Origin of the sequence: Spiroplasma endosymbiont of Nomada rufipes (assembly GCF_964277355.1) — a bacterium.
In the GTDB taxonomy this organism is placed as follows: domain Bacteria; phylum Bacillota_I; class Bacilli_A; order Mycoplasmatales; family VBWQ01; genus Spiroplasma_E.
Genome location: NZ_OZ195517.1, coordinates 115,343 through 173,013, shown reverse-complemented (window position 1 = coordinate 173,013; position 57,671 = coordinate 115,343). Strand labels below are relative to the sequence as shown.

At 23.8% G+C, this 57,671-nt stretch carries 61 protein-coding genes and 1 pseudogene (1 of these 62 cut by a window edge); 46 read left to right on the top strand and 16 right to left on the bottom strand.

Annotated features, from left to right (window positions below):
- From ACICQF_RS00935 to ACICQF_RS00925, 3 genes are all read left to right on the top strand, one after another.
- Positions 1 to 536, top strand: partial view of a hypothetical protein gene (locus ACICQF_RS00935; RefSeq protein WP_395473346.1) — the final stretch only. It extends 703 nt beyond the left edge of the window; the window shows 536 of its 1,239 coding nt (coding positions 704–1,239); its start codon lies off the left edge, out of view; it ends in the stop codon at positions 534 to 536.
- Positions 487 to 642: a hypothetical protein gene (locus ACICQF_RS00930; RefSeq protein ID WP_395473345.1), complete on the top strand. Its 156-nt coding sequence runs from the start codon at positions 487 to 489 to the stop codon at positions 640 to 642. Before ACICQF_RS00935 ends, ACICQF_RS00930 begins: the two co-directional genes overlap by 50 nt.
- A gap of 162 nt (positions 643 to 804) precedes the next feature.
- Positions 805 to 2,511 (top strand): hypothetical protein, encoded by a 1,707-nt coding sequence (locus ACICQF_RS00925; RefSeq protein WP_395473344.1) that lies wholly within the window; start codon positions 805 to 807, stop codon positions 2,509 to 2,511.
- On the opposite strand, the gene ACICQF_RS00920 is transcribed toward ACICQF_RS00925, so the two are convergent.
- Together ACICQF_RS00920 and ACICQF_RS00915 are read right to left on the bottom strand one after the other, a co-directional pair.
- Positions 2,508 to 2,663 (bottom strand): hypothetical protein, encoded by a 156-nt coding sequence (locus tag ACICQF_RS00920; protein ID WP_395473335.1) that lies wholly within the window; start codon positions 2,661 to 2,663, stop codon positions 2,508 to 2,510. The two genes, ACICQF_RS00925 and ACICQF_RS00920, sit on opposite strands and share 4 nt — an antisense overlap.
- Before the next feature lie 275 nt (positions 2,664 to 2,938).
- Complete coding sequence (locus tag ACICQF_RS00915; RefSeq protein ID WP_395473334.1) at positions 2,939 to 4,645, bottom strand: hypothetical protein; 1,707 nt, start codon at positions 4,643 to 4,645, stop codon at positions 2,939 to 2,941.
- Positions 4,646 to 4,718: 73 nt separating this feature from the next.
- Between ACICQF_RS00915 and ACICQF_RS00910 the strand changes: the two genes are divergently transcribed.
- From ACICQF_RS00910 to ACICQF_RS00900, 3 genes are all read left to right on the top strand, one after another.
- On the top strand, positions 4,719 to 5,030 hold the full coding sequence (locus ACICQF_RS00910; protein WP_395472757.1) for a hypothetical protein: 312 nt from the start codon (positions 4,719 to 4,721) through the stop codon (positions 5,028 to 5,030).
- Positions 5,031 to 5,106: 76 nt separating this feature from the next.
- The gene (locus tag ACICQF_RS00905; RefSeq protein WP_395473343.1) at positions 5,107 to 5,265 is read left to right on the top strand and encodes a helix-turn-helix domain-containing protein; all 159 of its coding nucleotides are present in this window, start codon (positions 5,107 to 5,109) and stop codon (positions 5,263 to 5,265) included.
- On the top strand, positions 5,266 to 5,919 hold the full coding sequence (locus tag ACICQF_RS00900) for an IS30 family transposase (protein WP_395473685.1): 654 nt from the start codon (positions 5,266 to 5,268) through the stop codon (positions 5,917 to 5,919).
- Positions 5,920 to 6,309: 390 nt separating this feature from the next.
- Here ACICQF_RS00900 and ACICQF_RS00895 read toward each other — a convergent pair whose 3' ends face one another.
- Positions 6,310 to 7,122 (bottom strand): IS30 family transposase, encoded by an 813-nt coding sequence (locus ACICQF_RS00895; protein WP_395473342.1) that lies wholly within the window; start codon positions 7,120 to 7,122, stop codon positions 6,310 to 6,312.
- Positions 7,123 to 7,162: 40 nt separating this feature from the next.
- Here ACICQF_RS00895 and ACICQF_RS00890 point away from each other — a divergent pair, with 40 nt between their 5' ends.
- The 7 genes from ACICQF_RS00890 to ACICQF_RS00860 all read left to right on the top strand — a co-directional run bounded on the left by ACICQF_RS00890 (position 7,163) and on the right by ACICQF_RS00860 (position 13,312).
- On the top strand, positions 7,163 to 8,062 hold the full coding sequence (locus tag ACICQF_RS00890) for a hypothetical protein (protein WP_395473341.1): 900 nt from the start codon (positions 7,163 to 7,165) through the stop codon (positions 8,060 to 8,062).
- Between the two features lie 3 nt (positions 8,063 to 8,065).
- Positions 8,066 to 9,958 carry a hypothetical protein gene (locus ACICQF_RS00885; RefSeq protein ID WP_395473340.1) on the top strand — a complete coding sequence of 631 codons (1,893 nt, stop codon included), beginning with the start codon at positions 8,066 to 8,068 and terminating at the stop codon, positions 9,956 to 9,958.
- A 4-nt stretch (positions 9,959 to 9,962) separates the two neighbouring features.
- Positions 9,963 to 10,085 (top strand): hypothetical protein, encoded by a 123-nt coding sequence (locus ACICQF_RS00880; RefSeq protein ID WP_395472761.1) that lies wholly within the window; start codon positions 9,963 to 9,965, stop codon positions 10,083 to 10,085.
- Between the two features lie 13 nt (positions 10,086 to 10,098).
- Positions 10,099 to 11,337: a hypothetical protein gene (locus tag ACICQF_RS00875; RefSeq protein WP_395473339.1), complete on the top strand. Its 1,239-nt coding sequence runs from the start codon at positions 10,099 to 10,101 to the stop codon at positions 11,335 to 11,337.
- A complete protein-coding gene (locus tag ACICQF_RS00870; RefSeq protein ID WP_395473338.1) occupies positions 11,288 to 11,692 on the top strand; it encodes a hypothetical protein in 405 nt (134 codons plus the stop codon). The genes ACICQF_RS00875 and ACICQF_RS00870 overlap by 50 nt, the downstream gene beginning before the upstream one ends.
- Before the next feature lie 264 nt (positions 11,693 to 11,956).
- Positions 11,957 to 12,298, top strand: coding sequence for a hypothetical protein (locus ACICQF_RS00865; RefSeq protein ID WP_395473337.1), 342 nt, complete (start codon positions 11,957 to 11,959; stop codon positions 12,296 to 12,298).
- 141 nt (positions 12,299 to 12,439) lie between these two features.
- The gene (locus ACICQF_RS00860; protein ID WP_395473336.1) at positions 12,440 to 13,312 is read left to right on the top strand and encodes a hypothetical protein; all 873 of its coding nucleotides are present in this window, start codon (positions 12,440 to 12,442) and stop codon (positions 13,310 to 13,312) included.
- Here the strand turns inward: ACICQF_RS00860 and ACICQF_RS00855 are convergent.
- Together ACICQF_RS00855 and ACICQF_RS00850 are read right to left on the bottom strand one after the other, a co-directional pair.
- Positions 13,309 to 13,464, bottom strand: coding sequence for a hypothetical protein (locus ACICQF_RS00855; RefSeq protein WP_395473335.1), 156 nt, complete (start codon positions 13,462 to 13,464; stop codon positions 13,309 to 13,311). The two genes, ACICQF_RS00860 and ACICQF_RS00855, sit on opposite strands and share 4 nt — an antisense overlap.
- A gap of 275 nt (positions 13,465 to 13,739) precedes the next feature.
- Positions 13,740 to 15,446: a hypothetical protein gene (locus tag ACICQF_RS00850; RefSeq protein WP_395473334.1), complete on the bottom strand. Its 1,707-nt coding sequence runs from the start codon at positions 15,444 to 15,446 to the stop codon at positions 13,740 to 13,742.
- Between the two features lie 73 nt (positions 15,447 to 15,519).
- Between ACICQF_RS00850 and ACICQF_RS00845 the strand changes: the two genes are divergently transcribed.
- Both ACICQF_RS00845 and ACICQF_RS00840 read left to right on the top strand, forming a co-directional pair.
- Positions 15,520 to 15,831, top strand: coding sequence for a hypothetical protein (locus ACICQF_RS00845; protein WP_395472757.1), 312 nt, complete (start codon positions 15,520 to 15,522; stop codon positions 15,829 to 15,831).
- 76 nt (positions 15,832 to 15,907) lie between these two features.
- Positions 15,908 to 16,720, top strand: a complete 813-nt coding sequence (locus ACICQF_RS00840; protein ID WP_395473333.1) for an IS30 family transposase — start codon at positions 15,908 to 15,910, stop codon at positions 16,718 to 16,720.
- Positions 16,721 to 17,059: 339 nt separating this feature from the next.
- On the opposite strand, the gene ACICQF_RS00835 is transcribed toward ACICQF_RS00840, so the two are convergent.
- On the bottom strand, positions 17,060 to 17,335 hold the full coding sequence (locus ACICQF_RS00835; RefSeq protein WP_395473332.1) for a hypothetical protein: 276 nt from the start codon (positions 17,333 to 17,335) through the stop codon (positions 17,060 to 17,062).
- Between the two features lie 356 nt (positions 17,336 to 17,691).
- Between ACICQF_RS00835 and rsmG the strand changes: the two genes are divergently transcribed.
- The 15 genes from rsmG to fba all read left to right on the top strand — a co-directional run bounded on the left by rsmG (position 17,692) and on the right by fba (position 33,275).
- A complete protein-coding gene (gene rsmG / locus ACICQF_RS00830; protein ID WP_395473331.1) occupies positions 17,692 to 18,387 on the top strand; it encodes a 16S rRNA (guanine(527)-N(7))-methyltransferase RsmG in 696 nt (231 codons plus the stop codon).
- Between the two features lie 78 nt (positions 18,388 to 18,465).
- Positions 18,466 to 19,230 carry a ParA family protein gene (locus ACICQF_RS00825; RefSeq protein ID WP_395473330.1) on the top strand — a complete coding sequence of 255 codons (765 nt, stop codon included), beginning with the start codon at positions 18,466 to 18,468 and terminating at the stop codon, positions 19,228 to 19,230.
- The gene (locus ACICQF_RS00820) at positions 19,223 to 20,110 is read left to right on the top strand and encodes a ParB/RepB/Spo0J family partition protein (protein WP_395473329.1); all 888 of its coding nucleotides are present in this window, start codon (positions 19,223 to 19,225) and stop codon (positions 20,108 to 20,110) included. The genes ACICQF_RS00825 and ACICQF_RS00820 overlap by 8 nt, the downstream gene beginning before the upstream one ends.
- A 370-nt stretch (positions 20,111 to 20,480) precedes the next feature.
- Complete coding sequence (locus ACICQF_RS00815) at positions 20,481 to 21,113, top strand: hypothetical protein (protein ID WP_338958838.1); 633 nt, start codon at positions 20,481 to 20,483, stop codon at positions 21,111 to 21,113.
- Positions 21,114 to 21,292: 179 nt separating this feature from the next.
- Positions 21,293 to 22,390, top strand: coding sequence for a redox-regulated ATPase YchF (ychF, locus tag ACICQF_RS00810; protein ID WP_395473328.1), 1,098 nt, complete (start codon positions 21,293 to 21,295; stop codon positions 22,388 to 22,390).
- 85 nt (positions 22,391 to 22,475) lie between these two features.
- Entirely contained in the window at positions 22,476 to 22,979 is a 504-nt protein-coding gene (locus tag ACICQF_RS00805; RefSeq protein WP_395473327.1) for a hypothetical protein, read from the top strand.
- 14 nt (positions 22,980 to 22,993) lie between these two features.
- Positions 22,994 to 23,653 (top strand): hypothetical protein, encoded by a 660-nt coding sequence (locus tag ACICQF_RS00800; RefSeq protein ID WP_395473326.1) that lies wholly within the window; start codon positions 22,994 to 22,996, stop codon positions 23,651 to 23,653.
- A gap of 13 nt (positions 23,654 to 23,666) precedes the next feature.
- Positions 23,667 to 24,437 (top strand): hypothetical protein, encoded by a 771-nt coding sequence (locus ACICQF_RS00795; protein ID WP_395473325.1) that lies wholly within the window; start codon positions 23,667 to 23,669, stop codon positions 24,435 to 24,437.
- Positions 24,438 to 24,491: 54 nt separating this feature from the next.
- Positions 24,492 to 25,937, top strand: coding sequence for a glutamate--tRNA ligase (gene gltX / locus ACICQF_RS00790; protein ID WP_395473324.1), 1,446 nt, complete (start codon positions 24,492 to 24,494; stop codon positions 25,935 to 25,937).
- A 190-nt stretch (positions 25,938 to 26,127) separates the two neighbouring features.
- The gene (locus ACICQF_RS00785) at positions 26,128 to 27,321 is read left to right on the top strand and encodes an HD domain-containing protein (RefSeq protein ID WP_395473323.1); all 1,194 of its coding nucleotides are present in this window, start codon (positions 26,128 to 26,130) and stop codon (positions 27,319 to 27,321) included.
- A gap of 31 nt (positions 27,322 to 27,352) precedes the next feature.
- Entirely contained in the window at positions 27,353 to 28,444 is a 1,092-nt protein-coding gene (locus tag ACICQF_RS00780) for a hypothetical protein (protein WP_338958794.1), read from the top strand.
- Positions 28,445 to 28,527: 83 nt separating this feature from the next.
- The gene (argS, locus tag ACICQF_RS00775; protein ID WP_395473322.1) at positions 28,528 to 30,168 is read left to right on the top strand and encodes an arginine--tRNA ligase; all 1,641 of its coding nucleotides are present in this window, start codon (positions 28,528 to 28,530) and stop codon (positions 30,166 to 30,168) included.
- A gap of 51 nt (positions 30,169 to 30,219) precedes the next feature.
- On the top strand, positions 30,220 to 30,627 hold the full coding sequence (gene rpoE, locus ACICQF_RS00770) for a DNA-directed RNA polymerase subunit delta (protein WP_395473321.1): 408 nt from the start codon (positions 30,220 to 30,222) through the stop codon (positions 30,625 to 30,627).
- A 36-nt stretch (positions 30,628 to 30,663) separates the two neighbouring features.
- On the top strand, positions 30,664 to 32,268 hold the full coding sequence (locus ACICQF_RS00765; protein ID WP_395473320.1) for a CTP synthase: 1,605 nt from the start codon (positions 30,664 to 30,666) through the stop codon (positions 32,266 to 32,268).
- Positions 32,269 to 32,405: 137 nt separating this feature from the next.
- Positions 32,406 to 33,275, top strand: a complete 870-nt coding sequence (gene fba / locus ACICQF_RS00760) for a class II fructose-1,6-bisphosphate aldolase (protein ID WP_395473319.1) — start codon at positions 32,406 to 32,408, stop codon at positions 33,273 to 33,275.
- 53 nt (positions 33,276 to 33,328) lie between these two features.
- Here the strand turns inward: fba and ACICQF_RS00755 are convergent, their stop codons facing one another.
- Positions 33,329 to 33,586 (bottom strand): PCC domain-containing protein, encoded by a 258-nt coding sequence (locus ACICQF_RS00755; protein ID WP_395473684.1) that lies wholly within the window; start codon positions 33,584 to 33,586, stop codon positions 33,329 to 33,331.
- A gap of 380 nt (positions 33,587 to 33,966) precedes the next feature.
- On the opposite strand from ACICQF_RS00755, the gene rpiB reads away from it, so the two are divergent.
- Together rpiB and glyA are read left to right on the top strand one after the other, a co-directional pair.
- On the top strand, positions 33,967 to 34,395 hold the full coding sequence (rpiB, locus tag ACICQF_RS00750; RefSeq protein ID WP_174480264.1) for a ribose 5-phosphate isomerase B: 429 nt from the start codon (positions 33,967 to 33,969) through the stop codon (positions 34,393 to 34,395).
- 37 nt (positions 34,396 to 34,432) lie between these two features.
- A complete protein-coding gene (gene glyA / locus ACICQF_RS00745) occupies positions 34,433 to 35,734 on the top strand; it encodes a serine hydroxymethyltransferase (protein ID WP_395473318.1) in 1,302 nt (433 codons plus the stop codon).
- A 65-nt stretch (positions 35,735 to 35,799) separates the two neighbouring features.
- Here glyA and ACICQF_RS00740 read toward each other — a convergent pair whose 3' ends face one another.
- The 4 genes from ACICQF_RS00740 to ACICQF_RS00725 form a co-directional block, all read right to left on the bottom strand.
- The gene (locus ACICQF_RS00740; RefSeq protein ID WP_395473683.1) at positions 35,800 to 36,240 is read right to left on the bottom strand and encodes an FtsK/SpoIIIE domain-containing protein; all 441 of its coding nucleotides are present in this window, start codon (positions 36,238 to 36,240) and stop codon (positions 35,800 to 35,802) included.
- 17 nt (positions 36,241 to 36,257) lie between these two features.
- Complete coding sequence (locus ACICQF_RS00735) at positions 36,258 to 37,514, bottom strand: DNA translocase FtsK (protein ID WP_395473317.1); 1,257 nt, start codon at positions 37,512 to 37,514, stop codon at positions 36,258 to 36,260.
- A gap of 513 nt (positions 37,515 to 38,027) precedes the next feature.
- The gene (locus ACICQF_RS00730; protein WP_395473316.1) at positions 38,028 to 38,225 is read right to left on the bottom strand and encodes a hypothetical protein; all 198 of its coding nucleotides are present in this window, start codon (positions 38,223 to 38,225) and stop codon (positions 38,028 to 38,030) included.
- Positions 38,212 to 38,643 carry a hypothetical protein gene (locus ACICQF_RS00725; RefSeq protein WP_395473315.1) on the bottom strand — a complete coding sequence of 144 codons (432 nt, stop codon included), beginning with the start codon at positions 38,641 to 38,643 and terminating at the stop codon, positions 38,212 to 38,214. The genes ACICQF_RS00730 and ACICQF_RS00725 overlap by 14 nt, the downstream gene beginning before the upstream one ends.
- Positions 38,644 to 39,296: 653 nt before the next feature.
- Here ACICQF_RS00725 and uvrB point away from each other — a divergent pair.
- The 3 genes and pseudogenes from uvrB (at position 39,297) to ACICQF_RS00710 (ending at position 42,480) form a co-directional block, all read left to right on the top strand.
- Positions 39,297 to 41,289, top strand: a pseudogene (uvrB, locus tag ACICQF_RS00720) (excinuclease ABC subunit UvrB).
- 214 nt (positions 41,290 to 41,503) lie between these two features.
- The gene (locus ACICQF_RS00715; RefSeq protein WP_395473314.1) at positions 41,504 to 42,016 is read left to right on the top strand and encodes a CatB-related O-acetyltransferase; all 513 of its coding nucleotides are present in this window, start codon (positions 41,504 to 41,506) and stop codon (positions 42,014 to 42,016) included.
- Positions 42,017 to 42,024: 8 nt separating this feature from the next.
- On the top strand, positions 42,025 to 42,480 hold the full coding sequence (locus ACICQF_RS00710) for a methylated-DNA--[protein]-cysteine S-methyltransferase (protein ID WP_395473313.1): 456 nt from the start codon (positions 42,025 to 42,027) through the stop codon (positions 42,478 to 42,480).
- Between the two features lie 308 nt (positions 42,481 to 42,788).
- Here ACICQF_RS00710 and ACICQF_RS00705 read toward each other — a convergent pair whose 3' ends face one another.
- From ACICQF_RS00705 to ACICQF_RS00695, 3 genes are all read right to left on the bottom strand, one after another.
- Positions 42,789 to 42,968 carry a hypothetical protein gene (locus tag ACICQF_RS00705; protein WP_395473312.1) on the bottom strand — a complete coding sequence of 60 codons (180 nt, stop codon included), beginning with the start codon at positions 42,966 to 42,968 and terminating at the stop codon, positions 42,789 to 42,791.
- 241 nt (positions 42,969 to 43,209) lie between these two features.
- Positions 43,210 to 43,908 carry an amino acid permease gene (locus ACICQF_RS00700; RefSeq protein ID WP_395473311.1) on the bottom strand — a complete coding sequence of 233 codons (699 nt, stop codon included), beginning with the start codon at positions 43,906 to 43,908 and terminating at the stop codon, positions 43,210 to 43,212.
- A 15-nt stretch (positions 43,909 to 43,923) separates the two neighbouring features.
- Positions 43,924 to 44,985 carry an alpha/beta hydrolase gene (locus ACICQF_RS00695; protein ID WP_395473310.1) on the bottom strand — a complete coding sequence of 354 codons (1,062 nt, stop codon included), beginning with the start codon at positions 44,983 to 44,985 and terminating at the stop codon, positions 43,924 to 43,926.
- A gap of 329 nt (positions 44,986 to 45,314) precedes the next feature.
- Here ACICQF_RS00695 and ACICQF_RS00690 point away from each other — a divergent pair, with 329 nt between their 5' ends.
- Positions 45,315 to 46,145: a hypothetical protein gene (locus ACICQF_RS00690; RefSeq protein ID WP_395473309.1), complete on the top strand. Its 831-nt coding sequence runs from the start codon at positions 45,315 to 45,317 to the stop codon at positions 46,143 to 46,145.
- Between the two features lie 183 nt (positions 46,146 to 46,328).
- Here ACICQF_RS00690 and ACICQF_RS00685 read toward each other — a convergent pair whose 3' ends face one another.
- Positions 46,329 to 47,279, bottom strand: a complete 951-nt coding sequence (locus ACICQF_RS00685; protein WP_395473164.1) for an IS30 family transposase — start codon at positions 47,277 to 47,279, stop codon at positions 46,329 to 46,331.
- Positions 47,280 to 47,459: 180 nt separating this feature from the next.
- Between ACICQF_RS00685 and uvrA the strand changes: the two genes are divergently transcribed.
- The 5 genes from uvrA (at position 47,460) to ACICQF_RS00660 (ending at position 51,850) form a co-directional block, all read left to right on the top strand.
- Positions 47,460 to 49,436 (top strand): excinuclease ABC subunit UvrA, encoded by a 1,977-nt coding sequence (uvrA, locus tag ACICQF_RS00680; protein WP_395473308.1) that lies wholly within the window; start codon positions 47,460 to 47,462, stop codon positions 49,434 to 49,436.
- Between the two features lie 230 nt (positions 49,437 to 49,666).
- Complete coding sequence (locus ACICQF_RS00675; RefSeq protein ID WP_395473307.1) at positions 49,667 to 50,290, top strand: hypothetical protein; 624 nt, start codon at positions 49,667 to 49,669, stop codon at positions 50,288 to 50,290.
- 139 nt (positions 50,291 to 50,429) lie between these two features.
- Positions 50,430 to 50,972, top strand: coding sequence for a hypothetical protein (locus ACICQF_RS00670; protein WP_395473306.1), 543 nt, complete (start codon positions 50,430 to 50,432; stop codon positions 50,970 to 50,972).
- A 106-nt stretch (positions 50,973 to 51,078) separates the two neighbouring features.
- Positions 51,079 to 51,411 (top strand): hypothetical protein, encoded by a 333-nt coding sequence (locus ACICQF_RS00665; RefSeq protein WP_395473305.1) that lies wholly within the window; start codon positions 51,079 to 51,081, stop codon positions 51,409 to 51,411.
- Positions 51,412 to 51,595: 184 nt separating this feature from the next.
- Positions 51,596 to 51,850 (top strand): hypothetical protein, encoded by a 255-nt coding sequence (locus ACICQF_RS00660; protein WP_395473304.1) that lies wholly within the window; start codon positions 51,596 to 51,598, stop codon positions 51,848 to 51,850.
- 25 nt (positions 51,851 to 51,875) lie between these two features.
- On the opposite strand, the gene ACICQF_RS00655 is transcribed toward ACICQF_RS00660, so the two are convergent.
- Positions 51,876 to 52,814, bottom strand: a complete 939-nt coding sequence (locus ACICQF_RS00655; RefSeq protein ID WP_395473303.1) for an IS30 family transposase — start codon at positions 52,812 to 52,814, stop codon at positions 51,876 to 51,878.
- 205 nt (positions 52,815 to 53,019) lie between these two features.
- Between ACICQF_RS00655 and hprK the strand changes: the two genes are divergently transcribed.
- The 5 genes from hprK to ACICQF_RS00630 are packed head-to-tail and all read left to right on the top strand — an operon-like array spanning position 53,020 to position 57,456.
- Positions 53,020 to 53,967, top strand: a complete 948-nt coding sequence (gene hprK / locus ACICQF_RS00650) for an HPr(Ser) kinase/phosphatase (RefSeq protein ID WP_395473302.1) — start codon at positions 53,020 to 53,022, stop codon at positions 53,965 to 53,967.
- Positions 53,968 to 53,999: 32 nt separating this feature from the next.
- Positions 54,000 to 55,202, top strand: a complete 1,203-nt coding sequence (locus tag ACICQF_RS00645; protein WP_395473301.1) for a prolipoprotein diacylglyceryl transferase — start codon at positions 54,000 to 54,002, stop codon at positions 55,200 to 55,202.
- Positions 55,186 to 56,151, top strand: a complete 966-nt coding sequence (trxB, locus tag ACICQF_RS00640) for a thioredoxin-disulfide reductase (protein WP_395473300.1) — start codon at positions 55,186 to 55,188, stop codon at positions 56,149 to 56,151. The genes ACICQF_RS00645 and trxB overlap by 17 nt, the downstream gene beginning before the upstream one ends.
- Before the next feature lie 23 nt (positions 56,152 to 56,174).
- Positions 56,175 to 57,125, top strand: a complete 951-nt coding sequence (gene whiA / locus ACICQF_RS00635; protein ID WP_395473299.1) for a DNA-binding protein WhiA — start codon at positions 56,175 to 56,177, stop codon at positions 57,123 to 57,125.
- A gap of 34 nt (positions 57,126 to 57,159) precedes the next feature.
- Positions 57,160 to 57,456, top strand: a complete 297-nt coding sequence (locus ACICQF_RS00630; protein WP_252319896.1) for a helix-turn-helix domain-containing protein — start codon at positions 57,160 to 57,162, stop codon at positions 57,454 to 57,456.
- Positions 57,457 to 57,671 lie beyond the last annotated feature (215 nt).

Below are 57,671 nucleotides of genomic sequence, written 5' to 3'. Positions count from 1 at the left end.
TAAATTCACCAAAGTTTATTTTTGACCAAACTTATGGTAATGCTAAATCTACAATGGATGAAGCCGTAAGAACATTAGTTACTAACAACTATATTTGAAAAAATACTGGTGATAATAATGAAAAAAGTGAAAATATTAATATGACAAGTAGTAATTTTAAAGGTAAAAATTTAACTGATATATATGATTGAAATATTAATGAAATATTTAAACGTTGTGGTATTCATATACCAAGTCAAAAGAAATCAGCACAACAATCGGTTCCCGAAAGTACAGCGGTAAATATTTCAACTATTAATTATATTGAACAAAAATTATGACAATTTAATATTGATATTCTTAAATTTATTCAAATATTAGTACGTTTAGATAAAGATTTATTAAATAGTAAAACATTTAATATTAATGATGAACAAGAAATTAATAACTTAACAGTTAAATTAAAATTATTTAATCCAGAAAATAACCAATTAATAGGAGAAAACAATGGAAAAAAACAACAAACCACAAACGAAGTTTCCACAGAAACAAACTAAACTTAATCAAGCAGAAATAGAAAATGATTATTTAATTGATAATATTCCTTATGATTTTACTAATATGATGAGTGCTACTAATGACCCTGATATTAATAGAGCATAAGATGAATTTAAAAAAAGAAAAATTTCTATTTATGAAATTGAACGTTTATTTAAAAATAATGAAAATAATAGTTTAAGATTTTCAGCAAATACTATTAAAATAGGTTTTATTGATATTGATAAAGTATTAAAAACTACTGCTGTTGAAACATCTGATTTTACTATGCAATTAAATCAAAGAGCAAGTACTAATATTAATGACAATACAATTGAATATAGTATGACTGATATTAAAAATTTAATATTTCAAGAAATAAATTTATTAAATCAATTTAAGTTATATGCAGTTAGTATAAATGAACCATTAACTGAAAATAATATTGATAATTTATATATTATTAATAATTATTCAGAACCTTATCAAAATCCAAAAACTAGAAGTACTAAAAGTATTACTATTATTAAAATTAAAGACTTTAAAACAAGAGATGGTTATCCAATTATTATTAAATTACAAAAACCACTAGATAAAGACACCAAAGTTATTGGTTTAAAAATTAAAGCACCTAGAAGCATGATTTTTGGCAATATAAACGTACTTGGTGAAGTCGACAATATGGAGGTATACCCAAAGTTATTTGTCAAAGATAAGATAGCATTTCCGCTATTATCAATGCCTATTGAAACTCAACCAAAAGTTAGAATATTACAACAATGATTTAGTGAACAAATATTACCTTGAAATTTAGCAAAACAATTTATAGGACAAGAAAAATCAGTTTTAGATTTAATTGCTATTGGTGGTGGTAGAGAAACAAGAAAAGAAATTATTAATAATGCAAGAGTAATTAATGCTAAAATTGGTTATGATGTTTCTAAAAATTCAAAAGTATGACCATTATCTGATGAACTAGAATTAAAAGATAAAAAATTAGAGTCATGATTTTTAGTAAGTGACTATAATTTATTTATTTCTACAACAAATAAATTTCATGATGTTGAACTAGAAATAAAAGATAGACCACCAATTGATAGTTTACAAAAAGTATTATTAGATATGTTAACTTATACATATACTTATAATAGAAACTTTGATGGTGCATCATTAAGTAATGTTGTAAAAGAAATGAATGATTTAGATAAAATTCGTGCTAAGTTTGAAGGACAAAAACCAAATGAAGTTATTACTAATTTATTTAAACAATGAGAATTAGATTATCCTAACTATACAAATTTACCACAAGTTAAAATATTAAAACAAATAGTTATAATGCTATCAAAAAATATTTATTCAACCATGTCTATTAATAACGGTTTAAATGATGACTATAAATTATTATTACCTTATTATTTTGAATTAAAATCAAATCCTATACATTCTACACCTGATAAGATTTGAGAATTTAAAGATATAAAAGTAGTATTAAAATCTGCATATTTTGATTTTACAGATATCAATAACATTAAACTAAAAAACAATGACATTAGTCAAAATGAATTATTGAAATTAGATGATAATCAATTTAACTGACTATCCATAACTAATGAATTAGAAAGCAATAATATACCATCATTAATTCCGGCAGATTGAACATTAGGTAATGGTGAATATGGAAAATATTTTACAAGATTAATTATTAATAAAAATAAAACCGAAAATGCTTTAAATTTATATGGTTCAAATAAATCACAATTATTTTCTAAATTAGAATTTTATAAAGAAGTTTTACAAATTGACAATAATAGTGAATTTGAATTACAAATTGAAAATCCAATTAATAACTTAAATCGAATTGAAGTTAGCGGACTATTTGGTGCTGGTAATTATGATTTAATTTTAGTAACAAATAAACAAGAAATAAATTTAAATAATATTAATTTATTTGATAAATATAATGAAAATATTTCTTATATAAATTTAGAAATTTAATTATCAAAATATCCATCTGGATAAATACCATCTCATTTTACTGCATCATCAGTTAATTTATTTGATGCTCAGTAAATAGTAATTTTATGTTTATTACTTACTGGTCTTGCTCAAATAGTTGCCCCCCCAGTGTGCTTCATGGTCGTAATCATAAAAATATGTTAATTGATTATTTTTATTATATGAAACTATTCCTAAGATTAAACCGGTAACACCAGTTATTACAGCAAATGATAATGATATTTTTTGAAAATTTGTTTTTATTCATGTTTTCATAATAAATATCTCCTTTTTTCCTTGATTTTACTTTTAAATTGTACTATTTTTGATTATTTTTACAAGTATGCTTTTAAAAGCAAAATAACGCCTAAATTAAAGGTGTTTATTTTTTTGATACCTATACTATTAATTGTATTGCGCTTATTTATTATATTGCAAATGTGAAGATACTTTTTTTTACAGTAGCATTATTTTTACCCCTAATTACATTTTTATATGGATATAATGCATAAAATAATGCATCATAAGGGTCTTGATACATATTTTTGTCAGGAATGTTAGTTTTGGTTTGGTCATAACGTAATTCTTCTAAACATTGAGTTGTTTTTGGTAAATCATCTTTATTTGCATAAAAGTTTCCATAACTCATAATATTTCTCATTCAAACTACTCTATTAGTTAATCCGGCTTCTTGATTTAAATTTGAAGCATGTTTAATAGCGGTTTGTGTTATTAAAATAGTATTGTGTTCATCAATTAATTTTTGATTTAATCAATCCATTGCTGTTCTTGCTTTATCATCATAAAAATAAATTGCTTGTTCAAAATTTTCAAAATTATCAATTAATCCTAAAATTTCATTAACATAAGCATTAATTTTTTCATTTTCATTTATAAAATCATTTGGAGTAACTACTAATTCACAAATAATATAAGCATCATAATAACCAGTATTATTATATTCTTTAAAACCAACTACCATAAATACAGTATGGTCTTTTGGTCCCGTAGCTCAATCAATACCAACACTATAAAAATCAAATTTATACATTTCTTTTTCTTGATTATAAAATTGTTTTAAATCATATGATTGTCAATATTTTACTGTTTTTTGAAATGGGAAAATTGTTGCATCGCTATCTAAAAATTCAAAACCATAATAAACAGTATTATATTCATCTGGATTACTTTTTTCCATTTCTAATAATGTTCTTTGTTGAATGTCAGGTAATTTATTTCAAAATGGTTGAATAGTAAATCTTAAAACAAATAAACCTAAACCACTAAACATATCTTTATTTTCATAATAAACTTTACCAACTTTTTTAAGATTTTTCATGACTTCATCATTTAATGGTAAAAATGGTGTACAGTATTTTAAATAAAATGGATGATATTTATCATAAGGATTACATGTAAAAGTAATGAAAAAACTTTTATAAAAATAACGAGTAATCTTTTGTCCAAAGGTAGAACTATATATATTTTTATCAATAAATGTTCAACTTCACTCTTTAATAGGTTTATTTGATACTTTAATACGATTACTTCTAAACATAGAGTTTTGTAAACGTTCATATCGATATGTTAATTGTTTTTCAGTTAATGTTTCTTTTTCTTCTGCCATAATAATTTCATCTGTTCTTGAACCTAAAAAACTTGACCCACCTGCTTCTTTTCCAAAAATCTTATTACCATTAGCATAACCAATAAAGTCAATTTGTTGATTACTTGGAAAGATAATACATCCCCCATCCTTAGTAATTTTTCATTTAATGCCATGTGGATTATTAGGTAATAAATTAATATTATATGTATCTAATAAAACTTGACAAACATTCATTAAAGCACCAATTGTAGTTTCACTATGAGTATTTTCATATCTTCTTACTTCTTGAACACTACTATCTCTAAAATTACAACATATAAATAAATCAAATGCTAAACAGTTTCAAGTTTTTCTTGTTCCACGTGCTGTTGGAACAAAACGATAAAAACAATTAGTAGTAAAATATTCTGCTCATTCATCACCAACAAATTCTTTAAAAATATCTCAACTAAAACCATAATTATTATCACTAAAATTAAGATTATATTTTTTATTTAATTGTCCATAACTACTAATAAAAGCCATATTTACTCCTTATTTTTTAAAAAAAATTAAACTTAAATTATTAACAAACAAAAATTAGAAAGGAGCATTAAAAATGTTTATATTACCATTCGCAAATCATTTTGATTGAGACAAACATGATTTTAATCAAGATGAATTAAGTTTAAAACAAACAGAAGAATTATTTGCAAAAATAGATGATTATTTATGAAGTATATGTGATAAATCTGAATATAAATCATATAGATTTAGACAACGAAAATTAAAAGCAAAAAAAGGTTTATTAACTTATAAACGACGTATTTGTACACATTATAACACAAAAACACAAAAAATGGAGTACGTATCATTATTAGATAATTATCTTGGTGTTAAAAAGCTGAATTATACTTGTAAGTGCAAGTAAATAAAATTGCAAAAAATTCTCATATAAAAATTTCATAATGCTAAATTTAGTTTAGAAAAAAGTAAGGAGTTTTTATATGAGTTATAAACATCTTGGCATAGATGAAAGGATTTATATTGAGAATCAATTGAAATTTAAATTTAAAATTAGTGAAATAGCTAAAAATCTTAATCGAAGTATTAGTACTATTATTCGAGAAATTAATAGAAATAAAGATAATAATCATTATTTTTAATTAATTGCACAAAATAAAGCTGAAAATCGAAAACAATCACATATTAGTTTTCATAAGTTTAAAAATAAGAATTTAGTAAAATATGTACAACAAAAATTACTATTAGGTTGATCACCTGAACAAATTTATGGCAGAATTAAAAATTTTCATAAAGAGTGAGTTATTAGTTTTAAAACAATTTATACTTGAATTTATTTTGGAATGCTTGATAAAGTTACTAGTAAAAATTTAAGAAGAAAAGGTAAAAAACGAAAATCTAAAGAAAATCGTGGCAAGTTTAATGGTAAATCAATTAAAGAACGAGATATAAATGTTAATGATCGTATAACACTTGGTCATTGAGAAGGAGATACTATAGTATCATCACGAGGTAAAAGCAAATCATGTTTAATAGCTTTAGTTGAAAGAGTATCACGATTTACTTTAGCAATATTAGTTAAAAACAGAACTACTAAAGTTATTAATAAAAATGTCATTTATTATTTATCAATTCTTCCTAAAAACATTGTTAAAACTATTACTTTTGATCGTGGCAAAGAATTTTCAAATTGACAACAACTTGAAAAAAATTTAGATGTAAAAATTTATTTTGCCAATCCATATTCACTTTGACAAAGAGGTACTAATGAAAATACTAATGGTTTAATTAGATAAAAATTTCCTAAAAAATTTATTTTTTCAAAAACTAATAAAAATGAAGTTCATAAATTTATATTGTCTTTAAACCAAAGACCAAGAAAAATACTAAATTATCTTTCACCAATCGAATATTTGGATAGAAAAATAATTTAGTTGCACTTACCTTTACAATTTAGCAAATAAATAAAAATAAAATAAAACTTATTAAAGAAAACTTTAATAAGAATTTTTGAGTTATAAAAGTAAGTATTATTGTTGACTAATATTTTTGAAGTGTTAAGATTAACTTACAATTGCATATTGAAGTCTAAATTATTCTCGTCTAAACTTATAATTTAAAGACAATATAAATTTATGAACTTCATTTTTATTAGTTTTTGAAAAAATAAATTTTTTAGGAAATTTTTATCTAATTAAACCATTAGTATTTTCATTAGTACCTCTTTGTCAAAGTGAATATGGATTGGCAAAATAAATTTTTACATCTAAATTTTTTTCAAGTTGTTGTCAATTTGAAAATTCTTTGCCACGATCAAAAGTAATAGTTTTAACAATGTTTTTAGGAAGAATTGATAAATAATAACTGACATTTTTATTAATAACTTTAGTAGTTCTGTTTTTAACTAATATTGCTAAAGTAAATCGTGATACTCTTTCAACTAAAGTTATTAAACATGATTTGCTTTTACCTCGTGATGATACTATAGTATCTCCTTCTCAATGACCAAGTGTTATACGATCATTAACATTTATATCTCGTTCTTTAATTGATTTACCATTAAACTTGCCACGATTTTCTTTAGATTTTCGTTTTTTACCTTTTCTTCTTAAATTTTTACTAGTAACTTTATCAAGCATTCCAAAATAAATTCAAGTATAAATTGTTTTAAAACTAATAACTCACTCTTTATGAAAATTTTTAATTCTGCCATAAATTTGTTCAGGTGATCAACCTAATAGTAATTTTTGTTGTACATATTTTACTAAATTCTTATTTTTAAATTTATGAAAACTAATATGTGATTGTTTTCGATTTTCAGCTTTATTTTGTGCAATTAATGAAAAATAATGATTATTATCTTTATTTCTATTAATTTCTCGAATAATAGTACTAATACTTCGATTAAGATTTTTAGCTATTTCACTAATTTTAAATTTAAATTTCAATTGATTCTCAATATAAATCCTTTCATCTATGCCAAGATGTTTATAACTCATATAAAAACTCCTTACTTTTTTCTAAACTAAATTTAGCATTATGAAATTTTTATATGAGAATTTTTTGCAATTTTATTTACTTGCACTTACAAGTATAATTCAGCATTTTAAAAATAGTTCAATTCATAAATTAGTATTAAAAGCAAATCAAACTTTTAAATATTTTGATATTAAATTTTATTTTAAAAAAGGTTTAAATAAATTTTGAAAAGATACTTCATATTTTGAAAAAATAAGAATAAATATTTATAAATTACAAGAGAAATTCGAAAAATTAGAAAAACAAGCATTTGAAAAAATTAATAAATTAAAAGAAAAAACAATTGATGTATTTACAAGTGCTGAAAAGAAAGCAATTAAACATGCACAATTAATTCCATTAAATTCACCAGTATTTATGGCTTGTAAAATTCAACCTTTATCATTAGATAAATGTGGAATTACTATTTATCATCGTAATCCTAAATATAAACCAATTGTAGTTATTGATAGTATTATCAAAGCAGAAACTTTTGTTATTCAAATACATCCATTTCATTGATATAGATGATATAGCGGTTGATATATTGGATATGGAGTTATTCAAAATAAATGATTAAAAAGTATTGCTTTTTCTCCACCAGTTGTACAACAAATGATTAAAGATAGTTTTAAAATTTATAGGCAAATATTAAGGACAATTAGAACTTATCATAAAGTAGTTAATGTTATTAATAATCCTATTGATAATGTCAATAAATCATTTAAAAGGGTGGGTTTAAAATTCTCAGTTAATACTGTATTTGGTACTTGATTGTTAAGACATTTAGAAAAATTTGCATATAATCAAGTTGTAAAAAAAGGAAAGAAAAAATTACAAAAAGAAATTATACATATATCACATAGAAAAACTAAATCAAAAACCAAACGTTATAAAAAAGCATTTTTTAAGGAATGATAAAATATGATTAACAAACTTTGAACTGGTGTCAGTTTAGAAAATTATAATAACTGATATCCATTAACTGGAACAATTACAGAAACACCACGACAATATATAAATACATGACCAAATGTTGATGATTGATTTAAAACATTTGCTATTCGTGCTCAAAATGATATTAATGCTTATCTTGATTTTATTTTATCTAAATTTCCTTTTGATAGTTTTAAAGATGAATTAATTAAAGAAACTTTAAGAGATATGGTTTATGTTATGGTTGAACATTGAGTATTTAATCGTACACCAATTGAATTTAATGTTGATGCTACTATTCAATTTAATAATGGTAATCAATTTAGTGCAAGTAGTACTCCTACGATTAATATTTGAGATTTAACACCTAGTAGAATGAAAATATGAGCAAGATTAACAGAATTAAAACAAATATTTTCAAATTATAATAATGATGAAATAGATGTTGAAAAAATTGACTTAAAAGCATTTTATACTAGAAACAAAGTTAATGAATTAATTCAAGAACAAAAAGAATTTACATTATCAAAGCAAATAAAATTATATGATGATACCATTAATGGTAATAAAAATGAAACATATAGGGGACCAGTTAAAAATTTAATAAATAAAGGTTATGTTGCAACAGAATATGACTCAAAAACTGAAACTATGATTTTAGATTGACCTAATGAAATCGGAACATTACCACCTGATGTTTTACAAAACAATCCACAAATTGGTGATTATACACATGCACCAACTTGTGATTTTTCTGCTAAACAACAAAAACGAATTACTACAAATGAAAATGAAATTACCAAATTAAATAGTGAATTAATTAAAACAAACGAAAATATTAATGATGTTAAAAATAATTGATTTAATATTGAAACTAGTTCCTTATGAAAAAAAGTTGAAAATAATAATATAGAAATATTTAAATGATATTTTATTAAAATCAGTTATCAATATTCAACAGAAAATAACTTTATGAAATTTTATAAAGTAATTAAAATTTATTTAAATAATGTTTTTAACGAATTTGCATTGTTAAATGTTGATTCCATGACTTATGGAGAACAAATACAAAATAAAAATATTTTAAATATTGGAACTATTTACTATAACAATAAAAAGAAACAATTTAGTGGTGGTGGTAATTCTTATCCTGAACTTGGAAAAATTAATTTAATTGGTGATATAGAAGAAATATATCAATATCAAGGAATAGATACACCAACTGAATTTATAGCAGAAGAAAATACTGAACATGATTATTATACAAAACTAGAAACAAATCAATTATTAGATAAAAAACAAGATAAGTTAATTGCTGGTGAAAATATTAAAATTGATGAAAATAATAAAATTAGTGCTACTTGCGGGAAAACTGATTTAACTGATTATTATAAAAAAGAAGAAGTAGATAAAAAATTAGACAATAAAATGGATAAAGACCAATTCAAATATGCTTTTTCTATAAATACTATTGGTACTGAAATTCCTAATTTAGAAACTACTGATAAAACTGTTGCTGGTGCTATTAATGAAATTATCAAAAAACAACCACAACCAATTCCAATTCCTCCAAGTAGTTCAATTTGAAAAGAAGTAGGAATAAGAGAAAAAAATAAATGAGATAATTGACAAATTACTTATGATTTTATAGTTAATAAAAGATATAAAGTTTATTATTCTTGAAATATATATAATAATGTTTTTGCAATTAAAGAATTTATTATAACTAATACAAAAATAGCAGGTGTAACAATAGAAGTTTTTAACAATAATACTAATGTCTTAGTTTTATCAGTACAACACTCAAAATTTATTACTATTTATTCTTTAAAAGGTAGCGATAAAGGTAATACATGAAAATTAGAAGAATTACAGGAATAAAATTATGATTTGAAAAATTATAAAAATTATTTTAAGTTTAATTGGAGTTTTATTATCTTCTGCTGTTGTTGGTTTAATTATATTTATTATAGTAAAAATTGTCTTAAAAATTAATCAAATATTTTAGAAAGGAGAAAAAAATGAAACCTTTTTGACCAAGAAAAGATAAAACAAATATTAATAATAATGAAGAAAAATCTAAATTAATTTTTTTAGAAAATAAAAGTACACACACTTCTATTTTAAGTTATTTTGGTTTTAATGATTTTAATCATGAGACTTATTTTACTGATTTTGTTGCTGAAAATAATGCTAATTTATATAATGCTCCATTGGATATTAATAATGAAACTATTAAACAATATTTAATTAAACAAGAATTTTATAGAAAGAATTGAAATTCTATTTTTAAATTAAGCAAATTAGGAATTAGTGGTTATTTAATTTATATTGCTAATGATGATTTATATTTTCAAGTAGTAGATATACAGCAAAGAATTTATGATATTACTGGTAAATTAATTCAATGTACTATTTTTTATGATAGTTATCAACAAAATGCACAAACAGTAAGATTATTTGAAGTTTATAAATTAAATAATGAACAAGTAACTATTAATCGTGCAATTTATAGTATTAGTGATAATAAAAAACAATTTCCTTTACCTTTTAAAGAATATAGTAATAATCCTAATTTAGAACAAGAACAAACATTAAATATTAATTATATTCCAATAGCAATTATGAGAAATAAAGCAAATGAGTTAGCAGATTGTAATAAAGTAATGGATAAAATTAAAGCATTAGATGTTATTTATGAACAAATTGTTTTAGATACTATTTTAAATTCACCAAAGTTTATTTTTGACCAAACTTATGGTAATGCTAAATCTACAATGGATGAAGCCGTAAGAACATTAGTTACTAACAACTATATTTGAAAAACTACTGGTGATAATAATGAAAAAAGTGAAAATATTAATATGACAAGTAGTAATTTTAAAGGTAAAAATTTAACTGATATATATGATTGAAATATTAATGAAATATTTAAACGTTGTGGTATTCATATACCAAGTCAAAAGAAATCAGCACAACAATCGGTTCCCGAAAGTACAGCGGTAAATATTTCAACTATTAATTATATTGAACAAAAATTATGACAATTTAATATTGATATTCTTAAATTTATTCAAATATTAGTACGTTTAGATAAAGATTTATTAAATAGTAAAACATTTAATATTAATGATGAACAAGAAATTAATAACTTAACAGTTAAATTAAAATTATTTAATCCAGAAAATAACCAATTAATAGGAGAAAACAATGGAAAAAAACAACAAACCACAAACGAAGTTTCCACAGAAACAAACTAAACTTAATCAAGCAGAAATAGAAAATGATTATTTAATTGATAATATTCCTTATGATTTTACTAATATGATGAGTGCTACTAATGACCCTGATATTAATAGAGCATACGATGAATTTAAAAAAAGAAAAATTTCTATTTATGAAATTGAACGTTTATTTAAAAATAATGAAAATAATAGTTTAAGATTTTCAGCAAATACTATTAAAATAGGTTTTATTGATATTGATAAAGTATTAAAAACTACTGCTGTTGAAACATCTGATTTTACTATGCAATTAAATCAAAGAGCAAGTACTAATATTAATGACAATACAATTGAATATAGTATGACTGATATTAAAAATTTAATATTTTAAGAAATAAATTTATTAAATCAATTTAAGTTATATGCAGTTAGTATAAATGAACCATTAACTGAAAATAATATTGATAATTTATATATTATTAATAATTATTCAGAACCTTATCAAAATCCAAAAACTAGAAGTACTAAAAGTATTACTATTATTAAAATTAAAGACTTTAAAACAAGAGATGGTTATCCAATTATTATTAAATTACAAAAACCACTAGATAAAGACACCAAAGTTATTGGTTTAAAAATTAAAGCACCTAGAAGCATGATTTTTGGCAATATAAACGTACTTGGTGAAGTCGACAATATGGAGGTATACCCAAAGTTATTTGTCAAAGATAAGATAGCATTTCCGCTATTATCAATGCCTATTGAAACTCAACCAAAAGTTAGAATATTACAACAATGATTTAGTGAACAAATATTACCTTGAAATTTAGCAAAACAATTTATAGGACAAGAAAAATCAGTTTTAGATTTAATTGCTATTGGTGGTGGTAGAGAAACAAGAAAAGAAATTATTAATAATGCAAGAGTAATTAATGCTAAAATTGGTTATGATGTTTCTAAAAATTCAAAAGTATGACCATTATCTGATGAACTATAATTAAAAGATAAAAAATTAGAGTCATGATTTTTAGTAAGTGACTATAATTTATTTATTTCTACAACAAATAAATTTCATGATGTTGAACTAGAAATAAAAGATAGACCACCAATTGATAGTTTACAAAAAGTATTATTAGATATGTTAACTTATACATATACTTATAATAGAAACTTTGATGGTGCATCATTAAGTAATGTTGTAAAAGAAATGAATGATTTAGATAAAATTCGTGCTAAGTTTGAAGGACAAAAACCAAATGAAGTTATTACTAATTTATTTAAACAATGAGAATTAGATTATCCTAACTATACAAATTTACCACAAGTTAAAATATTAAAACAAATAGTTATAATGCTATCAAAAAATATTTATTCAACCATGTCTATTAATAACGGTTTAAATGATGACTATAAATTATTATTACCTTATTATTTTGAATTAAAATCAAATCCTATACATTCTACACCTGATAAGATTTGAGAATTTAAAGATATAAAAGTAGTATTAAAATCTGCATATTTTGATTTTACAGATATCAATAACATTAAACTAAAAAACAATGACATTAGTCAAAATGAATTATTGAAATTAGATGATAATCAATTTAACTGACTATCCATAACTAATGAATTAGAAAGCAATAATATACCATCATTAATTCCGGCAGATTGAAAATTAGGTAATGGTGAATATGGAAAATATTTTACAAGATTAATTATTAATAAAAATAAAACCGAAAATGCTTTAAATTTATATGGTTCAAATAAATCACAATTATTTTCTAAATTAGAATTTTATAAAGAAGTTTTACAAATTGACAATAATAGTGAATTTGAATTACAAATTGAAAATCCAATTAATAACTTAAATCGAATTGAAGTTAGCGGACTATTTGGTGCTGGTAATTATGATTTAATTTTAGTAACAAATAAACAAGAAATAAATTTAAATAATATTAATTTATTTGATAAATATAATGAAAATATTTCTTATATAAATTTAGAAATTTAATTATCAAAATATCCATCTGGATAAATACCATCTCATTTTACTGCATCATCAGTTAATTTATTTGATGCTCAGTAAATAGTAATTTTATGTTTATTACTTACTGGTCTTGCTCAAATAGTTGCCCCCCCAGTGTGCTTCATGGTCGTAATCATAAAAATATGTTAATTGATTATTTTTATTATATGAAACTATTCCTAAGATTAAACCGGTAACACCAGTTATTACAGCAAATGATAATGATATTTTTTGAAAATTTGTTTTTATTCATGTTTTCATAATAAATATCTCCTTTTTTCCTTGATTTTACTTTTAAATTGTACTATTTTTGATTATTTTTACAAGTATGCTTTTAAAAGCAAAATAACGCCTAAATTAAAGGTGTTTATTTTTTTGATACCTATACTATTAATTGTATTGCGCTTATTTATTATATTGCAAATGTGAAGATACTTTTTTTTACAGTAGCATTATTTTTACCCCTAATTACATTTTTATATGGATATAATGCATAAAATAATGCATCATAAGGGTCTTGATACATATTTTTGTCAGGAATGTTAGTTTTGGTTTGGTCATAACGTAATTCTTCTAAACATTGAGTTGTTTTTGGTAAATCATCTTTATTTGCATAAAAGTTTCCATAACTCATAATATTTCTCATTCAAACTACTCTATTAGTTAATCCGGCTTCTTGATTTAAATTTGAAGCATGTTTAATAGCGGTTTGTGTTATTAAAATAGTATTGTGTTCATCAATTAATTTTTGATTTAATCAATCCATTGCTGTTCTTGCTTTATCATCATAAAAATAAATTGCTTGTTCAAAATTTTCAAAATTATCAATTAATCCTAAAATTTCATTAACATAAGCATTAATTTTTTCATTTTCATTTATAAAATCATTTGGAGTAACTACTAATTCACAAATAATATAAGCATCATAATAACCAGTATTATTATATTCTTTAAAACCAACTACCATAAATACAGTATGGTCTTTTGGTCCCGTAGCTCAATCAATACCAACACTATAAAAATCAAATTTATACATTTCTTTTTCTTGATTATAAAATTGTTTTAAATCATATGATTGTCAATATTTTACTGTTTTTTGAAATGGGAAAATTGTTGCATCGCTATCTAAAAATTCAAAACCATAATAAACAGTATTATATTCATCTGGATTACTTTTTTCCATTTCTAATAATGTTCTTTGTTGAATGTCAGGTAATTTATTTCAAAATGGTTGAATAGTAAATCTTAAAACAAATAAACCTAAACCACTAAACATATCTTTATTTTCATAATAAACTTTACCAACTTTTTTAAGATTTTTCATGACTTCATCATTTAATGGTAAAAATGGTGTACAGTATTTTAAATAAAATGGATGATATTTATCATAAGGATTACATGTAAAAGTAATGAAAAAACTTTTATAAAAATAACGAGTAATCTTTTGTCCAAAGGTAGAACTATATATATTTTTATCAATAAATGTTCAACTTCACTCTTTAATAGGTTTATTTGATACTTTAATACGATTACTTCTAAACATAGAGTTTTGTAAACGTTCATATCGATATGTTAATTGTTTTTCAGTTAATGTTTCTTTTTCTTCTGCCATAATAATTTCATCTGTTCTTGAACCTAAAAAACTTGACCCACCTGCTTCTTTTCCAAAAATCTTATTACCATTAGCATAACCAATAAAGTCAATTTGTTGATTACTTGGAAAGATAATACATCCCCCATCCTTAGTAATTTTTCATTTAATGCCATGTGGATTATTAGGTAATAAATTAATATTATATGTATCTAATAAAACTTGACAAACATTCATTAAAGCACCAATTGTAGTTTCACTATGAGTATTTTCATATCTTCTTACTTCTTGAACACTACTATCTCTAAAATTACAACATATAAATAAATCAAATGCTAAACAGTTTCAAGTTTTTCTTGTTCCACGTGCTGTTGGAACAAAACGATAAAAACAATTAGTAGTAAAATATTCTGCTCATTCATCACCAACAAATTCTTTAAAAATATCTCAACTAAAACCATAATTATTATCACTAAAATTAAGATTATATTTTTTATTTAATTGTCCATAACTACTAATAAAAGCCATATTTACTCCTTATTTTTTAAAAAAAATTAAACTTAAATTATTAACAAACAAAAATTAGAAAGGAGCATTAAAAATGTTTATATTACCATTCGCAAATCATTTTGATTGAGACAAACATGATTTTAATCAAGATGAATTAAGTTTAAAACAAACAGAAGAATTATTTGCAAAAATAGATGATTATTTATGAAGTATATGTGATAAATCTGAATATAAATCATATAGATTTAGACAACGAAAATTAAAAGCAAAAAAAGGTTTATTAACTTATAAACGACGTATTTGTACACATTATAACACAAAAACACAAAAAATGGAGTACGTATCATTATTAGATAATTATCTTGGTGTTAAAAAGCTGAATTATACTTGTAAGTGCAAGTAAATAAAATTGCAAAAAATTCTCATATAAAAATTTCATAATGCTAAATTTAGTTTAGAAAAAAGTAAGGAGTTTTTATATGAGTTATAAACATCTCGGAATAGATGAAAGGATTTATATTGAGAATCAATTGAAATTTAAATTTAAAATTAGTGAAATAGCTAAAAATCTTAATCGAAGTATTAGTACTATTATTCGAGAAATTAATAGAAATAAAGATAATAATCATTATTTTTCATTAATTGCACAAAATAAAGCTGAAAATCGAAAACAATCACATATTAGTTTTCATAAGTTTAAAAATAAGAATTTAGTAAAATATGTACAACAAAAATTACTATTAGGTTGATCACCTGAACAAATTTATGGCAGAATTAAAAATTTTCATAAAGAGTGAGTTATTAGTTTTAAAACAATTTATACTTGAATTTATTTTGGAATGCTTGATAAAGTTACTAGTAAAAATTTAAGAAGAAAAGGTAAAAAACGAAAATCTAAAGAAAATCGTGGCAAGTTTAATGGTAAATCAATTAAAGAACGAGATATAAATGTTAATGATCGTATAACACTTGGTCATTGAGAAGGAGATACTATAGTATCATCACGAGGTAAAAGCAAATCATGTTTAATAGCTTTAGTTGAAAGAGTATCACGATTTACTTTAGCAATATTAGTTAAAAACAGAACTACTAAAGTTATTAATAAAAATGTCATTTATTATTTATCAATTCTTCCTAAAAACATTGTTAAAACTATTACTTTTGATCGTGGCAAAGAATTTTCAAATTGACAACAACTTGAAAAAAATTTAGATGTAAAAATTTATTTTGCCAATCCATATTCACCTTGACAAAGAGGTACTAATGAAAATACTAATGGTTTAATTAGATAAAAATTTCCTAAAAAATTTATTTTTTCAAAAACTAATAAAAATGAAGTTCATAAATTTATATTGTCTTTAAACCAAAGACCAAGAAAAATACTAAATTATCTTTCACCAATCGAATATTTGGATAGAAAAATAATTTAGTTGCACTTACCTTTACAATTTAGCAAATAAATAAAAATAAAATAAAACTTATTAAAGAAAACTTTAATAAGAATTTTTGAGTTATAAAAGTAAGTATTATTGTTGACTAATATTTTTGAAGTGTTAAGATTAACTTACAATTGCATATTGAAGTCTAAATTATTCTCGTCTAAACTTATAATTTAAAGACAAATTTGAATATTATTGACAACATCGGTATGCTCCCTTTATTTTAATAAATAGTACTTCTCTTTTCATTTTATTTATGAAATGTGGTTTATATGTATTTATTGATTTATTAAATAAAACCTTTGATAATTCTTGTGATTTTAGAAAATTTTGATATATTTCTTCAAGTTTGTTTTTATGTTCTTGGATAGGATTTGTTCAATTATTAATTTGTATACTGATTAGGTTTAATGAATTATTATTAATAGATTTTGTTAGTTCGTTTGAAAAATTAAGTAAAATTTTCATTTTTTTATTTTTCCTTTCAATGATATAAATTAAAACATAAAAACTCATTTACTTTAAATTAAGCAATGATTTAAAAAACTTTTATAATTTTTTAATAATTATTATTATATGTGTTAATTATATTTGAGTTTAAAGAAAATACAACGAAAATGATATTTTAAAGGTTTTAAATTATTTTTAGTAATATTTAATTTTGAAGGATAGTAGTTATGTGATAAAATTTCAAACATATACTAAAAAAACATTATAATTAAATATAAAAATATAATTAAATATAATTTAATTATTTAAAGCATTATATTTATAGTCTACTTTAAATAAAGTATTTTATTAAATTATTGATTTAGGAGTAAGCAATGAATAAAAATTGAGCTATAGGTTTAACTAATTTAACTTTAACCCCAATAATGGAACAAAAATTAAGTCAGTATTATAAAATTTTAATTGCTGAAAATAAAAAATATAACTTAACAACGATCATTGAAGAAATGGAAGTTTATTATAAACATTTCTATGATTCTCTTTTAATTAGTAATAATATCATTTTGGAGGATCAAAATATTTGTGATGTTGGTAGTGGTGCTGGTATACCAGGAATAATTTTAAAAATTTGTTTTCCCAAATTACAATTAACTATTATTGAATCAAATACAAAGAAATGTCAATTTCTAAAAACAGTAATTACTGAACTAAACTTAGAAAACGTTTATATAATTAATCAAAGAGCAGAAACATTTGCTCATCAATATCGTGAAACATTTGATATTGTAACAGCAAGAGCATTAGCACCGCTAAATATTTTAAGTGAATTATGTTTAGGATTAGTTAAAGTTGAAGGATTATTTATTGCTTATAAGGGTCTTAAAGTTGAAGAAGAACTTGCGTTGGCACAAAATAGTATTAACACAATGGGTGCAAAGTTAATTAATCAATTTACTGTTCAATTACCAAACAACTATGGTCAAAGAACAATCCTTCATTTTCAAAAATATAAATTATGTGCTTTAAAATATCCAAGACCTTATCAACAAATTAAAAGTAAACCTTTGTAAATAATATTAATTAAAATTAGTGTTAAACTTAATTAGTAGGATAAAATATTAGTCTATTAATTTAGAAAGGTAATTATTATGGGCAAAATTATTGCAATTGCTAATCAAAAAGGTGGAGTTGGAAAAACAACTACTGCTACTAATCTTGCTGCAGGTTTAGGTATAAAAAATAAAAAAGTGTTACTTATTGATTTGGATCCACAAGGTAGTGCTACTATTTCAATGGGTTTTGCTGCTGATAAAGTTGAACAAGATATATATGATGTTTTAGTACATGATGTTCCATTGGAAAAAGTAATTAAAACTGAAGTTTGTCAAGGAGTAGATTTATTACCATCAACCATTTCTTTGGCGGGAGCCGAAATATTTTTATTAGAGCAATCTCGTAATAAAAGAAATATTTTATTAGAAAAATTAGAACCCGTAAAGGAAGTATATGATTTTATTATTATTGACTGTCCACCTAGTTTAGGATTAGTTAATCGTAATGCTTTAGCTTCAGCTAATTCAGTTATTATTCCATTGCAAGCTGAGTTTTATGCATTAGGTGGTTTGGTACAATTATTATCTACTATTCGTTTAGTACAACAATTATTTAATCCCAATTTAGAAATTGAAGGGATTTTATTAACTATGGTTAATATTAGAACAACTTCTTCTGTTGAAGTTATCAAAGAAATTCAAAAAAATTTTAGAGAAAAAGTTTATAAAAATTATATTCCGAGAAATGTAACTATAAGTGAAGCACCAAGTCATGGTAAAAATATTTTTAGTTATCGGCCACGTTGCAGTGGTGCTATTGCTTATCAAAGTTTAGTGAATGAGGTGTTAAATAATGTCTAATGATAAAAAAAATCGTATTTCTGCTAAAGGCTTAGCATCAATTTTTGGTGAAGGTTTAAATGATTTGATAACTAACATTGAAAGTTCACCAGAAATTGCTAAAACTTTTTCACAAACTATTTCTCTTGCAAAAATTATTCCTAATCCATATCAACAGCGTGTAGTATTTAATGAACAAGAAATTAAAGAACTAAGTGATTCAATTAAAATTCACGGTTTAATTCAACCAATTATTGTTAAAAAAACGATAACAGATGGTGTTTTTCAATTAGTTGCTGGTGAGCGTAGAACTAAAGCTGCAAAATTAGCAGGTCTAACAGAGATCTCTGCAGTAACTATTGAAGTAACAGATCAACAATTAATGGAATTTGCTTTGATTGAAAATATTCAACGTGTTGATTTGAATCCTTTTGAAGAAGCACAGGCATATCAAACTTTAATTAGTAAAATGAAATGAACTCAAGAACAACTCTCACAAAAAGTTAATAAATCACGTAGTCACATTGCTAATACTTTACGAATTTTGCAATTGCCAGTAGAGATTTTACAAATGCTTGAACGCAATGAATTAACAATGGGTCATGTTAAACCGTTATTAAGTTTAGGCACTAATCTTAATTTAATGGTAACTATTGCTAAAAGGGCATATAGTGAACAATGGAGTGTTCGTAAGGTTGAAGATGTTATTAAGATGCAACAATTAAGTTTAAATCAAAAACAAAATGTTAATAAAAAGTCAGATCTTCATTTAGTAGCATTAGAAAATACTTTATCAAGAACTTTAGATACTAAAGTAAAAATCAATAAAAAACAACTAATCATCAATTATAGTAATCATAAAGAATTAAATCGAATTTTAGAATTTTTAAAATTAATATAAATTTAAAATGAGTATAAATGTTTTAAAACATTTATACTCATTTTTTATCTTGTAAATTTATTTTATGATATTTCTCTAAAAGGAAATATTAATCCTGAATTAGTATAGATAATTAAGTTTGTAATAAAAACAAATAAGATAGACAAACCAATTGCAATTTTACTTATACCTAGTATGATTAATAACTTTTTTGATATATCATGAGTATAAGTTAAAAGTTTCTTTTCTATATTTTCCTCCTAAAAGTTATATTTATTTTTAAGCCTTACTTATTTATAATTATATACTATTGTAAAAGTTTTTATCATTATATTTGATGTTATAATGTTATTTAAAATAATTTATTTTAACATTGAAAGGAAAATTAAATATGCCAGAAAAAGATAAGAATACGTTATTTAAACGTATTATTTTTAGAAAATATAAAGATGAAATTGATTGAGTAAAAATGATTAATTGTTTGTTTAAAAAAAGAAAAATTTTTGAAGAAGATGTAGCAATTTTAACCGAGTTATTTAATGAAAAAAATAATGATTGATTAAAAAAGTTTAATATTTCTGAGGAAGATGCAGTAATTTTAACTAAATTATTTAATCAAAAAATTAATAATTGATTAGAAAAAGAACAAATTTCTGAAGACAATGTATTGGATTTAACTGATTTGTTTAATGAAAAAATGAATATAAATGATGAAACTACTAAAGTTATTGAAATTGCTAAGTTACTTAAAAAGGCAGAAGATTTAAATAGTATACATGAAATATTAGATGAACTTCCTCCACGTTATTTTCTTGTTGATAACTGAGAAGATACTGATGAAGAAGATATTGAAAATGAAAGTAAAATAATGACTTCAGAAAATAGCTGTTTAAATAAAGAAGAAACTGTATCTATTTCCAATAGTCAAAAAGCATTTTCTAAACAAGATATTATCGATAGTGGTATATGCTTAGATACTAGTTTATCTACTTCTGAATTATTGAGATCATTTACTGCTATTTAATTGTAATAGCATTAATATAAATAAATTAAAAAAATTAATTATACTAAAATTAGTAATTAAATTAAATATTAAAGATATTGAAATAGTTTTTAATTGTATTTTTTTTAAAAATATGTATAATTAAGCAATTTATATGATACGATGTAATCATATAAGTAAAAGAAACAGGTGTATATTATATGTTAACTGCTGGTATCGTTGGTTTACCTAATGTAGGTAAATCAACATTATTTAAAGCCATTAACAATTCACAAGTATTAATTGAAAATTATCCTTTCGCTACTATAAAACCAAATATTGGTAGCATTCCAGTCAATGATTCAAGAATTTTAAATTTAATAAAAATCTTTAATCCACAAAAAGTTGTACCAACAATTTTAGAATTACATGATATTGCCGGACTTGTCAAAGGTGCTAGTAAAGGTGAAGGATTAGGTAATCAATTTCTTGCTAATATTAGAACAGTTGATGCAATATGCGAAGTTATTCGTTGTTTTGATGATATTAATGTTAGTCATGTTGAAAATAAAATTGATCCAATTAATGATTTTGAAATTATTGAATTGGAATTAATGTTAGCTGATCAAGAAGTAATAAGTAAACGAAAAGAAAAAGTTCGTAAAAAATCGCAAATAACTAGAGATAAACAAGGTATTGCTGAGGTAGCTTTATTAGAAAAAATTAATAATGAATTAAACAATGGTGTTGCTATTCGTAATCAAAAGTTAAGTTCAGAAGAATTACTAATGATTAAACCTTATAATTTTTTAACTGCTAAACCAATAATTGTTATTGCTAATATTAATGAAAAAGATTTAATAACTAAAACCAATAAATATGTTGAACAATTACAACAATATATGAGCAAAAAAAATATTACTGTAATTGTTGTTTGTGCTAAGACAGAATGTGAACTTTCTGAATTAGAAGCAGAAGAAAAAAAAGAAATGTTTAAAGAGTTAAATATTTTTGAATCAGGAATTGATCAAATTGTATTAGCAACTTATAAACTATTAAATTTAGGTACTTATTTTACTGTTGGACCCAAAGAAGTTCATGCATGAACTTTTATTAAAGGAATGAAAGCACCAGAGTGTGCTGGTATCATTCATACAGATTTCATGAAAGGTTTTATTAGACTTAAAGTTTATAATTATCAAGATATAGAATTATTGGGTAGTGAAAAAAATGTTCAGGAAAAGGGAAAAATGAGAGTTGAAGGTAAAAATTATATAGTTGAAGATGGTGATATTTGTCATTTCCTTTTTAATGTTTAGTTTTAAGATAATATTAATTATAAAAAGGTTATAGTTTTGTTATAATTAATTTGAAAATATACTAGCAAGAAAGGAAAAAATTATTATGTTAAAAAGTAATTTACAAAATCCTGATTCTGAAATTCAAGAAAACAATTATGTTCCAAATAAAAAAACTAAAAAGTTTGATGTTCTTAATAAAATAAAAGTTTCAAGGGCTTTACTTTTTTGATCACCAATTGTGCAAATTATTGGTAGTATTGCTTTTTTAATACTATTAATAGTTAATGCATTTGTTGGGCAAAAAATGGGGTTTGAATTTAGTAAACTGCAATTAGCTTTATCATTATCATATGTTGGAATTGCAATTTTAGTTAGTATTATTTGTTTTATGATACCAGCAAAGAAACTTAAAAAGAAATCTTCATTTAGAATTACTGCTATTTCAACATTAATATTATCAACATTAATGTTAAGCGGTAGTCTAGTTTTTTGATCAATACCAGTATTACTATTTTTTTCATTAATATCATTAATTGTATGAATATGTGAAGTAATAGCAGCGATTATTTTAATTTTAGTAGTTGAAGAATTGCCTAATGAAAAATAAAGTAGGTGAAAATAATGAAAATTAAAGATTTAGATAATATTAAAAACAAAGAAACATATTTTATTCCACATGAACAAAAGACTAAAAATTCATATTTTGTTTATTTGGCAATATCAATAGTTCTTTTTTTATCAGTTTTTATTTTTTCTTTATTTGCTGCTATTAATGTATCAAAATATAAATTATATAATGTAAAACTTACTGATTTTAATTATCCTATTTTGAATTTATTTTATGCTCCAATTGTTTGTTTAATTGCAATTACTGTAAGTATGATTTTATTAATATTTGCTCCTAGAGTAAGTATTGTCTCTTCAAAGTATAGCAGTAGAATGTTTTATACTGCTTTTTGATTATTAATTCTTAGTGTAATGTTAAGTTCAGAAGTACAATTAACTTATATTTCACAATCTGGAATATTATATAATGAAAATTATCATTGAATTAATCCAATTATTGCAAGAATATTTATTATTTTTAGTCTTTTTTTAATTTTGATTACACAACTATTTTTTTGAATTATGCGTAGAAAGTTTACATTTATGAACTCAGATTATGAAATTTATACTACTAGAAGTATGGAAAAAAAACAAAGACGAATTAGAAAACAAGAATTAAAAAAAATTAAAAAACAAGAAAAGGAATTTAGTAAAAAAACTTTGAATATTAAATAAGGGGGGCAGATTTATGAGAATTCGTAATTGGTGGTTTATTAGTTTTTATTTATTATTAAGCACATTTATTATTTATGAATTATTTTTTTTAATTGCTTTGTCAAAAAACACAGCTTTAAAAGATTTATATTATTATGGTTTTGAAATTGCAGAACCTTCACCAAGTTTTAATCCTTCAAGTTATACTTCAATTTATTATTTACCAGTAATAGGTTTAGTTGTAAGCAGTTTCGGTTTGATTAGTTGTATTTTTACGGCAAGAGTTTTTCTTGAAAAATCTCCTCGTTTTAAATTTGTATTTTTAGTTGTAAACTTTATAATTTTTGTTGTTGGATTTTTGATAAGTTTTTCTGGTCAATTGCTTTATTGTGAATGAAGTAATGATAGTGCACAAATAATACCTAATAGAGGAGGAACGATTGAAGTACCAAGCTTTTATTATAGAAATTGAGTTTCTTCAACTATTGTTTGATCAATTTTTGGTTTTTATTTTGCATTACTTGTTGCAGCAGTTATTTTATTACTTAAATTAAATTTAATTAATGTTCAAACATATCACTTTTATCGTCAACGTATTGAAGCAGCAATTGATTTTGAACCAGAATTAAAACAACCATTACCAAGTTCTAATGAATTTGATCCAAATGATACACAGACTATTACAATTTTTCTTGATGAAGAAGTAAATGAAAAATTACAATCTAAAACTAATCGTAAAAAAATAATGAAATCCTCTAAAAATAATAATAAAAAATTAAATTCTAAAAAAAGACTAATAAAGTAGAAAAAAAAGTTAATCAGATTAAAAAATCTTAAATTAAATAAAGATGGTGAAAATATGAAAATTCGTGTACGATATGCACCTAGTCCTACTGGGTATTTACATATTGGTGGTGCTAGAACAGCATTATTTAATTATTTATTTGCAAAAAATAACAAAGGAGATTTTATAGTTAGAATTGAAGATACTGATTTAGAACGTAATATTGAAGATGGAATTAGTTCACAATTAGATAATTTACGTTGAATGGGAATAATTCCTGATGAAACTATTGATTTATCAGGTAAATATGGTCCTTATAAACAAACTGAACGTTTAAATATATATATTCAACATGCATTAATACTAATAAAAGAAAAAAAAGCATATTATTGTTTTTGTACACCTCAATATCTAGAAGAAATGCGTAAGAAACAAGCAGATAAAAATATTTTAGCTTTCCAGTATGATGGAACATGTTCAAAATTAGAGCAGTCTGTAATTGAAGAAAATTTACAAAATAAAATTTCATATGCTATTAGAGTTAAAATTCCCACTAATAAAAGTTATAAAATTAAAGATTTAGTTCGTGGTAATGTTGAATTTAATTCAGTAGACTTAGGAGATTATATTATTATTAAATCAAATGGAGTGGCTACTTATAATTTTGCTGTTGTTATTGATGATCATTTAATGGAAATAAGTCATGTTTTTCGTGGTGAAGAACATTTGTCAAATACACCAAAACAATTAGTTATTTATGAATATTTTAATTGGAAAATGCCAATTTTTGCCCACTTAACATTAATTGTTAATAATAAACGTAAAAAATTATCAAAACGTGATGGTAGCATTATCCAATTTATTCATCAATATCGTAAAGAAGGATATTTGCCAGAAGCAATTTTTAATTTTATTGCTTTATTAGGATGAAGTTCGCATGAAGAAAAAGAAATTTATACTAAAGAACAATTAATTAAATTATTTACCCCAAAATATTTAAGTAAAGCACCAAGTATGTTTGATCCAGAAAAATTAGTGTGAATGAATAATTATTATATTAAAAGATTAAATGTTGAACAATACTTAGCTTTAGTTACACCTTTTATTAAAGAAAAATATAATTGAAATAGCAAAACTATTGAATGATGAAAAGAAGTATTATTAATTTATCAATCACAGTTAGAATATGGTAGTCAAATTAATGAATTGGTAAGTTTATTTTTTAAAAATAATTTTAAGGTAGATATAGAAGCAAAGACTTTTTTGAATGATAATGAATGTAACCTAGTTTGTACAGCATTTATTAAAAAGATTATTGATTGTAAAAATTGAACTAGTGATAATATTAAAAACATTATTAATGAAGTTAAAAAAGAAACTAATGTTAACGGTAAATTATTATTTATGCCAATTAGAATTATTACAACAGGACAAATGCATGGACCTGATTTAGTTAGCACCATTAAACTATTAGGTTATGATACCATTATTAATAATGTTAAATTAAATTTTAAATATTAAAGAAAAATAAATATTATTACTTATATAGAAAATATAATATTTGCTTTTGTTATAAATAAAAATTATAAAATTGTTCTTTTTACTCAAAATAATTACTAAAATAGAAGAAAAATTTTATATTATGTTACTATTAAAATAAAAAATTAATAATACCTAAAATTTATAAGATATTAATGAGAGGTTAAAATTTATGTCAAGCAATAATTATAAAGTAACTTTTATTCGTGACGCTATACACAAAAATATTAATATCAGCGAACCCGTTATTCAGGCGTTAATATCTTGTAAAGAATTTCAAAGATTAAGATGAATTAATCAACTTGGTGGTGTGCAAATTGCTTTTCCTAATGCAACTCATACTAGATATGTTCATAGTATCGGTGTTTACCATATATTAAATCGTGTTCTTAGTGAAGTTGAAGGTTCTTCTTTATTAACTAAAGAGGAAAAAACAAACATTAAAATTGCTGGTTTATTACATGATTTAGGACACGGTCCTTTTTCACACACTTTTGAAAAAATCATAAACCTTAATGTTAATAAAAAAGAAAATTTTACTCATGAAGATTATACTTGTGCTATTATTAATGATAATAGTACTGAAATTAACATGATTTTAAAACAATTTAATATTAATATTAATGCTATTATTGGTATCCTTAAGAAGGATTATAAAAATTATCCTAAATATCAAATTCAATTGGTATCATCGCAATTAGATTGTGATCGTATTGATTATTTAATGCGTGATGGATATTTTACAGGAGTTGGTTATGGAAGTATTGATATTGATTGAATTATTACGAATATGATAATTGATATTAAAGAGGGTTTAGTTTTTTCATACAAGGCAATTTCTGATATTGAAAATTATTTAATCACAAGGTTCCATATGTATTCTCAAGTTTATTATCATAAAAGCGGAATTCTTTTTGATCTTAATTTACAAAAATTATTTTCAAGAATAACTGAATTATATTTTGATAAAACTTATTCATTTAAAGTCAATATTCATGATTTTATTGCTATTTTTGAGGGAAAAAGTGTTGAAATACAAACATATTTAAATTGAACAGATGCTACTTTAATTAAGTTAATGCAAGATATTATTAATTTTGAAAAAGATAATGAGTTAGTAAAAATATCAAAAGTAATTTTATTTTGTTTTAACTGAGAAAATGAATTGTTGTTATTAACAAGTCAAAATAACACTAATGTTATTGGAGTTAAACAAGATTTAAAAAATGTACTTTATTATTTTAAAAAAGATCCAATTATTATTAAAACAAAAAACGAAGAATATATTACTTTAGAAAAAATCTCACAAATTTTGCAAGATCCAATTAAAGCACCAAATACAATTTATTTTTTAAAAAAGAAATAGAAATTTAAAAGTATTATAAAATGAGGTAATTATGAAAATTTTAAAATCAATTAATAAAATTTTTGAGTATCCAAATATTTTAGATTTAACGCCAGGAGATTTTTACTTAAATTCACATGAGTATCATTTAGCAACGCAAGAAGTAATAGTGATATTGGGTGTATTAATTAATAAAGAAAAAATTGAAAATGCTATTAAAACTTTAAATTTTACTTGAATAAATTTTAAAGAAAAAGTAATTGTTTATTTTTCTATTTTTGCCTACCTTATAATAGGTAATGAATATAATGATTTAAAATCAGTTAAAATAAATCAAATTAAATTTAAAGATAATACGTTAAAAATTAAATTTAAAGAAACATTACTTACAATGATTAATAAGTTTCCAAGAACTTTGCATTTAACTAATGTTTTGGGTAATGATAATGATCGCGCTAATATGTATGCAGTTAACGCTATTTTAAATATTAAAAAAGGGATTGGATATGATAATTTTCATATTACTCTTTTTTCAGTATATCAATCTTTAGAATTAAAATTAAAGCATTGTTTAAGAAAATATATTCAAGTTGAACCTTCAGCTAGTAAGAAAAAATTTAATTTTCATAATTTAATACGATTGATTAAATTAATTAGTACTACAAGAGTTGAAAGTGAGGAAATGAGTAAAATATTATTAAACTTAAGAGAACGTTTGCGTTATTTTGAACAAATTAATCCTGGCGGTCAAGCAGCAAGATATGAAGCTGAGATAAATCATAATTATTTTCATAATTTAAATTCGTATATAATTAATGAACAAGAATTACTAAGTAATTTTGTCAAGGCTTTAAGTTTATTACAAGAATTATATTTAAAATTAATAGAATTATATAAAGATGATAATACTAAAGTTAAAATGCAAAAAAAAATTGATTTAGAATTAGTTAAAGTTTCAGGAATTAAAATCGAAGATGATCCAAAAAAAATTAATGATAAATTAAGAAATGTGCTTGATAATCAAATTTTTGGTAACTATCAAGAATTAATTGATTTAAATTACAATGATGTTGCTATTTTGGAATTTTTAATCAGAATTGGATTTATACAGTATGTTAATGATACAATTGAACAACTTTTATAAAAAAGTATTTATTTTTACTTTTTTATATGATATAAATTAAATTTATGAGTATAATATTTTAGATATTGAAAGGGGTCTGAATTGTGGACAGTTATGTTATTAATGAACTCACTACTATTATTCTTGATGCAGTAGCATTTGCAAATTATGAAATAGAATTGAATCAGGTTGTTATTGAAATTAATAAAAATAATGACTTAGGTGATTATTCTACATCAATAGCAATGATATTAGCAAAAAAATATAAACAAAAACCATTAGACATTGCTGAAATTATAGTTAAAAATATTCATCAGAAACACCCATTAATTAAAAAAATTGATTATATTACTCCTGGTTTTATTAATATTAATATTAATGTTGAAGTATTTAGTTTGTTATTAATGAAAATTATTAATGAGAAATCATTATATGGTCAATCTAATAAAAAAAATATTACTTATAATATTGAATTTATTAGTGCTAATCCAACCGGACTTTTACATTTAGGACATGCAAGAAATGCGGCTATTGGTGATAGTTTAGCTAATATATTAGAACATAGAGGATATAATATAGTTAGAGAATACTATATTAATGATGCTGGTAATCAAATTAATGTTTTGGCCAATTCAATTTTCATAAATTATCAAAATCTTTGTGGCAATGCTGTTGAATTACCAAAAGAAAGTTATCGTGGTTCTGAAATTTTAGCTGCTGCACAATCATTTTTGAAATTAAATGGTAATAAATTTGCAAATAAACCTTTTGATGAAACTTCTTCTTTAATTTTTAAAGAATTTGGTATTAATTATATGCTTTCAGAAATTAAAAAAGATTTAAAAAAATTTAAAGTTAAAATTAATATTTGATTTTCTGAATCATTTTTATATAAAGAAAATATTATTTCTAATTTAATCAAACAATTTGAAATGCAAGGCAATACTTATCAACTTGATGGTGCTATTTTTTTAAAAACTACTTTATTTGAAGATGATAAAGATCGTGTAATTGTTAAGAAAGACAAAACTTATACATATATGCTTCCTGACTTAGCTTATCATCATATTAAATTTCAACGTAGTGATATGTTAATTAATATTTGAGGAGCAGATCATTATGGCTATATTCCACGAATTAAAGCGGGATTATATATGCTTAATAATGATGCCACTAAACTTGATATTTTATGTATGCAAATGGTAAAGGTTATTGATAATGGTAAAGAACAAAAAATGTCAAAAAGAGCAGGAACATCAATAACTTTAAGACATATGATAGATTTAATTGAAAAGGATGCTTTACGTTATTTTTTAGTATCAAGATCAGTTGAATCACATCTTGATATTGATTTAGCACTTGCTAAACAACAATCTAACGAAAATCCTGTTTATTATGCTCAATATGTTCATGCGCGTATAAATCAAATTATAGAGAATTATCCAAAATTTGAAATTGCAAATAGTATTAATTTATTAACAGAACAAAAGGAAAAAGAATTATTGATTACATTAGATGAATATATAATTATTTTGCAAAAAATTGAAAAACAGCATCAACCACATTTGCTTACAAATTATATTCAAAAATTAGCTAAGTTATTTCATTCTTATTATAATAAACATAAAGTTATTAGTGAAGATCAACAATTAACAATTCAACGATTAACATTAGTTTTAGCAATAAAACAAATAATGGCAAATGCTTTAAATTTAATTGGTGTGGATGCGCCTAAAAAGATGTAAAAAATATATTTTTTATTATTTATAATATACAATTTAGAAGGTGATTAAGAAATGCAAAACAAACAAACATTAGTAGAAGTAGCATATAGTTTTTTATGCAAAAAGAAAAAAAGCAGTTTTAATGAAATTTGAACACATGTTAAAAAAAAATGTAATATTTCTAAAGAAGATGAAGAAAAAATTGCTGGTGAAATTTATACTGGAATTATTTTAAATACCAATTTTTTCTTAAAAAATGATAAACTTTGATATCCACGTAATGAAGTCTCATTAGAGGAAATTAAAGAACATATGACAAGAGTAGAAATTCCAAGTAATACAAAAGAAGAAATTGATAGTACTGAAACAGTTACAGATAATGATGAAACTATAGATTTAAGTGAAGACGTAGAAGATGAAGATGATGATTTAAATACCATTAGTATTCAACCATTAGAAGATAGTTATGATGATGAATAATAATGATATTATTAATTAATATTTAGGAGAAAACTAATGAATTCAAAGTATATATTTATTACTGGTGGTGTTGTATCATCTTTAGGTAAAGGAATTACAGCAGCATCGCTTGGGCGTATATTAAAGCAAAAAAATATTAAGATTTTTATGCAAAAATTTGACCCTTATATTAATGTTGACCCAGGTACTATGAGTCCTTATCAACATGGTGAAGTATATGTAACTAGTGATGGTGCTGAAACTGATTTAGATTTAGGTCATTATGAACGTTTTATTGATGAAAATCTGACTAGAGACTCCAATATTACTGCCGGAAAAGTATACCAAACTGTTTTAAAAAAGGAACGCGATGGTTTTTATGAAGGGAAAACTGTACAAGTTGTACCACATGTTACTGATGAAATTAAAAAACATATTTTTAATTCCGCAATTAATAGTAAGGCTGATGTTATTATTACCGAAATTGGTGGAACAGTTGGTGATATTGAATCATTAGCTTTTATTGAAGCCATTAGACAAGTTAAAAACGAAAAAGGTCATGAAAATGTTATTGTTATTCATACTACATTAATTCCTTATTTACATTCGGTTGGTGAATTTAAAACGAAACCCAGTCAACATTCAGTAAAAGAAATATTATCATTAGGTATTCAACCTGATATTTTGGTTTGTCGTAGTGAAACTATGCCACCCGATCATATTTTTGATAAATTATCTTTATTTTGTAATATTAAACGCAGGCATGTTTTAGCAATTCCTGATTGTGATAATATTTATAAAGTGCCATTATCTTTAGAACAACAAAAAATTGATGAAGTAGTTTCAGAATTATTAAAATTAAATAAAACTAAACCAGATATGTCAGAATGACATACAATTGTTAAAAAGTTAGATAATATTAATCAAGAAGTTACTGTTGGTATTGTGGCAAAATATTCGAATTTAAGTGATGCTTACTTATCAGTAATTGAATCATTGAAAATTGCAGGTTATAGTCTTAATACTAAAGTTAATTATAAAATTATTAACGCTGAAAGTTTAGATAGTAAAAACATTAATTCTATGCTTTCTCCTTTCCAAGCAATAATTGTTCCTGGTGGCTTTGGTAATCGTGGTGTTGAAGGCAAAATCAATGCAATTAATTATACTCGAGTTAATAAAGTTCCTTTCTTGGGATTATGTTTAGGTATGCAGTTAGCTTGTATTGAATATGCTCGTAATGTATGTAATTTACAAGATGCTAATTCTACTGAATTTAATGAAAAAACTAAAAATCCTATTTTTGATTTATTACGTGGCAAAAATAAAAATGATCAAATCGGGGGAACTTTAAGATTGGGTAATTATCCAACCACTTTAATTAATGATTCATTAGCAAAATCTCTTTATAAACAAACTATTATTATTGAACGTCATCGTCATCGTTATGAATTTAATAATAGTTATAAAACATTACTTGCAAAAAATGGATTAATTTTTAGTGGTATATATAATAAAGAAGATTTGGTAGAAGTGATTGAGTTGCCAAAAGAAGTACATCCATTCTTTATTGCAAGTCAGTTTCATCCTGAGTTCACATCAATAATTAATAAACCAAATCCTTTATTTTTAGGATTAATTAAAAGTATTATTAAAAAATAATGATAAAGTAAGAAAATTTAATTTTAAAATTGTTATAATTTTTATGAATTGTATATTCTCAAAATATATATGCAACTAGATTTTTTATGAAAATATATAATATAAGGTTATAATATTTTAAGAAAGAAGGAAAAGAAATGAATAAATTTGTTAGTGCAAAAAATATGATTGATAAAGCAAAAGCAGGTAAATATGCCGTTGCTCACTTTAATATTAATAATTTAGAATGAACAAGATCTATTCTTGAAGTTGCACAAGAAACTAAATCATCTGTTATTTTAGGTGTTTCAGAAGGTGCTATTAAATACATGGGTGGATTTAACACAGTTGCTAGTATGACTTTAGCGCTATTGAATGATTTAAATATTACTATTCCAGTGGCATTACATTTAGATCATGGTCAATCAGTAGATTCTTGTAAGAAAGCATTAGATGCTGGTTTTAGTTCTGTTATGTTTGATGGTTCTCATTTAGATTTTAATGAAAATATAAAAGATACCAAAGAAGTAGTTGCTTATGCTAAGAAAAAAAATGCATCTGTTGAAGCAGAAGCAGGTACTATTGGTGGTGAAGAAGATGGAGTTATTGGTAGTGGTGAGATTGCTAGTGAGGAAGATTGTAAATCATTAGCAGCTTTAGGAATTGACTTTTTAGCAGCCGGAATAAATAATATTCACGGAAAGTATCCTAAAAATTGAGATGGTTTAAATTTTGATGTGTTAAAAAATTTATCAGTAGCTTCAAATAAGCCAATGGTATTACATGGTGGTTCTGGAATTCCAAAAGATCAGGTTAAAAAAGCTATTAATTTAGGAATTAGTAAAATTAATGTTAATACTGAATTACAAGAAGTGTTCGCCGCAGTTATTGAAAAATATGTTACGGAAGGAAAACTTAATGAATATAAAGGGTTTGATCCTAGAAAAATTTTTAAGCCAGGAATGGAAGCAATTAAACTTAAAGCTAAAGAATTATTAACAGAATTTCGTTCATTAGGAAAATCTTAAAAAAATGGTCATATTAATAATAATATGACCATTTTTTTAAGATTTTCCTTAAATTAAGATAAATTTCAAATATGAAAATTACTTTTATTATCAATAACTTGTGATATTTTTTCATTACTTAAAATATCAATTATTACTTCAGCCTTAATAGCAACTTTCGCGTCTAACAGACCACCAATTACGTTAAAATTATCATCACCAAAAGTAGTATGGCAATGAATAATTGGTTTATTTCTATCTTTTTCATCTCAAATGATTGTTCCAATTGTTGATAACAATTCATATTGTTCAAGAAAAGTTTTTTTACATAATCAGTACTTTTTTTAGGAATATAGCCTAAAGTGACATTAGTAATAGCACCAATCATTTGAAATTGTGCCATTCCTATATTTTCTTTAATAGCAAATTGCTATAAAGTTTTAATAATCATTTCATCTTTTTCAATAATTAATGCATACTTATTTCCGATCATTTTTTTAATTTTCATAATAAGAATCTCACCTTTCTTTTAGCAGTATTTTAACATATTTATTAATAGCAATAATGATTAAATTTGATTATTATAGGAAAAAATATTTTTCTTTTTGTAATAAAAATTATTTTAAAAAGAAAATATATTAATTTTAAAATTAATAGGTATAATAAAACTAATATTTAAACTAAGGAAGTGATAAAGTTGAAAACTAATGGTTTAGTAATTGCTATTGGTAATGATCATACCGCTTATGAATTTAAACAACCAATTATTAAATTTTTACATACAGAAGGCTATCAAATTTTAGATTTAGGAACAAATAGCAGTGAGCCTGTTGATTATCCTAATTTTGGTTTTAATGTTGCTAATGCTATTGTTAGTAAAAAAGCAGATTTTGGTATTGTAATTTGTGGTACTGGTATTGGTATTAGCATTGCTACCAATCGTATTAATGGTGTTCGTTGTGCCCTTTGCTATGAAGAAGAAACAGTAAGATTGGCAAGGCTTCATAATGACGCTAATGTTTTAGCACTAGGTGCTAGAATTATTTCTGATTATAAAGCAGTAGAACTTGTGAAATTATTTTTAAATACTAAAACAAGTGATGAAAAAAGACATCAATTAAGAGTTGCAAAACTAAAATAATTTTACTATTAAATTATTAAAGAGAGGATGTTTAAAAATGGATAAATCTTTTAATAAGGGTCTTGACCCAGAATTAAAAAAAATTGTGAAAGATGAATGACAACGTCAACAAAATCATATTGAATTAATAGCTTCAGAAAACTATGTATCACCAGCTGTACTTACACTTGCTGGAACAATATTAACTAATAAGTATGCAGAAGGTTATCCGGGCAGAAGATATTATAATGGTTGCGAAAATGTTGATAAAATTGAAAATTTGGCAATAGAGAGTTTTAAACAATTATTTAATTGTAATCATAAACCAGGTCAATGTAAAAAAGGTAATTTTCATGCTAATGTACAACCTCATTCTGGTAGTCAAGCTAATGCTGAAGCATATGCTGCTATATTACGTCCAGGTGATACTATTCTTGGTATGGAACTTGATGCCGGTGGTCATTTAACTCATGGTTATAAAATTAATTTTTCTGGTAAAATTTATCACGGTGTTAATTATGGTGTAAGTAAAAAGGATGAATATTTAGATTATGATGAAATTTTAAAAATTGCTAAAGAATGTAAACCAAAAATTATTGTAGCAGGAGCTAGTGCTTATTCAAGACTTATTGATTGATCAAAGTTTCGTAAAATTGCCGATACTGTTGGAGCATATTTAATGGTTGATATGGCGCATATTGCTGGATTAATTGCTGCTGGATTACATCAAAATCCTATTTGTTATGCTGATATTACAACAACAACAACTCATAAAACATTAAGAGGACCACGTGGTGGTGCTATTCTTTGCACCGAAGAATTAAAAAAGAAAATTGATAGTGCGGTATTTCCCGGTAATCAAGGTGGGCCATTGGAACATATTATTGCAGCAAAAGCACAAGCTTTTTATGAAGCATTAACGCCAGAATTTAAAACTTATCAAATGCAAGTAATTAAAAATGCTCAAGCATTAGCGAAAACTTTTCTTGATGCAAAATTTCATGTAGTGGCGGGTGGAACTGATAATCATTTATTAACTGTTAATGTTACTAATATTAACGGTTTAAATGGTAAAGAAGCTGTTGATATTTTAGAAAAGATTAATATTGTTGCTAATAAGAATTGTGTTCCCTTTGATCCTTTACCAGCTGTTATTACTAGTGGTGTTCGTTTTGGTAGTCCAGCAATGACAACGAGAGGTTTTAAAGAAGAACAGTTTATTGAATTAGGAAAGATTATTATTAGTGCTTGAAAATTACCTAAGGGTATTAATGATGATGGTTTAAATGAATTAAGAAAAAAAGTTGATATGCTTTTAAATAAATTTCCCATTTATGAAAATATAAAATTACCTCAATAATAAAATAATTATTTTATGTTTGGAATATTAAAATAAGTTTTCTGTTAATTAACAGAAAACTTATTTTATTTTTTTGAATCTTTAATTTCTTTCATTTTTTCAATAAAATTATTATCATATTTAACCGAAGATTGTTCTTTAATAAACTTTATTAATTTTGAAACATCTTCATCACTAATTCATGGTGCTTGTAAACGATTGATATTATTTTGTCCTGGAGCTAAAAATAACATATCGCCTTTACCTAATAATTTTTCTGCTCCAGCAGTATCAAGGATTGTTTTTGAATCAATTCAAGATGCAACTTTAAAAGCAATTCTTGATGGAATATTATTTTTAATTACGCCAGTAATTACATCTACTGATGGTCTTTGTGTTGCTATTACTAAATGAATTCCTGCTGTTCGACCCATTTGTGTAATTCGCATGATCCCTTCTTCAATTTGTTTGCTTGCTTGTACCATTAAATCTGCTAATTCATCAATAACAATAATATAATAAGGTAATTTATCAATTTCTTGACTTATTTTTTATTATAACTTTCAATATCACGATTTCCATTTTTTGCAAATAGTTGGTATCGACGCATCATTTCTAAAATTACTACTTGTAATGCTGCTGGTGTTTTGTTTGCTTCATTAATTACTGGAATAATTAAATGTGGGATATCATTATAAATTGCTAATTCTACTCATTTAGGATCGATTAATATTAGTTTTATTTCATGAGGTTTGTATTGTAAGAGCAAAGAAATTAGTAAATCATTAATAAAAACTGATTTTCCTGAACCAGTACTACCAGCAATTAATAAGTGGGGTATTTCTTTTAATGAATGAAAGATGTAATCACCAGTAGTATTTCTACCAATACTAATTAATAATTTTTTATTTTTATATTTTTCGCTTATATTTTCAAATTGTTCTTGCATATTAGTTGGAACAATATTTTTATTACTAACTTCAATTCCAATCATTGATTTACCAGCTATTGGTGCTTCGATTCTAATATTATTATTTGCTAAAACTAGTTTTAGTTCTTCTTCTAAGTTAGTAATTTTGTTAATTTTCATTCCTGAAGTGATTGAAAACTCGTATTTTGTTACTGTTGTACCAATAGTAAAATCATTTACTTTTCCTTGAACAGAAAATTCTTTAAATAACTGATTAATTTTTTCTTTATTTTCTAAAGCATATTTTTCATTTTCTTCTTGCTTTTTTATTAGATTATCTGATTTTTTAGTTAATTTTAATGTTGGTAAAATATATTTTTGATTAATTATAGTTTGTTCAGGAAGAAAAGCTTTTGTTTTTTCTTGATTGTTATTTTGTTTTTCAATTTGATTAATAATTTTGTTTTGTTCTTTAAATTTTGTTTCATTATTTTCTAATTTTTGATTATTAATTTTGTTAATATTGTTATTTTCTTGTAATAATTCTTTATTGGTTTCTATATCAAAGTTTATTTTTTCGTTTTTTACTTTATTGTTTGATAAATTTTCTTTTGTAAATTGTTTAGTTTCTAATTTAGATTGCTTATTATTGTTTTTTGCTTGTTGTTTGTTTATTTTTAGTTCTTTTTTTAGATTATTGATTTTGATAGTATTATTTTGTGCCAAAGTAAGTTTTTTTTGTTTTTCTTTTGCTTTTTCTAATTTATTAATTTTTTGATCTTTTCGCTTAACTTTAAAATCTAAAATTGTTTCTTTGATATGATTTGAAATAGTGATAAATAAAATTAAGGAATGGTTAAAAAATAATCAACTAAAACAAATAATAATCATTAATATATTTAATATAAAATTAACAAAAAAAGTTGTGTAACCTAAAAATTCTAATATAGTATTACCAATTAATCCGCCAACAAGATAAGAGGGAAAGAAACTATCAATAGTTCAATTATTAAAGGAAATAGGTGATTTGAAAAATCCATGATAATTATTAAAAATAGTTGAATTTCATCAAGATTGATAATAATCATTAATTAAATTAATATGAAATTTATTATTAAATCAAATATTATCATAATGACTAATAATAGTAATAGTTTCAATTGTTCAAGCGCAGCATATAATAGTAGTAATTATTGCTCAAACAAAGGAAGCTTTAAATTTAAAATAATAATTAAAACAAAGTGGAATTAAAGGTATATATAATAATATATAAATTAAATATTTGCTTCATCCAAATAAAAAAGAAAATATAAAGTCGTCTAAAAATTTACCAATTGGTAGTAGTCTTAATAAACCAAAAGATTAATGCTGAATTATACTTGCACTTACAAGTATAATTCAGCATTAATCTTTTGGTTTTTTTTCAAAATCTTCTCCATCTTTTTCTAATCCTTTGATTGGACAAAGTAGAGGATAATTTTCTTTACAATAATCACAATGTCATTTTTTCTTTTTGAAAATTTCTTTAAATTTTTTAAACATTATATTTTTTCTCTCTTTCTTTTCATTATTTTTTTGTAAGTATATTTTATTCTTGTTCAAGTTCTGTTCATGAGCCAGTAGTGTTAGTTACTACTTTTCATCATGTATTACTATTTTCGAATTTAGTTTTTAATTGATTAAAATTCTCAATAATTTTTTCAGATAAAGTATATAAATCTTTGTTTGAGATATAACCTTTTCAACCACTTGCATCTCATTCGGGAAATCTAGAAATAATATTAAAAATTTCAGTTTTATTTTTATTAGTATTTAAAATTTTTTGTCATTCATATCGACTTAATGCAATTTTTAAAGTATCATGTCATAAAAATTTATAATATTTTTCTATTATATTTTTATCGTGAGTATTTGGTGAAAATTGTGGCTTTTTACTAAACAAAGTTCCAAAATAGTAACATAGTTCAACTCCGTATGTATTGTATCCACGTATACTAGTTAAAGATTTAAGAATATTCATTAATACCTCTGATAATTTATATATGTTAGGTTTTGCTCAATTATTTCCTTGATAAGGAAATTTTATGGTATCGTAGTATATTTTTTCTCTTAATTTTTCAAGGTCATTTAAAGAAAAAAGTTTAAATCAACTATCTAAAGTACTACTTTTTATATAAAATAATGTTGCAGGACTTTTTGAATTTTCTTTTCAGACAGTACAAATTTCATCTTTTCCATCATATTTTATTGGTTCATTTTTTAAAATATTTGTAGTTTTAATTTCGGTGTTTAAAATAGAATTTAAGTTTCCAATTGATGATGAAACCGTTAAAAACTTACTGCTGTTAATAGTGTTTTCATAATCATTCCCCCTTTTTAGTTTTTTTACTTTATATAAAAATTATTTTAATTATCTGTTTAAAATTTTACTATATTCTAAGTAAAATAAAATATAAACGATAATAAGTCAATTTTAAACATTGGATTTATTTGATAACTAAACTTTAAATTTTTTAAGAAATTTATTATAATTTTTTATACTTATAAAAATCAAAAAATAAGTATAGTATTTATATTGTTTTATAATAATTTTAATTATATAAAAGTTTTATTATTATTTTATTTAAAATAATATGTTATTGTATATAGAATGTTTTAAATGAATATAAAGTTATGTTTAAATTAAAAGCGCCTTATAAACCAACAGGTGATCAACCTGAAGCAATTAGAAAATTAGTAGTAGCTATTAAAAATAATATTAAATACCAAGTATTATTAGGAGCCACTGGTACGGGTAAAACTTTTACAATGGCCAATGTTATTGTGCAAGTGCAAAAACCAACTTTAATTTTAGTACATAATAAAACATTAGCTATGCAATTAGATGGAGAATTGAAAACTTTTTTTCCTGAAAATCGCGTTGAATATTTTGTTTCATATTTTGATTTTTATCAACCCGAGGCATATTTACCAAAAACCGATACTTATATTGATAAAAATTCTAAACAAAATCAAGAAATTGAAATGTTAAGATTAAGTGCTTTAAATGGTTTATCTATTAGTAAAGATGTTATTGTTGTAGCATCAGTAGCAGCAATTTATGGTGAACAAGAACCAACAGCATATAAAGATAACTTTTTTGAATTGAGAAAAGGACAAAAAATTAATAGAAAAGATTTATTATTAAGACTAATTAAAAATGGATATGTACGTAATGATATTACATTAGAACCGGGTAGTTTTAGTGCAAAAGGTGATTTAATAAAGTTAGCTCCATCTTGAAATGATCAATTTTATTTAAGAATTAGTTTATTTGGTGATGAAATTGAAGAAATAGCACGTATTGATACATTAGGCGCTAATGTTTTAGAACGTTTTCCCTTTATTACAATTTTTCCTGCGCAAAATTATATTACTAGTAAAAGTCGTGTTGATCAGGCAGTTATTAAAATTACTGAAGAGTTAAAAATAACATTAGCACAACTAAGAAAAAATAATATGTTAGTAGAAGCGCAAAAATTAGAACAAAGAACAGAACACGATCTAGAATCCTTAAAAGAATTTGGTATTTGTAGTGGTATTGAAAACTATTCTCGTCATTTAGAAAATAGAGAAGTGGGTTCATCACCATATACTTTAATTGATTTTTTTCCAGATGATTTTTTAACAATTATTGATGAATCTCATATGACATTACCGCAAATTAGAGGAATGTATAATACTGATCGTAGCAGAAAAGAAACATTAGTAAAATATGGCTTTCGTTTACCTAGTGCTTTGGATAATCGTCCTTTAAATTTTAATGAATTTTCTAATAAGTTAAAGCAAGTTATTTATACTTCAGCAACTCCTGCTGATTATGAATTATCTTTAATTAAAAATGAAGTTGAACCCTTTAATGTACCAGTTCAACAAATTATTCGTCCCACGGGTTTATTAGATCCAACAATTGAAATTAAACCAACTAAAAATCAAATGGAAGATATTATTAATCAAATAAAATTACGAACAAAAAATAATGAAAGATTATTTATTACTACTTTAACAATTAGAATGGCAGAAGAATTATCAAATTTTTACAAGAACAAAAAATTAAAGTTGCTTATATTCATAATGAATTAAAAACATTAGAACGTACTAAAGTTTTGTTAGTTTGTTAGATTTAAGAAAAGGTGTTTTTGATGTTATTGTTGGTATTAATTTATTACGTGAAGGATTAGACGTACCAGAAGTGTCATTAATCTGTATTTTGGATGCTGATAAATCTGGTTTTTTACGTAATACTAAATCATTAATCCAAACTATTGGTCGCGCAGCACGAAATGTTAATGGTCATGTTATACTATATGGAGATATTAAGACAGAGGCAATGACACAAGCAATTGAAGAAACGCAAAGAAGAAGAGAAATTCAACTTGCTTATAATAAAAAACATAATATAGTACCAGTTACTGTTAAAAAACCATTGAGTGAAATCGTGAGTACTAGAGAATTAGATGTTGATTTAAAAATTTTAAATTCAAGTAAAGGTAAAACAAAAATAGCTGCTAAAACAAAGATAATTGCTGATTTAAGAGTTGAAATGTTACAAGCAGCTAAAGATTTAAATTTTGAAAAGGCAGCTTCACTTCGTGATTTAATTTTGAGTATTGAAAGTGAAAAATAAAGGAGTAAAATAAGTTGATCGATAAAGCACAAAAAGGTATTTTGATAAGTCCAAATACTAAAATTAATCCTCATATACCAACAATATTTTTAATAAAAATTATATTACTAAACCTAAAATTTTTATTGGTGATTATACTTATTATCATGATTTTAATGGCGAACAAGCAGCTATTGATTTTGAAAATAAAAATATAATTTATCATTTTCTAAATATGATAGATGATGAATTAATTATTGGTAAATTTTGTTCAATTGCACAAGGTGTTTTATTTATAATGAATGGTGGCAATCATAATTATTCTGCAGTTTCAACATTTCCTTTACCATTATTTTATAAATCATTAAATTTATCAGAAGTTACAGAAAAAGATAAATTAGATAAATTTCCGATTAAATCACCAACAGTGATAGAAAATGATGTTTGAATTGGTCATGATGTGACAATCTTAAGAGGGGTAACTATTGGTAATGGGGCAGTAATTGCAGCTAAAAGTGTAGTTACAAAAAATGTACATCCTTATGCTATTGTTGGTGGTAATCCTGCTAAAATTATAAAATATCGTTTTTCTAAAAAAATAGTTCAAAAATTACAAAATATAAAATGATGAGATTGATCTATTGAAAAGATTGTTGAAAATTCGGATTTGTTAAAACAAAATTTTTATAATAAAATATTACAAGAACTTGTAAAAGAAAGTAATAGTTTAAATAAAATAAAGGGGTAATAAAAAATATGAAAAAATATGGTTATTTAACTACTAAAATAGGTTTAATTGAAATCATAGTAGTTGCAGAACAAGTAGTAAAAGTTAGCTTCGTTAATACTCGTCAAGTTGCTAAGGATAGTAGTAATATAGTGGTAGTTAATTGCTTAAAACAACTAGCAATGTATTTTGATAAAAAATTAAGTGATTTTAACTTACCAATAGCTTTAAAAGGAACTCCTTTTAAAAAATTAGTATGGAGTAAAACTTGTACTATTCAATTTGGGACAACTTTAACTTATCAAGAATTAGCGCAAAAGATAGGTTATCCAAAAGCAAGTAGGGCAGTGGGTTCAGCTTTAAGTAAAAATCCATTAGCAATTATTGTTCCTTGTCATCGTGTTGTTAATAAAAATAAGAATATTGTTAATTATCTTTATGGTGCTCATATTAAAAATTTTTTATTAGCACAAGAAAGTAAATAAGGTATAAGATTATTTTTTTATGATTGATTATCTTTTTTTGATTTTTAAAATTGTTAACAATTTTAACTACATAATTTTTAATATAGTAAACAGGATATCCTGCTAACATAACAGCAATTAAAATTAGTGAATTTCATAATGCTCACATATTATTATTTTGTGTACCATAATAATACATTGCCAAAAATGATCCAACAATAGCAATTATTGCTCCTAAATAACCAATAATAATGAAAAAGTAAAATCAAAAATTATTAAAAATCTTTTGGTAGTCTGGATGTTTGCGCCTTAAAAAGATAATGACTGAATTAACAATTAATTTTAAAAAAACTAATAGCAATAATAAAGTAATTAGTTACTTCATACAATTGATTTCATAAAATATAAATTAAAGCAGCAAATATTAATAGTAACATAGCAGCTCATGGCATATTAGTTCTTTTAGTTGTTTTTTGAAAAAATTTAAACAAATCTTTTTCTTCACTCATTTTAAAAATTAAACGTGATTGATAAATTAGAAATGCATTTAGTGAACCAACAAATAATAAAATTGCTAGTCCTGAAAAAATATAAGCTAAAACATGAGGAATATTAGGATTATTGATAATAGCATAATATCAAACGTTACTAAATCCATCATTTTATCTAATCATGAAAGTGGTTCATTAATAGTTAACAAAGCAATTAATAGTATTAAATATAAAAAGATAATTAGTCCTGTTGCAACAATTAAAGTTCAAAGTACTTTTTTCTTGGATTTTCTACTTCTTCAGTAACATAAGTTATTGCTTCAATTCCTGAATAGGCAAATAGTGTCATTGTTGTTGCTGGTAATAAAACATAAGTTGCAAGAAAAATTTTTGATAAATCTTTTTGAACTATTTCACTATTAAAGCTATCTGTATTGCCATAAATCATAGCAATAAATAAAACAAAAGTAATTGGTAATCCTTTTAAAATTGTAAAAATAATTTGTGTTTTTCCAGAACTATTTTTAATAAATATTTGGACTATAGCTAATGCAAATAAAATTAAAATTCCAAATAATTTTATCAACCATTGGTTAGTAATATGAGCTAAAGTACCAATAATATTACCTAATGCTAAAGTAGCAGAAGCAACGGCAGTAGCACTAACCATTAAAACTAAAATCCATCCCAATCAAAACGAACAAGCCATTCAATTTGCTTTTTTTAATCAATAATAAGCACTTCCATTTCCTGGAAAAGAAATAGCAGTTTCTGCTAGTAATAACATTTCTGGCAAAATTAAAATACCGCCTAAAATTCAGGCACATATCATTAAAATCGGATTAAATCCACTTTGAAACGCTACTTGTCCAAATGAAATTAGTACTGATGATCCAACTGTGGCAGAAATTGCCATCATTAATATTACTCAAAACGAATACTTCTTTTTTAATTTCATGTCTTTTTCCTATCTCTATTTTTTTATTTCGTATGTATTGATAAAACTTTTTATTTTATTAATGTAAGTTTGATAAGCATTTGGTAAGGTTTCAATATGATCAATATTTTCCAAAAATAAATAATCATAATTTTTATAATGGAGTTTAACTTGATAATTATGAATGACATTAGCCATGAAAAATGGGACAAAATTATCTTTTTTACCGTGAATTAATAAAGTAGGAACTTGAAAACCTGTTTTGCTTTTTTTTAATAAATCATATTCTAAAATATTTGTATTTGTAAATTTTTGATATCTTTTGGCTAAACCATTACTAATTAATCATCAAGGTTTTTTATAACGATATTGCATGACGTAACGAAATTGAACAAGTAGATTAGAGAATCCACAATCAGTAATTGCCCAGTTAATTAAATTGGTTACTTTATAATTAAATAAATAATAATTAATTGTTGATGCACCCATACTATTACCAATTAAACCAATACTGCTAACTTGATAATTATCTTTTATTCAATTAATTAAACAATTAATATTTTCAGCACAAGTAAGACCAATGTCACTATATTGGCCATAAGTTTTACCGTGAGCAACACTATCAAAAGTTAAAATATTGTATCCTTCTTCATAAAATCATGACACTAATCTTAATGCTAAATATTTATTTTCTGTTCAACCATGAAAGCCAATAACTCATTTATCACTTTTCTTTTTTTGAATGACAGTTAGACAACTAATGTTTTGATTATTATCATTTTTAATGGTAAATTCTTGATAATTTTCTTTTTTTCAATCAATTGGATAGCCATATTTATTAAGATCTTTAATTTGACAATCATATTGATGATAATTAAAACTATTAATATCAACTGTTTGTTCGTTATTTATTTTAAATTTACCTTCTTTTTGATAAGAAAAGCAAAATTCTAAAAATTGTTTTTGATATTTTTTTGAATAAAAATAAACAAAAGGAAATAATAGAATAACTAATAAAATTTTGCTAAAATAATAACAAAATTTTTTATAACCAGTTAATAAAATTTTTTGATTCACAGACGTGTTGATTACTGTCATTTTTTAAGCCTTTTCTAAACTACTAAACTACTAAACTACTAATTATTTTACACTATCTTATCAAATGTTTAAAATATTAATGTATGTTAATTTAATTATTTTAAAATAATTAAATTAATAATTTTTAATATTTAATTTTATTAATAATTGCTTTCTAGGAAAGTTTATTGTATAGTAATGTTTTCAGTTGTAAACTTTAAGTGAGATTTATTTAAAATTATCTTTAAATAAATCTTATTTAAAATTGAAACAAAATAATATTTTCAATAATTTTCATTATTAATAAAAATAGTATACGATAATTTTAATAAAAAGGAGGATACTTAAAAATGATAAATGAAAAAAATAAAACAGTAGAAGAAGATAGTTGAGAAAGTGTTACTACTGTTAATGTTGATGATAGCGACTGTCAAGCAAAAATGGAAAAATTAAATAAAAAATTGCAAGAAACAGCTAATGAATTAGAAGAAATAAGTAGTCTTTATGCAAAATCAGTAAAAGAATCATTAGATAAATCCAAAAAAAATAAAGAACTAGAAGATAAAATTGATGAATCGGAAGAACAATTAAAAGCATGTAGAGAAAAAAATAAAAAATTAGAAGGTCTTGAAGATAAAGTTAAAAAATTAGAAGAAGATTTAAAAGAGTGTAGAGCAAAAAGAGAAGACTTGGAAAATCAATTAAAAGAATGTAAAGCAAAAAGAGAAGAACTAGAAGCACAGTTAAAAGATTGCCAAGAAAAAAATAAAAAATCAGATGAAAGTAAAAGACAATGAATTCCTGGTGAATATAAATGAATGCCTGTTGGATCAAAAATGCCAGAAGGTTGAGTAAAAGTAGATCTTGCTAAAGGTTTAACAATAGTTCAGAGTGATAAAGAAGGAAAAACATTAGGAAGTGTTGGAAAACATAATCATACATTTTTAAATAATGCTCAGGTATGAACCACTCCTGCTTCAGCAAGAATAGCTTTTATTAATGAAAGAACTTCAGGATCATTAGGTTCTAAATATGTACCATTCTTAGGTAGTTATACTCATCTTTGAGGAAGTAAAACAACTGCTGATACTGGAAAAGGTATCTCTAATACCGAGAATAATTTAGCTGCTGGAATATTTGCTGAACTTTGACAATATCAAGGAGAAAATAGTAGTAGTTAAAGTTAATAAAAAAGAAAGAAAAAAATAAGATAAATAAAGTTAATGGATAAATTTATATAATTTAAGTAAATAAAATTATTCCAATTATTTTTTATTAGAAAAAAATATTGGAATATAACATTTTTTAGTAATAATTAATTCTATTTTTTAAATTTTATTGCTAAATTGTAAAGGTAAGTGCAACTAAATTATTTTTCTATCCAAATATTCGATTGGTGAAAGATAATTTAATATTTTTCTCGGTCTTTGATTTAAAGACAATATAAATTTATGAACTTCATTTTTATTAGTTTTTGAAAAAATAAATTTTTTAGGAAATTTTTCTCTAATTAAACCATTAGTATTTTCATTAGTACCTCTTTGTCAAGGTGAATATGGATTGGCAAAATAAATTTTTACATCTAAATTTTTTTCAAGTTGTTGTCAATTTGAAAATTCTTTGCCACGATCAAAAGTAATAGTTTTAACAATGTTTTTAGGAAGAATTGATAAATAATAACTGACATTTTTATTAATAACTTTAGTAGTTCTGTTTTTAACTAATATTGCTAAAGTAAATCGTGATACTCTTTCAACTAAAGTTATTAAACATGATTTGCTTTTACCTCGTGATGATACTATAGTATCTCCTTCTCAATGACCAAGTGTTATACGATCATTAACATTTATATCTCGTTCTTTAATTGATTTACCATTAAACTTGCCACGATTCTCTTGAGATTTTCGTTTTTTACATTTTCTTCTTAAATTTTTACTAGTAACTTTATCAAGCATTCCAAAATAAATTCAAGTATAAATTGTTTTAAAACTAATAACTCACTCTTTATGAAAATTTTTAATTCTGCCATAAATTTGTTCAGGTGATCAACCTAATAGTAATTTTTGTTGTACATATTTTACTAAATTCTTATTTTTAAACTTATGAAAACTAATATGTGATTGTTTTCGATTTTCAGCTTTATTTTGTGCAATTAATGAAAAATAATGATTATTATCTTTATTTCTATTAATTTCTCGAATAATAGTACTAATACTTCGATTAAGATTTTTAGCTATTTCACTAATTTTAAATTTAAATTTCAATTGATTCTCAATATAAATCCTTTCATCTATGCCAAGATGTTTATAACTCATATAAAAACTCCTTACTTTTTTCTAAACTAAATTTAGCATTATGAAATTTTTATATGAGAATTTTTTGCAATTTTATTTACTTGCACTTACAAGTATAATTCAGCTTTTAATGCACCAAGTGGAGCGTGTTTTGATTGTAAAGGCTTGGGAGTAAAATTAGAAGTTGACTAATAATTATTAATGCCAGATTTAAAATTATCAATTAATGATGGTGGCATTGAGTATTATAAAAACTTAGTTGGTACTAGTAATTTAGAATGACAAAAATTAAAAGTTCTTTGTTATCATTATTTAATTGATTTGAATCAACCATTAAAAAATTTAACAAAAACACAACTTAATTATATTATGCGTGGTAGTGATGAAGCCATTACTTTTAGTATTACTTCGGCAAATGGTCGTAAATATCCTAATCATGATTATATTGAAGGCATTGCCACTTTAATTGAAAGACGTTTTTTAGAAACAACTAGTGATTTTGCCCGTGATTATTATCGTAAATTTATGAGTGAACGTACTTGTTTAACTTGTCAAGGAACAAGATTAAATGAATTTGCACTAGCAGTTAAAATTAAAGATGAAAATAATAAAGAAATGAATATTAGTCAATATACTGATTTAGACATCGAAGAAAGTTTAACATTTATGTTAAATATTAAATTATTACCTTATCAACAAGAAATTGCTAAATTAATATTAGTAGAAATCATTAATCGTTTAAGTTTTTTAACTAATGTTGGTTTAGGTTATTTAAACTTATCACGAATGGCACAAACTTTATCTGGTGGTGAATCACAACGAATTCGATTAGCAACTCAAATTGGTTCACAATTAACGGGAATATTGTATGTTCTTGATGAACCTTCAATTGGTTTACATCAACGTGATAATGTTAAGTTAATTGAAACTTTAAAACAAATGCGAGATCTTGATAATACATTATTAGTAGTAGAACACGATGAAGATACAATGTGAGCAGCAGATTGATTAATTGATATTGGTCCAAAAGCCGGAATTTATGGTGGTGAAGTAATTGCTGAAGGTACACCACAGCAAGTTGCTAATAATCCTAATTCAATTACTAGACAATATTTAAATGGTGAAAAATTTATTGCATTACCTAAATCAAGAAGAAGTGGTAATGGCAAAGTTATTGAAATTCAAGAAGCACAAGCTAATAATTTACGTAAAATAAATGTTAAATTACCTTTAGGTAAATTTATTTGTGTTACTGGTGTTTCAGGAAGTGGTAAATCAACGCTTGTTAATGATATTTTATATACTAGTATTCAAAAGTATTTAGGTTTAAAGGGACAACGACCAGGAAAACATAAAGCAATAAAAGGGACTGAATTTATTGATAAAATTGTTGCTATTTCGCAAGAACCGATTGGCAGAACACCAAGGAGTAATCCTGCTACTTGTACTTCAGTTTTTGATGATATTCGTGATTTATTTAAACAAACACCAGAAGCAAAAATTAGAGGATATGCTAAAGGTAGATTTTCATTTAATGTACCAGGAGGAAGATGTGAACGTTGTTCTGGTGATGGTGTTATTAAAATTGCGATGCATTTTTTACCTGATGTTTATGTAACTTGCGAAATTTGTGAAGGAAAACGTTATAATAGTGAAACATTACAAGTTAAATATAAAGGTAAAAATATTTATGATGTACTAGAACTGCCTGTTGATTTAGCATTAACTTTTTTTGCTAATCATCCAAAAATCCATAAAAAGTTAGCAATGATACAAGAAGTGGGATTAGGATATGTAAAATTAGGACAACCCGCTACTGAATTATCTGGTGGTGAAGCACAAAGAGTGAAACTAGCTAAAGAATTACAAAAACGTGCTACTGGCAAAACTATGTATATTTTAGATGAACCAACTACTGGTTTACACGTTGATGATATTAAAAGGTTAATTGAAGTTTTAAATAAAATTGTTAATCATGGTGATACTGTTGTTGTAATTGAACATAACTTAGAAGTTATTAAAGTTGCTGATTACATTATTGATCTAGGACCTGAGGGTGGAAAATTTGGTGGTGAAATCATTGCTACAGGAACACCAGAACAAGTAATAACAAATCCTAAGTCTTATACTGGACAATATTTAAAAGCAGTTATTAATCGCGATTTGAATAGAAAATAATTAAAATATTTTCTGTAGTATTCTTGAATTTTAACAAAAGAAGTGGAGAAATAAAATGTCTTTAGAAGTAGTACCAAATTTAAAAGAAATACTTATAAATTCAACTATACAAAATGTTAAAAGTAATATAATAAAGTTAAAAGAAGTTTTTAGTACTTCTTCTAATATACAATACTTAGAATATTGATTTATTTTTTTTGAAAAAGATTTTTTTTAAAAATTTAAAAATAATGGAAAAACAGTATCAATGAATGCAAAAATTTTTAGTGAAAGTAAAAGATGAAGTATTTAATGATGAAAGAAAAGAACTTGAATTTCTTTCTTTTAAGTTTGAAAAAGAAAATTTTTTTCCATGAGATAAAGAACTAGAGTTTGAATTACTTGAATTTACTTTAATGTGAGAGGAACAAAAACAGAAGGCAAAGGGTAAACTTATTGATAAAATTACAGCATTAAAAATAGAATTAAATTGTAAATTAAGTAGTAAAAAATGAGAATTAAAAGAAAAATTATATAAAATTAATAATCAACAAGAAATTATTTTAAATTTTCATAATAATAGTCTTAAAAAATTAGAAGTTTTTCAAAAACAGAAAACAAGTAAGATTTTTAAATTTAAAAGTAAATTAGTTAAGTTTTTCACTTTTGGTTATTATAATTTTGAAATAAGATTAGTTAATAGAATAGAATGTGAAAAAGTTGTTTTAAATAATCAAAAAGAGCAACTTTATAAAATTGGATTAAAAATTTGTAATATCAAAAAAAGTTTGAATAAAGTTGAAATAAAAATTAGAAAAAAAGACAAAGACTTAATTTATTTAAAGAAAATATTGTCTCTTTTGTTAAGGAAATAAATTCAATTAATGTACAAAATACTGAAATTTCAACAAATAATAGATTAATAACACAACTATAGTTATTATTTTTATTTGTAATCTAAAATTGGAGAAAATTATTTCCATTTATATGATAAAATCTTACTTATATATAGACATGAAAGGATTTGTCACTTTGGAAAAAAGAGTATATTTTTTAAAGTTTAATAAAAAAATTCTTAAAATGGATTTAATAAGTTTTGGAACTGGTTTAATAGGTATTTTTTTGGGAATTCTAAGTATTTTAGCATTACAACCTTTTTGAGATAATGATAAAGCATCACTTTGAATAACTGTTGTTGCAATTTTTTTTGATATTACTAGTTTTACTTTAGCTTTTCTACCTTTTTTCTTAATGTTCCGTTTAATTAGATTAAAGAAAACTTTGATAAAACAAAATATGAAATTATATCGAAAAGATCAATTTAGTATTTCGCTTGATTTTATTAGTTTTTGTTTAGGTATTATTGGAACAAGTTGCGAAATTATTAGTGTTATTGTGCTTTTACCTCAATTTAATGATAATAAAGTTTTTTCATATCAAATTACTATTGTTGCTGTTGTTTTAAATATTATTAGTTGTATTACTTGTTTAATGGCAACATTAATTACTATTAATATTATTAAAGATTATAAACAAAGAGGAAATTCTATTATTTAAATATGATAATGTCCACTTTTAGCATAATTATTTTTTGTACTATGACAAGCTAAATCAATTATGTTAAGATATTTTCAGTTTAAGTTTATTGTTAGAAGGAGAAGTCATGAATGATAATGAAAAAATAAAAGGTAATTTTTATGTTCTAGGAGATAGTTTATCAGACACAGGAGCATTAGTAAGTGGTTTTACAGCTCTTTTTAAGCATTTAAAAATACCTAAAATAGTTAAAATGTTACCACCATTTTATAAAAATTCTTTTTCTAATGGTCCTGTGGCAGCACAAATTATTGCCGATTATTTGCATATAAATTTAACTTCTGCTTGAAGATTTGACCTTTTTTTATTTGCTGATGAGCAAATTGGTAATAATTATGCAGTTAGTGGAGCTTTAGCTAGTAGAAAAAAAAGAATTAACAGTAGAAAGTTTTGTTATTAATCATTTTGATATTATTCATCAAGTAGATGCTTTAATTAGTCAGCATCATATTAATAGCAATGATATAATTTTAGTAGAGTTTGGTGGTAATGATATTTTATATGCTTTTAAACAATCATTATTAAACGACTAAGAAGAAATTATTAATAAAGCAGTTGAGTTAATAAAAAATGCTTTAACTAAATTGATAAATAAGGGTGCTCAACGTATTTTATTATGTAATGTTCCTAATATGAGTATTATCCCTTTATTTAAAAATAAAGAAAAAGATAAGGAACGTATTTTAAATTTAACTACTAATTTTAATAAAATGTTAGATAGTGTTATTGAAGAATTAAATAAAAATAAAAAAAATATTATTAAATATGATATGTTTGCAGTGATAACAAATGCTATTAATAAGTTTAAAAGTTTGAATATTAATAACGCTAAATTGTAAAGGTAAGTGCAACTAAATTATTTTTCTATCCAAATATGTAGATTGGTGAAAGATAATTTAATATTTTTCTCGGTCTTTGATTTAAAGACAATATAAATTTATGAACTTCATTTTTATTAGTTTTTGAAAAAATAAATTTTTTAGGAAATTTTTTTCTGATTAAACCATTAGTATTTTCATTAGTACCTCTTTGTCAAGGTGAATATGGATTGGCAAAATAAATTTTTACATCTAAATTTTTTTCAAGTTGTTGTCAATTTGAAAATTCTTTGCCACGATCAAAAGTAATAGTTTTAACAATGTTTTTAGGAAGAATTGATAAATAATAACTGACATTTTTATTAATAACTTTAGTAGTTCTGTTTTTAACTAATATTGCTAAAGTAAATCGTGATACTCTTTCAACTAAAGTTATTAAACATGATTTGCTTTTACCTCGTGATGATACTATAGTATCTCCTTCTCAATGACCAAGTGTTATACGATCATTAACATTTATATCTCGTTCTTTAATTGATTTACCATTAAACTTGCCACGATTTTCTTTAGATTTTCGCTTTTTACCTTTTCTTCTTAAATTTTTACTAGTAACTTTATCAAGCATTCCAAAATAAATTCAAGTATAAATTGTTTTAAAACTAATAACTCACTCTTTATGAAAATTTTTAATTCTGCCATAAATTTGTTCAGGTGATCAACCTAATAGTAATTTTTGTTGTACATATTTTACTAAATTCTTATTTTTAAACTTATGAAAACTAATATGTGATTGTTTTCGATTTTCAGCTTTATTTTGTGCAATTAATGAAAAATAATGATTATTATCTTTATTTCTATTAATTTCTCGAATAATAGTACTAATACTTCGATTAAGATTTTTAGCTATTTCACTAATTTTAAATTTAAATTTCAATTGATTCTCAATATAAATCCTTTCATCTATGCCAAGATGTTTATAACTCATACAAAAACTCCTTACTTTTTTCTAAACTAAATTTAGCATTATGAAATTTTTATATGAGAATTTTTTGCAATTTTATTTACTTGCACTTACAAGTATAATTCAGCATTTTTTGTTAATAATAAACTTTCTGTTGATATATTATATATAATTATATTATGTTTAAAATTAATCAAAAATTTTAATTATAAAAGGTAGGAAATTAAGTATGGAAAACCTTAGTGTTGGCGAAATAATAACAAAATTTAATTTAACAATTTTATATATTAATCCCAAAATTCCAATTGAAAAAAGAATTATTACTAATATTGGTACTAATCGTGGTGGTTTAGAGTTAACAGGATTTAAAACTAAACAAATCTCACGTAGTCGTCGTATAATTTTATTAAGCAGTAAAGAAAGCGAATATATTTCTTCTTTACCAAAAACAGAATTTAAGAACCATTTTAGTAATATTTTAGAAGATCATATTCCTGCTATTTTTGTAACACCTAATTTTAAATTTAAAAAAGAATTATGTGACTGTGCTAAAGCGATTAATTCAACAGTTCCAATTATTGAAGTATTATTTTTTACTTCTGAATTTGCAGCAACAGTTTCTACGTATATTGTTGAACGTTTATCTGAATCTAAACGTTTACATGGTACTCTAGTAAATATTTTTGGTTATGGTGTCCTAATTACAGGTGAAAGTGGTATTGGTAAATCAGAAACAACATTAGATTTATTACGTAATGGGCACTTATTTGTTGGCGATGATAGTATTGATATTTTAAAAGTCAACAATAAAATTGTAGGAAAAGTTAATCCGATTATTAAAAATTTAATTGAAATTAGAGGAATAGGTATCCTAGATATTACCAAAATGTATGGATATCATGTTATAATGCATGAGAGTCAAGTAAATTTAATTATTAATTTAATTAGAATTGAAAATGATGGTTGAACTAAAGTTGATCGACTTGGTGATCACAATAACTTTGATGTTTTTTTTGAAATTAAAGTGCCTAAAATAATTATTCCTGTTAGTCAAGGAAGAAATTTAGCTGATTTAATTGAAGCAGCAGTTATTAGTTTAAAGTTAAAAGATGAAGGTCAAGACGCTACTGCTAGTTTTCAAAAACAAATAATTAGAAATTTAACAAAAAAGAAATAATTTAATTATTAAATTATCAAAAAGGAAAAAATATGATTAATGATGATGGATACAATAGTTTAATTACCGATATTCCGGGAACGGGAATTCATATTTATTCAGTATTAATGGCAATAGGTTTTTTAACTGCTGTCATTGCTTCATGAATAAAATTATATCGTCGTAATATTCCAACTAAAACTTTAGAATGAGGAACATTAGTTATTGCATTAGCAGGATTAATAGGAGCAAGAGCATGATATGTTCTTAATAATACTAGCACAATTGAAAATTCACTTGATGTAGTTGCCGTTTGAAGAGGTGGTATGGCAATTGAAGGAGGCGTTACAGTTGGAATGATAGTAGGGTTCTTTATTTTTTATCGTACTTCAAAACAGTTACAAATTTCAATGTTAGTTTTTATTGATTGTATTGTTCCAAATATTTTATTAGGTCAAGCGATTGGTAGATGAGGTAATTTTTTTAATCAAGAATTACTAGGAACTGATGTTGGTCATCCTTTCAGTTGATTACCAACATGAATAAATAATCATTTACATTATGGTTTTAATAGCGATAATCGAGATCCTGTTGCTGTTTATCGTCAACCTTTATTTTTATATGAGTCATTATCTTCATTATTTGGTTGATTCTTTTTAACGTTTTTTGTACCAAAAACAGGACAAATATTTAGTAAAAAACCATGAAAATTAGATTCTTCGCAATTTATTTCGCCTTTAAAGACTAATCCAATTGTTGGAAAAGATTTTTTAAAACCTTGAACGGTTATTAAAAAAATTCATGGATATCGTAAATTTAAATATGAAAGTTGAAAACAAGCATATTTTGATTTTACACCCAATAAGAATAGTGTTAAAAGTGTTGAAAAAATACCTTGAAAAGATGTTAAAACACATTCAAAAGTTAAATCAAAGATAAAAAAATGATATTTAAAGATTAAATATAATATGCAACCACATTCTAAATCTTTAAATACTATGTATAATCCTAATAATTATCGAGTAACGTATGCAGGAGTATCAGGTATTTTATACTTTGTCTTTTATGGTATTATTAGAATGATTTTAGAACCACTTCGTGATAATAGAGACATTATGAAAATTGCCAATGTTTCAACTTCAATGATAGTTTCTGGAATGTGAATTATTTTAGGTGTTATTTTAGTAATATTTGCACAAATTATTGCACCATCAAGATTTCGTAAAGGAGAATGATTATATGAAAAATCATACTAATAAAGAAAATAAATATGATTATGATTTAGTAGTTATTGGTGGTGGTCCAGCAGGAATGACAGCTGCTATTTATGCACAAAGAGCAAATCTTAAAACTGTGATTATTGAAAAATATATTGTTGGTGGAAAAATGATTAAAACTTCTGAAATTGAAAATTATCCGGGTTATGACTATATTTTAGGGCCTGAATTATCAGAAAAAATGCAAAAGCAAGTTGAGAAAATACAAGTTGAATTTGTTACTGATGAGGTTATTAAAATTACAGATAGTGAAAATCATAAAATTAAAACAGTCCTTTTAAGTAGTGGTGATGTTCTTATTGTTAAAGGAGTAATTATAGCTACTGGTTCATTAGAACGTAAAATTGGTGTTCCTGGTGAAGAAGAATATGCTAATCGTGGTGTTTCTTATTGTGCTGTTTGTGATGGTGCTTTATTTAAGAATAAAATTATTAGTGTAGTTGGCGGTGGTTATGCTGCTTGTGAAGAATCTTTATATTTAACAAGATTTACTAATAAAGTTAATCTTATTCATCGTCGTGATCAATTTCGTGCTGATGATAAAACCGTTAATAAAGTTAAAAATAATGAAAATATTAATTTAATAACTGATCATGTTGTATTAAAAGTATTAGGTACTGAGGATAAGAAAAAAGTAGGTAAATTAGAAATTAAAAATATTAAAACTAAGGAAATTAGTGAAATTACTACTGATGCCTTATTTCCTTATATTGGTTCTGATCCTGTTACAAAATTTGTTAAAGATTTAGATATTTGTGATAGCAATGGTTATATTATAGTTAATGATAAGTGTCAAACTAAAATCCCAGGATTATATGCAGCTGGTGATGTAATTGCTAAAAATTTAAGACAAATAGTAACTGCTGTTAACGATGGAGCGATTGCAGCACAATATTTAATAAACTTTATTGATAATTTTAATGAATAAAGTGTACAATTGAGGTGATAGTAATGATATCATTTACAACAAGTGTAAAAGATGAAATCTGTCAAAAAAATTTTAAAAATTGTTGTCAGAAATCTTTGCTATCAGCATATTCGCTTATTAATGGTAAGATTACAAATTCAGATAAAATAAATAATGAGATTATTATTCATAGTTTTCATAACAAAACCACTAGGTTAATATATAAATTTTTAAAAAATCAATATAAAGATGTAAAATTGATAGTTATGGTGGATGTTTTAAATAAATTTGAGCGTCCAAAGGTGTATAATATTCGTATTAATAATAAAATTGATTTTATTATTAATGATTTAATGCTTCAAGATAAATATCTTTTTATTGAGAAAGAAGCTATGCACCAGCATATAATAATAAAAGAGCATTGTATAAGAGCGTATATCGCAGGAATCTTCCTTGTAGTTGGCAGTATCAATTCTCCTTCAACACCTAACTACCATTTGGAATTACAATTTCATAATGATATGTTGGCTAAAAAAATTAAAAATATTTTATTACAAATTTTTAAATTAAACTTTAAAATAATAAAACGTCGTAATAAAACGGTGCTTTATCTAAAAAAATCTAATGTAATTTCTGACTTTTTAAAAATAATTGATTGTCCACAAGCAGTTTTCGCTTTTGAAGATAAACGCATTTCACGAGAATTATTTAATAATATTAATCGTTTTAATAATATTGATATTTCTAATCAACAAAAAATTTTAAATGCTGGAGACCAGCAAGTTATAATGATTTCTGTTTTAAAGGATAAAAAACTTTTCAAAGCGTTGTCATTAAAAGCTCAAATTATTTCAAATTTAAGATTAAAAAATCCTGAAGCATCACTTTCAGAATTGGGTGAACTTTACTATCAAGAAACTGGTTTTGTCATTACTAAGTCTGGGGTTAATCATTTAATTCGCGAAATTAAGAAAAAGTATCAAGAAACATTGTAAGTTAATAATAAAAAGTATAAGAGGAGGCCATACAATGAAAAAGAAAGAAATTTTAAGCAAAGGTCGTCAAGATTTATTGAATGCTTTTGGAAAACGAATGAAAACTTTACGTAATCAAAAAGGTAGAAAATTTTCACAAGAGAAACTTGGAGAAGCAAGCGGCCTACATCGTAATTATATTTCTGATGCTGAAAGAGGAACAAGAAACGTATCTTTAGTTGCAATCTTAAAAATAATTAATGGGTTGGATTCATCTATTAGTGAGTTTTTTGCTGTAGGGTTTGATAATATTGATACTTCAAATTTATATGACACATTTAGTGTTGAATAAAATCAATTTAATACACTTTTAGTAGTACTTTATAAATAAGTACTACTTTTTTATTATTTTATTTTTTATTAAAAATAAATTTGAGAAAAGTATTAGTACTTTTTATAAAATTAATTGATATTCACTAGTAATTTTTTTATCTTAATGAAGATTATGAAAATTATTCACTTTATATTATGAATAATTAATCATTAAAATGTTATAATTTAATTATT